At 68.3% G+C, this 57,671-nt stretch carries 46 protein-coding genes and 1 pseudogene (1 of these 47 running past the window's edge); 33 read left to right on the forward strand and 14 right to left on the reverse strand.

All coding sequences use genetic code 11. The features are described 5' to 3' along the window. On the reverse strand, positions 1-153 hold a 153-nt coding region (locus tag LAO51_02370; GenBank protein MBZ5637582.1), incomplete at its 3' end, for a transposase. Positions 154-550: 397 nt separating this feature from the next. Between LAO51_02370 and LAO51_02375 the strand changes: the two genes are divergently transcribed. Both LAO51_02375 and LAO51_02380 read left to right on the forward strand, forming a co-directional pair. Next, positions 551-832 (forward strand): type II toxin-antitoxin system Phd/YefM family antitoxin, encoded by a 282-nt coding sequence (locus LAO51_02375; GenBank protein ID MBZ5637583.1) that lies wholly within the window; start codon positions 551-553, stop codon positions 830-832. Beyond that, positions 829-1,131, forward strand: coding sequence for a type II toxin-antitoxin system RelE/ParE family toxin (locus LAO51_02380; GenBank protein ID MBZ5637584.1), 303 nt, complete (start codon positions 829-831; stop codon positions 1,129-1,131). The genes LAO51_02375 and LAO51_02380 overlap by 4 nt, the downstream gene beginning before the upstream one ends. Positions 1,132-1,579: 448 nt before the next feature. On the opposite strand, the gene LAO51_02385 is transcribed toward LAO51_02380, so the two are convergent. From LAO51_02385 to LAO51_02400, 4 genes are all read right to left on the reverse strand, one after another. Beyond that, positions 1,580-2,623 (reverse strand): IS110 family transposase, encoded by a 1,044-nt coding sequence (locus tag LAO51_02385; protein ID MBZ5637585.1) that lies wholly within the window; start codon positions 2,621-2,623, stop codon positions 1,580-1,582. A 440-nt stretch (positions 2,624-3,063) separates the two neighbouring features. After that, a complete protein-coding gene (locus LAO51_02390) occupies positions 3,064-4,176 on the reverse strand; it encodes an IS110 family transposase (protein MBZ5637586.1) in 1,113 nt (370 codons plus the stop codon). A 117-nt stretch (positions 4,177-4,293) separates the two neighbouring features. Beyond that, on the reverse strand, positions 4,294-4,626 hold the full coding sequence (locus LAO51_02395; GenBank protein MBZ5637587.1) for a helix-turn-helix transcriptional regulator: 333 nt from the start codon (positions 4,624-4,626) through the stop codon (positions 4,294-4,296). Next, positions 4,619-4,951: a type II toxin-antitoxin system RelE/ParE family toxin gene (locus tag LAO51_02400; GenBank protein MBZ5637588.1), complete on the reverse strand. Its 333-nt coding sequence runs from the start codon at positions 4,949-4,951 to the stop codon at positions 4,619-4,621. The genes LAO51_02395 and LAO51_02400 overlap by 8 nt, the downstream gene beginning before the upstream one ends. A 217-nt stretch (positions 4,952-5,168) precedes the next feature. On the opposite strand from LAO51_02400, the gene LAO51_02405 reads away from it, so the two are divergent. The 17 genes and pseudogenes from LAO51_02405 to LAO51_02485 all read left to right on the forward strand — a co-directional run bounded on the left by LAO51_02405 (position 5,169) and on the right by LAO51_02485 (position 20,849). Next, positions 5,169-5,450 (forward strand): BrnT family toxin, encoded by a 282-nt coding sequence (locus LAO51_02405; protein MBZ5637589.1) that lies wholly within the window; start codon positions 5,169-5,171, stop codon positions 5,448-5,450. Beyond that, positions 5,413-5,670 carry a hypothetical protein gene (locus tag LAO51_02410; protein MBZ5637590.1) on the forward strand — a complete coding sequence of 86 codons (258 nt, stop codon included), beginning with the start codon at positions 5,413-5,415 and terminating at the stop codon, positions 5,668-5,670. Before LAO51_02405 ends, LAO51_02410 begins: the two co-directional genes overlap by 38 nt. 161 nt (positions 5,671-5,831) lie before the next feature. Then, entirely contained in the window at positions 5,832-6,038 is a 207-nt protein-coding gene (locus LAO51_02415) for a type II toxin-antitoxin system HicB family antitoxin (GenBank protein ID MBZ5637591.1), read from the forward strand. Continuing rightward, the gene (locus LAO51_02420) at positions 6,035-6,247 is read left to right on the forward strand and encodes a type II toxin-antitoxin system HicA family toxin (GenBank protein ID MBZ5637592.1); all 213 of its coding nucleotides are present in this window, start codon (positions 6,035-6,037) and stop codon (positions 6,245-6,247) included. The genes LAO51_02415 and LAO51_02420 overlap by 4 nt, the downstream gene beginning before the upstream one ends. A 379-nt stretch (positions 6,248-6,626) precedes the next feature. Next, the gene (locus tag LAO51_02425; GenBank protein MBZ5637593.1) at positions 6,627-6,905 is read left to right on the forward strand and encodes a BrnT family toxin; all 279 of its coding nucleotides are present in this window, start codon (positions 6,627-6,629) and stop codon (positions 6,903-6,905) included. Continuing rightward, positions 6,883-7,134 carry a BrnA antitoxin family protein gene (locus LAO51_02430; GenBank protein MBZ5637594.1) on the forward strand — a complete coding sequence of 84 codons (252 nt, stop codon included), beginning with the start codon at positions 6,883-6,885 and terminating at the stop codon, positions 7,132-7,134. Before LAO51_02425 ends, LAO51_02430 begins: the two co-directional genes overlap by 23 nt. 134 nt (positions 7,135-7,268) lie before the next feature. Beyond that, positions 7,269-7,595: a hypothetical protein gene (locus tag LAO51_02435; protein ID MBZ5637595.1), complete on the forward strand. Its 327-nt coding sequence runs from the start codon at positions 7,269-7,271 to the stop codon at positions 7,593-7,595. Between the two features lie 270 nt (positions 7,596-7,865). Continuing rightward, a pseudogene (locus tag LAO51_02440) lies at positions 7,866-8,183 on the forward strand (type II toxin-antitoxin system RelE/ParE family toxin). Positions 8,184-8,248: 65 nt separating this feature from the next. Next, the gene (locus LAO51_02445) at positions 8,249-8,470 is read left to right on the forward strand and encodes a helix-turn-helix domain-containing protein (protein MBZ5637596.1); all 222 of its coding nucleotides are present in this window, start codon (positions 8,249-8,251) and stop codon (positions 8,468-8,470) included. A gap of 131 nt (positions 8,471-8,601) precedes the next feature. Further along, positions 8,602-9,495, forward strand: coding sequence for a restriction endonuclease (locus tag LAO51_02450; protein ID MBZ5637597.1), 894 nt, complete (start codon positions 8,602-8,604; stop codon positions 9,493-9,495). 95 nt (positions 9,496-9,590) lie between these two features. Continuing rightward, positions 9,591-10,055, forward strand: a complete 465-nt coding sequence (locus tag LAO51_02455) for an SRPBCC family protein (protein ID MBZ5637598.1) — start codon at positions 9,591-9,593, stop codon at positions 10,053-10,055. 246 nt (positions 10,056-10,301) lie between these two features. Continuing rightward, on the forward strand, positions 10,302-12,761 hold the full coding sequence (locus tag LAO51_02460; GenBank protein MBZ5637599.1) for a carboxypeptidase-like regulatory domain-containing protein: 2,460 nt from the start codon (positions 10,302-10,304) through the stop codon (positions 12,759-12,761). Between the two features lie 504 nt (positions 12,762-13,265). Continuing rightward, positions 13,266-13,931 carry a PilZ domain-containing protein gene (locus LAO51_02465; GenBank protein MBZ5637600.1) on the forward strand — a complete coding sequence of 222 codons (666 nt, stop codon included), beginning with the start codon at positions 13,266-13,268 and terminating at the stop codon, positions 13,929-13,931. Positions 13,932-14,041: 110 nt separating this feature from the next. Beyond that, on the forward strand, positions 14,042-15,046 hold the full coding sequence (locus LAO51_02470; protein ID MBZ5637601.1) for a proline iminopeptidase-family hydrolase: 1,005 nt from the start codon (positions 14,042-14,044) through the stop codon (positions 15,044-15,046). Between the two features lie 121 nt (positions 15,047-15,167). After that, positions 15,168-19,475 carry a S8 family serine peptidase gene (locus tag LAO51_02475; GenBank protein MBZ5637602.1) on the forward strand — a complete coding sequence of 1,436 codons (4,308 nt, stop codon included), beginning with the start codon at positions 15,168-15,170 and terminating at the stop codon, positions 19,473-19,475. 229 nt (positions 19,476-19,704) lie between these two features. Further along, positions 19,705-20,421, forward strand: coding sequence for a hypothetical protein (locus tag LAO51_02480; GenBank protein ID MBZ5637603.1), 717 nt, complete (start codon positions 19,705-19,707; stop codon positions 20,419-20,421). 155 nt (positions 20,422-20,576) lie between these two features. Then, positions 20,577-20,849, forward strand: a complete 273-nt coding sequence (locus LAO51_02485; protein ID MBZ5637604.1) for a hypothetical protein — start codon at positions 20,577-20,579, stop codon at positions 20,847-20,849. 84 nt (positions 20,850-20,933) lie between these two features. Here the strand turns inward: LAO51_02485 and LAO51_02490 are convergent, their stop codons facing one another. The 4 genes from LAO51_02490 to LAO51_02505 form a co-directional block, all read right to left on the reverse strand. Next, the gene (locus LAO51_02490) at positions 20,934-21,269 is read right to left on the reverse strand and encodes a hypothetical protein (protein MBZ5637605.1); all 336 of its coding nucleotides are present in this window, start codon (positions 21,267-21,269) and stop codon (positions 20,934-20,936) included. Continuing rightward, positions 21,247-22,566, reverse strand: a complete 1,320-nt coding sequence (locus LAO51_02495) for a helix-turn-helix domain-containing protein (protein ID MBZ5637606.1) — start codon at positions 22,564-22,566, stop codon at positions 21,247-21,249. Before LAO51_02495 ends, LAO51_02490 begins: the two co-directional genes overlap by 23 nt. 302 nt (positions 22,567-22,868) lie before the next feature. Next, positions 22,869-24,329: a glycosyl hydrolase family 57 gene (locus tag LAO51_02500; GenBank protein MBZ5637607.1), complete on the reverse strand. Its 1,461-nt coding sequence runs from the start codon at positions 24,327-24,329 to the stop codon at positions 22,869-22,871. A gap of 43 nt (positions 24,330-24,372) precedes the next feature. Further along, complete coding sequence (locus LAO51_02505; protein MBZ5637608.1) at positions 24,373-25,845, reverse strand: glycogen synthase; 1,473 nt, start codon at positions 25,843-25,845, stop codon at positions 24,373-24,375. 453 nt (positions 25,846-26,298) lie between these two features. Here LAO51_02505 and LAO51_02510 point away from each other — a divergent pair, with 453 nt between their 5' ends. Next, complete coding sequence (locus LAO51_02510; protein ID MBZ5637609.1) at positions 26,299-31,743, forward strand: hypothetical protein; 5,445 nt, start codon at positions 26,299-26,301, stop codon at positions 31,741-31,743. Between the two features lie 127 nt (positions 31,744-31,870). After that, positions 31,871-32,041, forward strand: coding sequence for a hypothetical protein (locus LAO51_02515; protein MBZ5637610.1), 171 nt, complete (start codon positions 31,871-31,873; stop codon positions 32,039-32,041). A gap of 31 nt (positions 32,042-32,072) precedes the next feature. Here the strand turns inward: LAO51_02515 and LAO51_02520 are convergent, their stop codons facing one another. Then, on the reverse strand, positions 32,073-32,546 hold the full coding sequence (locus tag LAO51_02520; protein ID MBZ5637611.1) for a DUF2127 domain-containing protein: 474 nt from the start codon (positions 32,544-32,546) through the stop codon (positions 32,073-32,075). 142 nt (positions 32,547-32,688) lie between these two features. Between LAO51_02520 and LAO51_02525 the strand changes: the two genes are divergently transcribed. The 4 genes from LAO51_02525 to LAO51_02540 all read left to right on the forward strand — a co-directional run bounded on the left by LAO51_02525 (position 32,689) and on the right by LAO51_02540 (position 37,067). Continuing rightward, positions 32,689-33,147 carry a zf-TFIIB domain-containing protein gene (locus LAO51_02525; protein ID MBZ5637612.1) on the forward strand — a complete coding sequence of 153 codons (459 nt, stop codon included), beginning with the start codon at positions 32,689-32,691 and terminating at the stop codon, positions 33,145-33,147. Beyond that, on the forward strand, positions 33,144-33,704 hold the full coding sequence (locus LAO51_02530) for a LemA family protein (GenBank protein ID MBZ5637613.1): 561 nt from the start codon (positions 33,144-33,146) through the stop codon (positions 33,702-33,704). The genes LAO51_02525 and LAO51_02530 overlap by 4 nt, the downstream gene beginning before the upstream one ends. Before the next feature lie 14 nt (positions 33,705-33,718). Next, complete coding sequence (locus LAO51_02535) at positions 33,719-34,927, forward strand: M48 family metallopeptidase (protein ID MBZ5637614.1); 1,209 nt, start codon at positions 33,719-33,721, stop codon at positions 34,925-34,927. A 151-nt stretch (positions 34,928-35,078) separates the two neighbouring features. Continuing rightward, positions 35,079-37,067 carry a hypothetical protein gene (locus LAO51_02540; protein ID MBZ5637615.1) on the forward strand — a complete coding sequence of 663 codons (1,989 nt, stop codon included), beginning with the start codon at positions 35,079-35,081 and terminating at the stop codon, positions 37,065-37,067. On the opposite strand, the gene LAO51_02545 is transcribed toward LAO51_02540, so the two are convergent. Together LAO51_02545 and LAO51_02550 are read right to left on the reverse strand one after the other, a co-directional pair. Further along, positions 37,058-39,364: a hypothetical protein gene (locus LAO51_02545; GenBank protein MBZ5637616.1), complete on the reverse strand. Its 2,307-nt coding sequence runs from the start codon at positions 39,362-39,364 to the stop codon at positions 37,058-37,060. The two genes, LAO51_02540 and LAO51_02545, sit on opposite strands and share 10 nt — an antisense overlap. Before the next feature lie 107 nt (positions 39,365-39,471). Beyond that, a complete protein-coding gene (locus tag LAO51_02550) occupies positions 39,472-41,556 on the reverse strand; it encodes a tetratricopeptide repeat protein (GenBank protein ID MBZ5637617.1) in 2,085 nt (694 codons plus the stop codon). Between the two features lie 134 nt (positions 41,557-41,690). On the opposite strand from LAO51_02550, the gene LAO51_02555 reads away from it, so the two are divergent. Continuing rightward, positions 41,691-42,449, forward strand: coding sequence for a class I SAM-dependent methyltransferase (locus LAO51_02555; GenBank protein MBZ5637618.1), 759 nt, complete (start codon positions 41,691-41,693; stop codon positions 42,447-42,449). A gap of 29 nt (positions 42,450-42,478) precedes the next feature. On the opposite strand, the gene LAO51_02560 is transcribed toward LAO51_02555, so the two are convergent. Next, positions 42,479-46,678 carry a carboxypeptidase regulatory-like domain-containing protein gene (locus tag LAO51_02560; protein ID MBZ5637619.1) on the reverse strand — a complete coding sequence of 1,400 codons (4,200 nt, stop codon included), beginning with the start codon at positions 46,676-46,678 and terminating at the stop codon, positions 42,479-42,481. A 609-nt stretch (positions 46,679-47,287) separates the two neighbouring features. Then, positions 47,288-47,572, reverse strand: coding sequence for a DUF2934 domain-containing protein (locus LAO51_02565; GenBank protein ID MBZ5637620.1), 285 nt, complete (start codon positions 47,570-47,572; stop codon positions 47,288-47,290). A gap of 142 nt (positions 47,573-47,714) precedes the next feature. Here LAO51_02565 and LAO51_02570 point away from each other — a divergent pair, with 142 nt between their 5' ends. The 7 genes from LAO51_02570 to LAO51_02600 all read left to right on the forward strand — a co-directional run. Then, positions 47,715-48,053 carry a hypothetical protein gene (locus LAO51_02570; protein MBZ5637621.1) on the forward strand — a complete coding sequence of 113 codons (339 nt, stop codon included), beginning with the start codon at positions 47,715-47,717 and terminating at the stop codon, positions 48,051-48,053. Between the two features lie 75 nt (positions 48,054-48,128). Then, positions 48,129-48,581 (forward strand): hypothetical protein, encoded by a 453-nt coding sequence (locus LAO51_02575; protein MBZ5637622.1) that lies wholly within the window; start codon positions 48,129-48,131, stop codon positions 48,579-48,581. A 146-nt stretch (positions 48,582-48,727) separates the two neighbouring features. Beyond that, positions 48,728-48,937 carry a DUF3450 domain-containing protein gene (locus LAO51_02580; GenBank protein MBZ5637623.1) on the forward strand — a complete coding sequence of 70 codons (210 nt, stop codon included), beginning with the start codon at positions 48,728-48,730 and terminating at the stop codon, positions 48,935-48,937. Positions 48,938-49,355: 418 nt separating this feature from the next. Next, on the forward strand, positions 49,356-51,263 hold the full coding sequence (locus tag LAO51_02585) for a tetratricopeptide repeat protein (GenBank protein MBZ5637624.1): 1,908 nt from the start codon (positions 49,356-49,358) through the stop codon (positions 51,261-51,263). A gap of 115 nt (positions 51,264-51,378) precedes the next feature. Next, positions 51,379-52,290, forward strand: coding sequence for a serine/threonine-protein phosphatase (locus LAO51_02590; protein ID MBZ5637625.1), 912 nt, complete (start codon positions 51,379-51,381; stop codon positions 52,288-52,290). A 147-nt stretch (positions 52,291-52,437) separates the two neighbouring features. Further along, the gene (locus tag LAO51_02595) at positions 52,438-54,972 is read left to right on the forward strand and encodes a response regulator (GenBank protein ID MBZ5637626.1); all 2,535 of its coding nucleotides are present in this window, start codon (positions 52,438-52,440) and stop codon (positions 54,970-54,972) included. A gap of 113 nt (positions 54,973-55,085) precedes the next feature. Further along, positions 55,086-57,671, forward strand: partial view of a hypothetical protein gene (locus tag LAO51_02600; protein ID MBZ5637627.1) — the 5' portion only. The gene runs 843 nt beyond the window's last position; the window shows 2,586 of its 3,429 coding nt (coding positions 1-2,586); it begins with the start codon at positions 55,086-55,088; the stop codon falls past the right edge of the window.

A 57,671-nucleotide genomic window follows, 5' to 3' on the forward strand; every position in this document is an offset into this window, starting at 1 on the left:
GGCTTCGTGCTTGCGGAGCCAACGCTGGACACTCGCAGCGCGGTGTACCGGATGGCGATCGACGATCAAGAAGATCCGCTGCTTCACATGCCGGACGAGGCGCTTGAGGAATCGCAGGAACACCTTCACCCGGCACCCTTCCTCGAACACCATGATCGGCCACAGCGCGGGCGACGTCTACCTGAGAGCGCAGTTCCGACACGGCAACGTAAATTACGAGATCTTCCTGTACAATGACGAGGCCGGAGTGTTTGTAAACCGTGTCTGGCACGCCTTCGAGCGTACCGATTGGAAAGTTGGCGCAAAGCTAATCTCTGCACTATGCGCCTTCCGGAAGGCACACCTGATGGCTTCTTCCAAAGACGAACAGGCCAGCTAACATGGCCATCAAGCTGTCGGTCCACGCCGTCACGGTCCGTGCTTCCGCACGGCCCGCGCCAGCGTGTCCCGCAGCTCATGGCCGCCGTTAGACGTCCAGAGGAATGGGGCGCTGCTTGACCGACAGGGGCACTTGGATGTATTTTTGGACGTACCTCTGGAGGGTACACGAATGCCTAAGGTCCCGAACATCATTCCAGTCACCGACCTACGAAAGGACGCGGCGGCCGCGATCAAGCGTCTACAGGCCTCGAAACAACCGGTCGTGATCACTCAGCGGGGCAGGGCAGCTGCGGTTCTGCTGAGCATGGAGGAGTACGAACGGGGTGAGCACGAGCGGCAGTTGCTGCGTCTCATCGCTCGGGGTGAACAGGAAATCGCGATAGGGAAGGGATTCGAGCTGGATGCCGTCCTGGCGGAAGCCGATACGCTGCTTGGCGGGGGGAAGCCGTGAGGGTGCGATTCACGCCCTCGGGGCGGATTCAGTTTCTCACCGCGATCGCCTACATCCAGAGAGACGATCCGCGGGCGGCATTGAGATTCCGAAATAGGGCGGCGAAGGCGCTTCGGAGGCTTCTTCGCTACCCGGAATCGGGTAGGCTCATTCCCGAGTTCCCTGATCTTCCTTTGCGCGAAGTCGTCGTGCCTCCGTATCGGTTCTTTTATCGGCGAGAAGGAAAGGTGATCTGGGTAGTTGCGGCCTGGCATGGAGCGCAGATACCTAACGAGCCAAGAAGGAAGGCTGACGTCTAACACTCATAAGGCCCCGTCCCGTCAAGACTGAAACGCCTCCTTACGAACCGCGGTAGTTCGCGGAACGGTCCCCTGTCACTGTGCCCCGTCTTCGTTTCGCGAACGGTGCAGAACCTGGGCGCTGCACCAAACACCTATCGAGGCTCTGGCGCTGGCGTGAACCAGCGCTGCAGCGGTCGAAGCCGCCGCCGCCTAGAAACTCATTCGTTCCCTCGTACCGTCCTCATCAAAGAACGACGTCGTGTGCGTCCGTTAGCTCCAGGCTCGGGTGAGGGGCAGGGCACCAAGCTCTTGGTCGGAACGGGAGCGGGCATCCAATCAACCGCTGGGGTTGCCAGGCCGGTGTCCACGAGGATCGGTCGCGGTCGACGCCGCACGATCTCAATCCTCGATGCGGGCTGAGGCCCCACGGCTCCAGTCAGGCGTCGGGCTCGCCCGCTCCCTTCCGTCATGCGGCCAAGAATTTCCTCAGGTCGAAGGTCCTCCTCCGCTTCATTACGTAGTAGGCGGCGCGACCCAGCTTGTGAGCCAGGATGCTGAGTGCCTTGCCCTTCCCGTGCTTCCGGGTCAGGCGCTCGAGGTACTTCTGGCCTGCGGGATTGCTCCGCAGGAACAGCACGGCCGCTTCGGAGAACGCCCACTTCAGATGGACGTTACCGATCTTCTTCCCCGAGGTGCCTTTGCGTTTCCCGGCCGACTCCTTGGCGCATCGAACCAGCCGGGCGTACGAGACGAAGTCCTGGACCCTCTCGAACCGGTCGATGGTCTGAATCTCGTACAGGATCGTCAGGGCCAGGATCTTGCCGATCCCGTCGATGGAGCGCAGCAGCAGGAAGGTGTCGGCGTCGTGCTCTCTTGCTTGCCGAAGGACGTACAGCTCGAGCTCCCGGATGAGACGTTCGAGCTGGGCGATGAGGACGAGATCGACTTCCATGCTCTTGCGGAGGCAGGGATCGGTGAAGCGATCGGTGAATCCGATCCGATGCGACGGGTAGTTGAGCTTCTCGGGGATCGCGGGGAGGTTGTACTGGTGATTCGTGTTCTGGATGTGGGCGAGGAGGAGACCCCGCTTGCGGACCAGGTACAGCCGGCGTCGCAGGAGATCCCGGGTCGCCCGCATCTCTCTCGGATAGACGTAGGCCTGGGGCAGCATGCCTCCACGGAGGAGCGCAGCGATCTTGTGGGCATCGATGCGGTCGTTTTTGGCCTTGCCGCCGTGGATCGCCTTCATGTAGAGGGCGTGGCCCAGCACGAACGGGATGTTCTCTTGGTCGCAAAGGTCGGCAAGCCAGTACCAGGTGAAGATGCACTCGACCCCTACGACGACGTCGGGTCGGAAGGGCGCGATCAGCTCGAGGAAGGCAGCGGGGTCGGTCCGCAGATTCTTGTGGACCACGACCTCCCCCTCGCCGTCGACGATGCACACGTACATCGTCCGCGCGTGCAGATCGATTCCGCAGTAGTAGGTGTGCTGCTGGGTGTAAAATCGCATCCAAGGCCCTCCTTTCTGGTTGCTGCAGGCCGATTCTCCGCCCATGGGGGGCGGAAACGAGGGGGGCCTTGATGAGTATCAGCTGCGTGGACCCGCCAGTCCGTCCGGTCACGGCGCTTGCTTGGGCAAGCGCCGCGCCCGCCCGGCCTGCGGGTCACGCGCGCCGTTGATATGACTTCCACTGTCAAGAGGGTCCGGATCCGGATCTTCACATGGTTCTGACCTCCACGTGATCCAGGGTTCGAGCAGAGGCGGGGCCAGTAATGCCGACGGTTGATCCTGCTGATATCCGTGGGTTGGCTACCACCTTACTGGGTTCCGTCCAGCGCCTGCCTCGCTCTAGGCACGAGGGTCGGCCGAGACCGCCTCTTAACGTCGTCGAGGGTTGCGCCATACCGGGGCCGCGCCTCTGCTGGAGCCCTGGAATCTGGGAATGCCGATCACGCTTGCAGCGGCACCTCCTTGGCGATAGCCCACATGAAAGCGATCAGCTCGCGGGCAATCGCTGTGATCACGACGTTGGCGTGCTTGCCGCGTGCGAGGAGTCGGCGGTACCGCTTGCAGAGTCGCACCTGGGCCTTCCAGGCGATCGCCCGGATGTTCGGGGGCAGGGCTTCGACACGCTTCTGGATGATCGGCGAGATCTTGGCGTTGTAGCGGTAGGCCCAGGCGGCCTCGGTGAGGGCGCGGCGGGCGCGTCCGTTGCCGGTCTTGGTGATTCCGCCCTGGCGTCGCTTGTCGCCGCTGGAGTGCTCGGAGGGGATCAATCCTACGAAGGCGGCGAGCTGTCTGGGATTGTCGAATCGGGTGAGATCGCCGAGTTCGGCGACGACGGTGATGGCGACGACCTGCTGGACGCCGCGGAGCGCTTGGAGGGCCTCGACGACGGCAAAGAGGCGCCAGCTCGGAGCGGCTTCGACGAGCTCCCGCTCGATACGGTCGAGTCGGTCGACCTGCTCGTCGACGGCCATGAGGGATTCCTGGAAGACAATCTGTTGCGGGGCGGTGGGACAGACGACCTTCGCGAGGTAGCGCCGGTGGGCGTCGTTCCATCTGGCCTTTCCTGTGTAATGGAGTCCCTGCCGGAGGAGGAAGGACTTGAGACGCAGCTTGGCGGCCTTGAGGTGGACCCGGGCGGCATCGCGGGCGCGGCAGAGGTCGCGGATCGCCTCGTCCTCGACGCTGGGGACGTAGATCGAGGTGAGATCTCCCGAGCGGAGCCGGAGCGCGATCTCGACGGCGTCGCGGCGGTCGGTCTTGACCTTGTCGCCCGGTTTCTTGGGGATCAGGGAGGGAGCGACGACGCGGCAGTCCAGCCCCTGGCGAGTGAGGTACCGGTAAAGCACGTAGCCGCAGGGGCCGGCTTCGTAGGCGAGCACGAGGTGAGACGCCTTGCCGCGCAATCGACGGATCAGCTTGTCGATGTCCGCCTGGCGGGTACCGATGGAGCCGAGGAAGCTCGGGGGATCGGTCCGCTCCGCCTCGGCGTACGCGACCGCGATGGAGTCCTTGTGAACGTCCAGACCGACGAAAAGAGTAGTAGGCTTCTGCATGGCTGACCTCCGGTTCGAAATGCTGGTGGCAAGACCAGCAGGCGGCTCTGGCCCGAAATGGGCTAACCCGCGACATTGCCGGAGGTCAGCCTACTCGGAAGCCGGAAGTCATACTGTCTAGGTTGCTGGAAGTCCCTTCGAGAGACTGATGATTCGGGCGAGTTCCCGATTCGACGCACCGAGCGCGAGTAGAGAGCGGATGAGAAGGTCAAGGGTCACCGAAGGATCACCGGCTTCCATCTTCGCGACGCGCGATTGGCTCGAGCGGACTCTCCGCGCGAGTTCCACCTGGGTCAACCGGCGGCGTCTCCGACGCGCTCGAAGCCCGTCGGCGAGTTTGAGCTTCAGTTCGATGTACGCGGCCTCCTCGGCCGACAGTTCCAGGAACTCCTTGGTGCCGCCGACCTTCCAGCCTTTCGCCTCAAGGCGTTTCCTCTTATCCTCACGCATCGTCGTACTCCCGGAGCCGTCGCCTACAGACCTCGATGACCGCGGCAGGCGTGGCGGTCGTCTTCTTGCTGAAGACGTCAACGATGACGATCGCGTCGGGGTCGATTCGGTAGACGATTCTCCACGTCACGTTGGCGTCGTTGATCCTCAATTCATGGCAGCGGCGTGCAATCGTTGGCATCGGCCTCGAATGCGGCATCCCCAGCGACTCGCCCCGCTGCAACCTCCGAAGCAGAACGCCCGCTTCGATCCTGGCTGGCTGGGAAAGAGGTGGTGTCTTGACTTCTCCGTGCAGCCAGACCAGGGGCTTGTCCGTCGAACTCATTCGGGTGCAGTATATGTCGGCAAGGACATATTGGCAAGTTGGTTCTGGAGGCCGGCAACCTAACCGCGCGATTCAGCTGCCGGTCTGGGCTGTCACACCGCGTGCTTGCGCACGCGTCGCGCCGACCCATCCCGCAGCTGATCGCGGGCGTTGCCCGGCCAGAAGCGGGTGATCGACAACCTAGGCCCAGCGGGTGCTATCCTCGGGAATGATGGCTATGCGATTCACATGGAGTCTCGAAAAGGCGACGGTCAATCGTAGAAAGCACGGCGTCCCCTTCGAAGAGGCCCTCACCGTGTTCGGGGATCCGCTCGCCCGTATCCACGACGATCCCGCGCACTCCAAGACGGAGGGCCGCGAGATCATCGTCGGGCATTCCAGGCGCGGGCGTCTGATCTTGGTTTCCTTTTGCGAGCGGCGTGGGGCAGTCCGCCTCATCAGCGCTCGTCGAGTGACACGACATGAACGTGAAGACTACGAGAAAGGCACGCGGCGGTAGCAATGGCGTTCGAGCTGTGCGTGAGATCGAAAGCGAATATCGCTTCGACTATAGCGAGGCTCGGCCAAACCGCTTCGCCAGGAAGATGGCACGCGACGCAGTGGTCGTGGTCCTGGACGCTGATGTCGCGAAAGTCTTCCGCGACTCGAAGCGAGTCAACTCGCTTCTTCGCGCGACCATCGCGGCGGTCGAAAAACGGCCATCGCGCCGGGCGGGCTAGCCGGCTGAAGCTGCCGGTCCCCGCTGTCACGGGTCGTGCTTCCGCACGCCCCGCGCCAGCGTGGCCCGCAGCTTAGCCGGAACGTCTAGCCGGAGCCGGGAAGCCAACCTACCCAAAGCAGCGGTCAGGACGTATCATCTGACGGCAAGGAGCGCCGATAGATGATCTTCATCGTCGAACTTGAGCAGGAAACCGACGGCCGATGGATCGCCGAAGTGCCTGACCTGCCAGGGGTTATGGCTTACGGCAGGTCGTCGGCCGATGCGACCGCGAAAGTGCAGGCACTCGCGCTGCGCGTAGTTGCAGAACGACTCGAGCATGGCGAAGCCGGTCCCGACCTCCTCACGATCACATTCAAGGCGGCATGAGCGAATGGCCGAGCACGCGAGCACGACGGGTGCTCGCTGCGCTGCTCCGAATCGGCTGGGAACAGAAACGGCAGTCAGGTTCGCACCGGACCTTGCGGCGCGATGGGTGGCCTGACTATGTGTTCGCCTTTCATGACGACGAGGAATTGGGGCCACGGATGCTCGCGCGAATCGCGAAACGCACCGGCCTCCGCCCACAAGATCTGTAACTGAACGGTCGGGGAGATAGGTAACACTTTAGGCCGGGGACATGGGTGACACTGTTTTCCGGACCCACCTTCCCTTGTGATCCTCGATCCTGAGCTTCCGCTCGTCCATCCTCCCGAGCTTGATCGGCCCGAAGTATACGTCCCAAAGTCCGTCGTCCACTTCCTCGAGACCGACGTACTCGCCGGCGAGCGTGGTCGTCAGGAGATGTCATGAAGTGTCATTCGAAAATGCGGCTGTCTAACTGGGCGCTCCAGTTGACGGTCTGGGCCGTCACGCCGCGTGCTTCCGCACGCGTCGCGCCGACCCATCCCGCAACTGAGCGCCGTCGTTGGGTCGACAGAACTTGACACGGGCGCCGAATATGCATATAGTACATATATGAGGGTTGTCTGGGATCCCGCGAAAGCGAAGGCGAACCAGCTGAAGCACGGCATTCGCTTCTCGGACGCGGAGGGTGTCCTCTACGATCCCATGGCACTCACCCGCGAGGACGAACGGAGCGAAGGCGAACCCCGGTTCATTTCGATCGGCATGGATCATCTGACTCGCGTCGTGGTCGTGGTCTTCATCCCACGTGGCGAATCGGCTCGACTCATCTCGGCGCGCCGCGCGTCGAGGAAGGAACGGCACCAATATGCGCAAAGAATACGATTTTAGCGGAGCCCGCCAGGGCGCCGTCATTAAGCAGCCCGGGAAGACCCGGATCACCATCTACCTCGACGACGACGTGCTGCAGGCGTTCCGCGAGCGGGCTGACGAGACCGGACGAGGCTACCAGACGATGATCAACGACGCGCTTCGCGAGCACTTGGGCAAGACTCCGCAGCCACTCGATGCGCGAACCCTGCGTCGAATTCTCCGAGAGGAATTGCGAAGGACCGGTTGATTTGAGCCATGCGGCCCAACGCGCTGCAACTGCCAAGCGCGGCCGATACCGTGCGATGGAACAATGGCACGCTGGCCGCGCTTGCAGTTGAGCGCTATCCGTTCGACAGACTCTGAGCGGAAAGAGGTGAAGGAATGAAACGAAAGCTCCTGATCGCGGTCGTGACTGCCATAAGCGGCGCGGTCCTCGCAATGATGGGCTTCGTGCTTCTCGGCCGCGGCGACACTGCCGCCGCACAAGGAGTCGTGGTGAATGGCGGCCAGGCGTCCGGCCTAACAGGCGTTGGGCCAGACACGTCATCGCCCAACTGGAAGCTTCTGTCCGAAGACGTCGGTGTGATGATCCGCAAAGACGACCGACTCGGTCTGCGTGGTCGGCTCTTCGTCCGTATCAATGACGCCTGGTTGCCGGTTGCCACCGACGGGCTGGCCGATGTGCTTGGGACCGTACCGGCACGGTGAAGCGCATGCGAAGTGGCACGGAGGGCCGATCACGAGTCGGTGCGTTACAGCCTGCGCCTACTGCTCGAACAGGGCTGTGCGCGATGGGTTCAAGGCGCAGTCAACGGGTCGGGAGTTCGCCGTCGAACTACGCGTTCCAGCGGACGCATTCGCGCGTCACGCCCCGTGCGAAGCGCGGGTCGCGCCGCGCGGCCCGCGCCTGACGCGCGGCGTTCGACAGGCGGAAGAAACGCGAGTTGCCGAACATACGCCATTGGCGTATAGTAGGCTATGCGCTTCGTTGAGCCCCCGGTCTTTACCAAGCGGGTGAAGGACCTGCTGCCAGACGAGGACTACAGGACCCTCCAGGTCGCCCTGCTCCTCCGTCCAGAGCAGGGGCCACTCATCAGGGGCGCTGGTGGACTTCGCAAGGTGCGCTGGGCCCCCAGAGGAGTCGGAAAGCGATGAGGCGTTCGAGTGATCTACGACTGGCGCCCCGATGAGCAAGTCTTCTACATGCTCTTCGCGTACGCCAAGACCGTCCAGGAGGACCTGACCCCGGATCAGCTTCGAGTCCTGGCTCGAACCGTCCGAGAGGAGTTCAAGTGAAGCAGAGTGACTTCAGCGACCTCATCAAGAGCGTCCGGCAGGCAGGTCGAATCCGACGCAAGAAAATGCGCCCCAGCCGCGCGACGACTTTCAAGCCTGCGGATGTCAAGGCGATTCGCGGCAGCCTCGGGAAGTCGCAGACCGAATTCGCGATGATGATCGGGGTCAGCGTCGCGACCCTTCGCAACTGGGAACAGGGTCGGCGAGTCCCTGACGGACCTGCCCAGGCTTTGCTGCGGGTCGCAGCTCAGAATCCGGAAGCGGTCGCGCACGCGCTGGGTGCTTGATTGGCGAGCGCGCTGTCGACCAGCGTGGTCAACCCGACGGTCCTCGCGTCACGGCGCTTGCGGGGCAAGCGCCGCGCCTCTCGGCCTGCGGGCTACCACCGGCGTTGGGCAGACTAGTCGAAGAGGGAGCCATGCCGAGAAAGCCTGATTCGGCGCCCGAGTTCGTGAGATTCGTCGGTCCGGTACTTGCCGCGCTCGAAGGACTCGGCGGCTCCGGTCGCCCGGACGAGGTGCGCAGTGCAATTGCCAGGGCGCTAAGCATCTCTGAAGCCGAACAGGCTCTTCGGTTGCCGAGTGGCGTTCAGTCTCGTTTCGAGAATCAGGTCCACTGGGCACGGTTCTACCTGGCGAAAGGGGGATACATCGACGCGTCTCGTCATGGGGTATGGACTCTCACCGAGAAGGCACGCGCACTCGGGAGAGTCTCTCCTGCCCAGGGCCGGGAGATCTATCGCACCGTTGCAACTGAGTTTGGAAAGTCGGGCGTGAAGACATCAGCGCCAGAAGACGCGCAGGCCGGCGAGGAGCATGTGGCCCCCGCGACCGACGCTGAGCATACATTCATCAACTACAGGGAGTCGGTCGCGGCGAGTCTCCAGGGCCTTCCTGCGGCGGGGTTCGAACGTTTCTGCCAACGTCTTCTCCGCGAGTCCGGATTCGAGGAGGTCAGTGTGACCGGTCGATCTGGCGACGGTGGTATCGACGGCATTGGCGTTTTGCAGGTGAACGCGCTCGTGAGTTTCAAGGTTCTGTTTCAATGCAAGCGCTACACAGGTTCGGTTACTCCAAGTCAGGTTCGTGACTTCAGAGGTGCCATGATGGGCAGGGCCGACAAGGGCATCATGATCACCACCGGGTCATTCACGTCCGACGCCCGGAAGGAAGCCGTGCGTGACGGGGTCCCACCGATCGAGCTCGTCGACGGCGAGAAGCTCGTGAACATGCTCGAGCGGCTTGAGCTAGGCCTGAGACCGCGGCGGACGTTTGAAGTGGACGCGGCGTTCTTCGAGCAGTTCCGCAAGTGACAACGTCGCCCACGCCGTTACCGGTGACGGACCGCCGTGCGTCCCGCGCCTGACCGGCCGACGTTGCCGCGGGCAGGTAATGCTGAGGAGAGATCATGCCGCTTCAATTCGCGCCCGTTGCCCGCGCTGAAATGCTCATTCGCAGATCGGTGGCTGAGGTCTTCAACGCCTTCGTCGATCCCGCCGTGACCCGCCGGTTCTGGTTCACGAGGGGCAGCGGGAGGCTCGAACAAGGCGCGCGTGTGAAGTGGTACTGGGACATGTACGGCGTGTCGGCCGACGTCGAAGTCAAGGCCATCGAAGTGAATCGTCGGATCTCGATCGACTGGCCGACACCTGTCGAGTGGATCTTCACCCCGCGGCCTGATGGCACCACTTACGTGAGTATCATCGCGTCGGGATTTGCCGGAAGTGACGACGAGAAAGTCGCCCAAGCCATCGATTCCATGGGGGGCTTCAGCTTGGCTCTCGCGGGTTGCAAGGCGTTCTTGGAACACGGCGTCGAGCTGAACCTCGTGGCGGATCACCGCCCCGATGCGCATGTCGCAGGCGGCGCCTGACACGTAAAGCTGCGGTCCACGTTGTCACGGGGCGTGCTGGCGCACGACCCGTTCCCTCCTGGGCATTGGAAATTCTCAGGCACCGTTAAGCACCGAAGTCGGCAGGACAACCATCGGATCGCATACCGGGTCGATGACGGCGAGGAATCGGTCACGATCATCGAGATCGGGGATCGCAAGGAAGTCGACCGATAGGCCTGCCGCCTCGCCCGGGGGTATGATCGGCCACAAGGAGGCTCCTCCCTCGTGAGGCTCGCCGCCATCGCGCTCGGGTTCGCCGTCCTGCTGCCTGCGGAGGCGGCGACGGTCCAGGTGCTGGTGCGGGAGCGCGGCGGGGGACCGATCGCGAACCAGCGCGTCGTCATGCAGGTCCCCACGACCCCCGGCGATGTCACGCGTTGGAATCGGAGGCGGTTCCTCGCGGGCGTCACCGGAGAGGACGGCAAGGCCACGTTCGAATCGGTGCCGGTGGGGCGCTACGTGGTCCTCGTGCTGACGCTCGGCACGTCGGGGCTCATCGATCCGGCTTCGAATCCGCTCGCCCCGCCCCCGCTGCTCACCGTCGCCTCGGAAGACGAGAAGGTGGCGGTGGAGATCGAGGTCTGGAGGGGAAGTCTTTTCCGCGGCGAAGAGGTAGTGGACCGCGGAGGCGTTCCTCACGCCAGGGTAATCCTGCGAGGCCTGGACGGGCAGCCCACGATGGAGTTCCCCCTCGATGTCCTCGGACGGGCCGAGCGGCTCCTCGTGCCGGGCCGATGGGAGGCGGACCTAGTGGTTCCGCCGGGTTATCTGATCGTGGACGTCGTCTGGAACGGTGAATCGCTGCCGGGCCACACGGTCCGCTTCGACGTCAGGGAGGACCCGCGCCCGCAGATCGTGAGCTGGTACCTGAGCGCGTCGTGCCTCATCACCGGGCGCATGAGCGAAGCCAGCGGAAGATGTGTCGTCCCGGTGGTCGCGACGCTCGTTGAGCCCGGTCCCTGGATCGCCGCGGCGCTGGCGCGCGGTGGATCCACCTTCCAGGTGGTTCCCAACCAGGAATGGCCGGACCCCTGCGTGTACCGGCTCTGGCTGCCCGACGGCGAGTGGACCGTGCGCCCCCAGGGAGAGGACCTGCTCGTCTCGGAGCCCGAATCGGTCGACGTCGCGATGGTCCCCGGAGAGACCCGGAGCCTCGACTTCCTTCTCACGATGAAAGACCGCGACGAGCGCGACGGACGCAAGCCGCTCGTCGTTCGAGTCCTGGCGCCGGACGGCCTGCCGCTCGCGGGGGCCGCCGTCGAGGTCTGGCCGCCGGGAGAGAGGAGCCTCTCGGCGGTCCCCCTCAGGACGGACGTCACCGGGAAATACGGCGGATCCGTCCGTTTCCGCGGGCTGGCGGCGGGGAGCTACAGGGTCGCCGCCGGTCGAGCCGATTTCCTCGAGGGGACCGCCGAGGCGCCGGACTACGACCCGAAGGCCGAGCACCCACCGGGCGTCGTGGTGACGCTGCGCGAGGGAGCCACGCTGCACGCCCGCGCGGTCGACGAGGAGGGCCGTCCGATTCGAGAGGTCGAGCTGAGCTACCTCCGACTGGGAGAGCTTCCCCGGACCGCGCTCGCCAACGAGGGGATCGCATCGGCAAAGCGCTCCGGCACGGCCCTGTCGGATGCCACGGGGCACCTCGAGATCCCCGGTCTCTACTCGGGGGATTACCGGGTCGAGGCCCGCATGACCGGCGAGCAGAGCGCCGTCCGCTTCGTCGTTCTCAGGCAGGGGACCGCGAAGCACTCGAAGTCGATCGAGGTCCACCTCACCGAGCCGGCTCGCTCCGACGTGGACCTTCTCTTGCTGCCCGCTGCGAGTCTCACGGGGAGCCTCGCCTGCTCGGACCGGGGAACGATGCCGGCGACGGTCTCGTTCCGGATCTTCCCGGCGGGCTCGCCCATCGCGGACCTCTGGCAGAAGAAGGATCTCGAGGCGGGCGCGGTGAGCGCGCCGGACGACCTGGTTCTCGGCGGTGACGGACTGGACCGTTACCGCCTGGGGCCCCTCGCCCACGGCGAGTACCTCCTCGCAGCTCGGCCCTCCGGCCAGGATTACTGGAGCTGGGCGTCGAACGGCCTCGTGCCGGAGGGGGCGGCAACGTACCCGGTCGAGGAGGCCTCGACGCTGGACACCGGGGTCGTCGAGATCGAATGCGGGCCGCTCCTGGCGGTCGTGCCGGAGATCCTGTCCAAGGAAGCCGTTCCCGATCTCCGCCTCGGCGCCGTGCGCGGCATCCTGCGTCCCGCCGCCGGGGTGAAGGGAATCAAGGACGTGGAGCCGGACGCCGAGACGCATGCCGACCGCGCGTTCCTCCGGAGCCTGCCGGAGGGGAAGTTCCGGGCCGCGGTGACCGTGGAGCATCCCTACCTGGTGCCGTCGTCGGTCTCCGCCCCGGAGCAGAAGGTCGATCTCGCGCGAGGGAGGCTGGCCGAGATCCGAGTGACCTTCGAACGGCTCGGAGGTCTCGTGGACGTGCGAGGCATGGGGAAGGCCGCGCGCCTGACCGCAGGGGAGGGGAGCCCTTCGGTCCGGCCGCTCACGGACGGGAAGGCGCTCTTCCCCGGCACGCTGCCGGGGGCCTACCGAGTCGAGATGTGCGCCGATCCCGCGTGCTCCGCCGTGACCGCGACGTGGGAGCGCGTCGAGGTCATGGCGGGCAGAACCACGTTCGTTCATTGAGAGTCCGGAAGCGGGCCCGGCGCCTCACGCGTCGAGTGCGCGGGCGGCACCGGGACCCACGGGCCACGAAGCAATCGGGCCAAGAACGCCGCCTACATCCTGGAGCAGTCGCAGCGCAGCTGGCCCTTCGCGACCCGCCCCGAGTGTATCGGGAGATTCTCGGCGGTCCATTCCGCCCAGCCCGCGTTCATCTCCTTGCAGAAGAAACCCTTCTCTGCCAACTGCAGAGCCGCTCTCGCGCTGGCCTGTCAGGTGTCGCTCCAGCAGTAGGTGACCAGCTCCTGATCTCTCGGACGCTGGGCGGCCAGCGAGTCGATCTCGTCCAGGGGCGCGGAAAGCGCGCCACGCGAACCGGACCGTGCCGGACGCGGCGAGCCGGCCGGCACGGCCCACCGGCGTCTGACGATTTCGTCATCGGCGCGACGCGATCGTAACGGCAAGGTCGTCCGCGGGCACTCGGGGCGGGCCGGGCTCAAGGGCACGTCTCCTGCACGCGATCACGGCATGGACGAGGCGTTCTGCCCGGTCTGCTGCACGCAGCATGGCAACCCGGTCGACTGCCCGGGCGAGCTGCGAGCGACGGGGCCGGAGCGGCACGGTTGGGCGATGGCGGTGGATGCGCCGAGGGGCGTCGACCTCTGCGGGGTGATCGTGGCGCCGAGCGAGACGCGGTGGCGGGCGCGGATCGTGACCTACCCCCTCGCGCCGTGGCGCACCCCAGGGTGCAGCGGCGTGCTGAAGTTCGTGGGCTCCACGGAGGAAGAGGCCCAGGCGAAGGCCCTTGATTTCATTCGGCGCTGGTGCTCGGAGCGGAACCGCGCACCGCACGACGGCTTCGGCCGCTGGGAGCGACGGGAGGGCGCGATCGCGGGCCGCCCCCCGCCGCGAAGGCGCCGGTCCCATTCGATCCGCTATCGCGTGGGAGGGATCTCCACCCTCACCACCACCGCGAACCTCTCGCCGGAGGGGATGTTCCTGACCGCGCCGGAGCCGCCGGCGGTGGATACACCCCTGGAACTCGAGATCGAGATCTTCGGCTGCATCGCGACGCTTCGTGGCGTCGTCGTCTGGAGACGGGATCGGCTGCAGCCGGGCCGGCCGCGCGGGATGGGCGTGCGCCTGCTGGATCCGCCCCCCGTGTACAAAATGTTCGTGCAAGGGCTGAAGTAGCTCGCCGACGGCGCCGCTCCCGGTGAGAGCTCTCCCGCCCGCCCGGGATCTCGATTCCACCGCGGATTCGACAGCGGCGGTGATACGCTGCGCGCGAGGAGGAGGGGACCATGAGGACCTCGAGCGCCATCGCTCTCGGACTCTGCCTGCTCGCGGTGCTCGGTTGCGCCCGCGGGGACGGGGCGGCCGCGCCTGCGCCCGCGAGCGGCGTCTATCCGGTCGACGAGGCGTTCGTCGACGCGGGCGGAGTCCTGATCTACACGGTCTCGATGGGCCGAGGCGCGCCGCTCCTGATCCTCCACGGCGGTCCCGGCGCCTCCCACGACTACTTCCTGCCGTACCTGCTGCCCCTGGCCCGCCACAACCGGCTGGTGTTCGTCGACGAGCGGGGCTCGGGAAAGTCCGAGAAGCTGGAGGACGTCAAGCAGTACACGGTCGAGGCGATGGTCGAGGACGTCGAGGCGGTGCGCAAGGCGCTCGGCCTCGGCCGGATCAACCTGCTCGGGCACTCGTTCGGGGGGGTGCTGGCGCAGGCGTACGCGCTGAAGTACCAGGACAACCTGTCGCGCCTCGTGCTCTGCAGCACGTTCCACACCACGAAGGGGCTCAACGAGATCTTCCGCCGGATGAAGGCGGGCATGGCGCCGGGGTTGCGCTCGCGCATCGACAGGCTGGAGGCGGAGGGGCTCTACGGGCACGGCAAGGACTACGAGAAGAACCGCTACACCAGCGAGTACATGATCGCCGCCTGGGGCGAAGGGTACTTCCCGTACCTCTACCAGAACCGGCCCGATCCCAACTTCGAGCCGACCCAGACGGGCAACAACGCGTGGGACCTGTACCGGGAGATGTGGGGCTCTCACGGCGAATTCGTCATCGACGGGAACCTGGTCTCGGTGGAGTACGCCGACCGGCTGGGATCGATCAAGGTGCCGACGCTGATCACGGTCGGCGACCACGACGAGTCCGACCCGTCGCTCTCCCGCGACATGCAGGGGAGGATCCCGGGCTCGCGGCTCGTGATCCTGCCGAAGAGCGGGCACATGACCTTCGTCGACCAGCCCGCGATGTTCAATCGCGCGGTGGACGAGTTCCTCAACCCTGCCGCGAGGTGAGACGGCCCCGCCGATAGGCTCGTCCGCCTACGCCCCGAGAGTGGCAGGGGCCCACCCGCCAGCGTAAGCTTTTCGCGGGTCGGCACGGACGGTACAACCCTTTCGAGGAGGAGGATCTCCCATGCGATCGTGCACTCCGCGCGGTCTGTTGACGATATCGACGGCAGCCTGTCTTCTCCTGGCTTCGCTCCCCACGGGCGCGGCGGTTCCGACCGGCCGCAAGGGGGGCGAGTTGAACAAGCGCGCGACCGGCGAGACCGCGGCCTCGGTCGACGCGAGAGAGCCGGCGAGCGGCGCCAGGAGCTACGTGCTCTTCGACGGCTCCACGGCCACCCTCGGGGCCGACGGCTTCGGCTCGCGCAGGGACGTCCGCGGCGGCGTCCGGCCCGTGTTCGTAGAGAGACCCCGCGGGCACTCCGCGATGGGCGGCGGCTGGGGGCCGGACGATCGCTCGATCATCCGGAGACTCTCGATCCCGGATCGCGGCCGCTACGTGCCGGGCGAGGTGATCGTCGTCCTCGAGAGCGGCGTCGCGAGGTCCCTCGCGGGCACGGCCGGGACCTCGAAGCAGGCTCTCATGACGGGTGATCCGGCGGTCGATGCGACGCTGCGCGACGCGGGGGCCGTCGGCGCGCGGCCGCTGGCCCCCTCGCTGCTCTCGGGGCCGGTCGGCGGTGGGCGCGCTCGAGCTCTCGCGAGGGGGGACCTCTCCCACGCGTGGGTCGTCCGGCTGAAGGGGGTCGACGCCAGGGTCGCGGCGCGCCGCCTCCGGGACGCGCCCGGCGTCCTGTACGCCAGCCCGAACTGGACGGTCTCGTCGATGGCGGGCGAACCGCGACCGATTCCCTCGTGGCTGCCGAGTAGACGCCACGGCACGACTTTGCAGGTGGGGGAACTGCCCTCAGGGGCCTCCGGCTCGGGCTCCTCCTCCGCGCCGTCCTCCACGCTGCCGACGAACTACGGACTGGCCCTCTCGCTCCAGAGCCACCTCAACGGCAACGGGGTGAACGCCGTCGGGGCGTTCGACATCCTGTCCCGCCGTTTCGGCAAGCTTCCCGGCGAGGGCGTGATCGTGACCAACGTCTCGATCGGGGACCTCACCGACCAGTCCATGGCGGACGCGGGGGATTCGTACGTGCAGTTCTTCGGCCCGACGACCGTGGAGATCGGCGGCCAGCGCTACCTCGACGTCCCGTCGATGCCGCTCATCCCGGCGTGGGGCGCCGCCCTCGACGGGACGCTCGATCCGCTGGCCACGGTCGAGCAGGTCGACCCGTACTTGAGCGAGGTCCTGCTCGACTTCGCGGTCATGGCGCCGCTTCCCCACGACCGGCAGCGTCCGGGCGCCCAAGGCGACGGCGCGACCGACCTGCTCGGCATCGCGCCGGGGGCGCAGTATCGCCTCGTGGTGCCGGACGATCCGACGATCGCGAACATTCTCGCCGCCCTCGTCGCCGCGGCCAACCAGGAGCCTCGGCCGGACGTAATCACGGCGAGCCTCGGATTCGGCTTCGACGTCAACGGATTCCCGGGCCGTTACCTCGAGGACGACCCGCTGGTGCGGGCCGCGGTCCGGTCCATCGTTCACGACCTCGGCATCGTGGTCTGCATCGCGGCCAACGACGGCACGCGCCTCTACACTCCGGCGGCCGTCGGTCCCGACGGAGGCAGCGCCCCCACCGACCTCGCCGCCCCGGGCACGACCCCTACGACCGTGGACCAGGTGGCGTTCTCCACGGCGCCGTCGCGCCTCGACGACAGCGGCGCGATCGACGTGGGCGGGTCGACGCTCGACGACGTGCTCAGCGCTCCCCCCCAGGTGAGCGGCCCGCTCGCCGCGGTGGGCTCTTTCCCCGAGACGCGGCTGAACGGCGGGACGTTCTTCTCGTCGGGATTCGGCTCTCGGGTCAACCTCGCCGCTCCGAGCGACAACATCCCGGCGTTCGTGCACTCCTGCAACGGCTCGACCTGCCCCGCGAACGCGGTGATCCCGGTCTTGAACGGCGGAACCTCGGCCTCGACCCCGATGGTCGCCGCGGCGGCCGCGGTCGCCATCGAGAGCCTGCGCCTCGCGGGACGGACCGCCACTCCCCAGAGCGTTCGCGATCTCCTGGTGGGCACCGGCCGCGCCTTGCCCAACCCGCCGCAGGTTGCGACCCCTCTCGCCGTCGGCCGCCAGATCGACGTGACCGCTGCGGTGGAGTCGGCTCTCGGACGCGAGAGCGCTCCGTCGATCGTCCGGTTGGGGGTGGCGCACCGGCAGGCATTCAGCGACCTGGGGGCCACCTTCGTCGAGGCGACGGACCCGGCGGCCATCGATCTCGAAGGTCCGCCGGTCGACTTCGCACCACCTTCAGGACAGAACCTCACCGGACCGATCACGATCGCGCCCGACATCGTCGCGAGGGGCGCCGCCCCGAGCGCCACGTACGCGCTCACGATCGGCGCGAAGACCTTCACGCGGAGCGATCCGGTCTTCAGGATGCGACCGGCCCAGATCCTCGCCGCGGCGGGTCTCGGCGTCGTCTCCGCCTCGCCGCGCACCGTGCCCCTCGTCTACGAGATCCGGAGCGGCAGGCAAGTCCTCGCCTCGACGTCCCTCGCGCTCACCTTCGGTCCGAGCGACGGCACGTACTCCGAGGCTCTACCGCCCATCGGCCCCAGCGTCGTCTCCCCGGGAAAGCCGTTCAAGGTGAGCTACGACCTGGCCCACGTGCGCCAGGTCGTCAAGCCGCAGCTCGTCGTATCGTCCATCGATCACTGGAGCCCCGCCGCCGCGCCGCTGTTCCGCAACGAGCGGGTCATCCCGATCAGCGCGAACGACACCCAGGTCACGATCCCGGCGGACGCGTTCACGGGCGGGGCGGGGATCTACGGCCTCGGGATCCAGCAGGATTCGGAAGGCGGCGCCTACGGCTGGTTCACGACCGTGCGCGTCGGCGGCGCCGCGGGCGAGACCCGGCCTCCCGCGCCCGTGCTGACCGTCGACGGCGGCGCCCCGGGCTACAGCGAGGGGGTCACCCGGGCCGCGCCACGCTTCACCGTGCAGTGGGACGCCGGCGCCTTTCCCGGCGCCACCGGGGCCGCGCTCGAGATCTCCGCCCCCGGCCCGACCCTGTACGGCTCGATCAACAACTTCACGAACCAGAACGGCGACCGCCGCGACGCCAACGGCGTGGACGCCGGCTCGACGCTCTGGTACCCGCTGCCGGGCGCCGCGGGAAGCGTGACGCTCGACGCCCTGGCGCTCGGCCTTCCGTCGTCGCTCTTCTATACGGCGCGGGTGCTCGCCCTGAAGGGCGGCAAGGTGGTCGGGGCGGCTTCGCCCGTGTCCGGCCTGTCGTTCGACGACGGCGTCACCCCGGGTGCCGAGACGGTGAACGACTTCGACATCGTGTCCGCCGGGGGCTCGATGGTCGCCACCACGGGGTACGACGCGTTCGGGAACCTGCTGGACGGAGCGCTCCTTCCGTACGCCCCTGCGACCGGGGCCTACGGCGCGCCGTTCGCGAGCGACCCGACGGGCCAGAGCGCCTACTACATGTTCGGGAGCGATCCCACGCTCCACCGCACCGCGACGATCCGCTACGACTGGTACGGCACGCTGCAGGACGTCGAGTCGTACGACTCGCTGACCGGCGCGAAGGTCGCGAGCGTGCCGGTGGACAGCGCCGAGGGGTTCGCCATCATCGGCGGGCGGGTCGATGCCGGGCGGCACCGCGCCGCGCTCCTCGGCTGGAGCGGCACCGACTTCTCGGACAACGTGCTGCCGTTCGACCTCGCCCAGGGGGCGCTCGGCTCGGCGGTTTTCGCCGACAACGGCACCGACAACCTGGGTTTCTTCACCACGCTCGACGTCGACGCGTCCTCGGGCAGGGCGGTGCTCGTGAACATGCTCTGGGGGGATCTCTGCATGTTCTTCGACGGCGCCGTCACCTCGGTGGATCTCGACCGGGGTGTCGCCGCGGACGTGGCCCCGGTCGCCAACTGCGTCACCGGCCTCGCGGCGGACCAGCGGGACCGCGTGGCGTACCTCACGACGGGCCCCATCTTCGCGTTCCCCCGGCTGTTCCCGATCGCGCAGTACCAGACCGTGAAATCGACGACGCTCCGCGCGTCGAACCTCGCCGATCTCCACGCCCGCTCGCCGCTCTTCCCCGTCGTGGACCCGGTCAACCGTCTCCTGCTCGTCGGCTTCACCGCCGCCGACACGTATCTCGAGGACAACAACGCCATGAGCGCGGTGGGAGTGTTCGATTCGAACTCGGGCCACCAGGTCGCCCTGCTGCCGCAGTTCAACTTCCTCTCGGAGGTCTTCGGGGGGAATTCCCTCGTGGGAAACGAGCGAGGGATCCAGGTCGACCCGTCCACTCGCACCGCGTGGACGTACGGACCGGGTGGAGTCCAGGTTCAGCAGTTCCGATATTGAGGCGTCCCGGCCCCGCCCGGCGCTTCCGCCGGGCGGGGTTGGTGCGGCGTCACCACCGCTCCAGGATCGTTCCCGGTCAAAAACCGATACCTTTCTCCACCCCGTCGGCGTAGATTCCCCGCCACGAACCCCGAGGATCGCTCGATTCGAAGCACCCCGCGAGCCGGGGAAAGGGATGAGAAGCGTCCAGGGGTCCTTTCGGTGCGATGGCACTATCGGAGATCGCAACATGCAAGCCTCGCGTACCCTCCGCGCCCCTACACGTCTGCATCTCCACTTCGCGATCGTCGCCCTGCTTTCGCTGGCGATGATCGCGGGGTGCGGCGGGAGCAGCTCGTCCTCGTCGAACGGCACGAACCCGATTTCGTTTTCCGGCACGTTGACCGGCGGCAGCGGCGCGACCAGCGGCACGATCGCTCTGGACATCGCGGGCTCCAGCGCAGCGGCGCATTCGACGATGTCCGTGCTGGAAACCTCGGTGGCGGTCACGGGAACCCTCCACGTCGTCGGCGGCGCCACGATCACGCTGACCGGCACCTTCGTTCTCCCGACCGGGCCTCTCACCGTCTCGGGCGGCGGCTATACGATCACGGGGAGCATCGCGAACAGCGCGCTCGGTGGGACTTTCACGGGCCCCGACGGGGACGGGACGTTCATCGCGCTCGTGTCGAGCGGCGGCGGGAACGTCACGGTGTACTGCGGCACCTTCGACGGAGCCGACAGCGGGACCTGGAACCTCGTGCAAGGCGGCTCGACGCTCGTCGGAAGCTACTCGGGCGCGGGGGGCGGGGCACTGCTCACCGGATCGCTCACCGGCAGCGCGGTCAGCCTCACCTACGCCGGCGGAACGGCGACCGGGACGCTGAGCGGCACCGGCATGACCGGGACCTGGCAGGCCGGGAGCGACAACGGCACCTGGCAGGGGAACTCGAGTTCCTGCAATTGACCCTGGCCGTTGGGCCGTCCCGAGGGCCGCGCGGTTGTGGATCCCCAACATCCAGTCGCCGCCGGTCGATTCACGGGGCGGAACGCGCGCGGTACGTTCGTGGCGTCGCCGGGAGGCTCCGCAACGAGCCTCTCGCACTCGAGAGGAGAGACGCCATGAGAAGGAACTCGATTTGGCTCGTGACCGCAGCGCTACTGCTGGCCGCGGCGGCCTCCGTGGTCGCGCTCGCGGGGTTCGGAGACAACGGCGGGGGGCAGGTGTTCGACGTCATCAGGAATCCCCCCGGCGGGAGCGGCTGCATCTGCCCGGCCAACTGGGACCCCGTCGTCTGCAGGGCCCAGGACGGCTCGGCCCACTACTTCTCGAACCTGTGCGTTGCGGGGTGCTACGGCTACACCTCCTGCGCCCGGGTGATCATCTCCCAGTAGCTGGGCAGCTCGGGAGCGGGGCGAGGGGAGGCGCGTCGCTCGGCGCGCCTCCCTCCACTCGCCCGGACCGGTGATGCCTCGGGCTCAGCCGCCCTGCTTCGGGTCCTTCACGACGACCTGCATCACCGGATCCGGCGACTCCACGAATCCCCAGGGGGGGTTCCCGCAGAGGCGCACCGCGACCATGCCCACCGGGCGAAGGTAGGTCGCCTGGACCTCGATCGACGAGCGGGCCGGAACGTCGAGGCGCGCCCAGAACGTGCGCCGGGTCCCGTCCACGGTCAGTGAAACGTACAGCGAATCCGACGCCGCCCAACCCGAGGTGTTGGACAGCGTGTACGCGTCCCCGCTCGCGAGCGTCTGGTGGTCCGTGACCCTGCTGATCGGCGGCGCGCAGTCACCGGGGCCAGGACTCGGCAAGACCTCCAGGACGGCGACGCTCCCGTCCGAGACTACCGGAAGTGGCGCGAGGACCAGCAGGAGCGCGAGCACCTGCAGTCTTCTGGACCTGCTCATGGATTCCTCCGTCGACGGTGGCGCGCGCGGAACGCGCTCCATCCTGGCCGATCAGACGTTCGAACTCCCGGAGCGCGGGGACGTGCTTCGGTACCCACGGCGCGAGCCGCTCGAGCCGGCGCCGAGAGGCCCGGGCCCGGGCGGTGTCGCCGGCCTTCCGGGCCTGCCGGAAGATCTCCAGCAGGGCGGTGAAGCCGAGCCGCCGATTCTCGGCTCGCGCGGCGACGGCGGCGGCCCGGGTCCAGCGCTGGAGGGCTCGCTCCAGATCGCCCTCCCGCTCGTCGATGCGTCCGAGGAGCAGCTCGCTGTAGGCCAGGGCCAGGGGAAGATCGTGCTCCCGGCCCATCCGCTTCGCCGCGAGGGCGAGTCGCCGCGCATGCGCGACGTTCCCCAGGTGGATCGAGCAGTCGGCCAGCATGAGGAGCGTCTGGGCCTGGAACGAAGGGCTCGGGAGGAGCTGTCCCTCCTCCTGCTCGCTCTCGCGGTACGCGGCGAGGGCCCGCCTGAGGAAATCGGACGCGATCTCCCACCGCTCCTGGTCGAGCGCCGCGTTGGCCCGCGCGTTGTACGCGAACGCGAGCGTGCGGGAGTCCCCGGCGGAAAGCGCCTCGGCCGCCGCGGAATCGGCGTACTCCTCGGCCCGTTTCATGTCGCCCAGACACCGGTGGCAGTTGGACTTCCGCTCGTGCACCAACGCGAGCTGGGCCGGGCTCAGGCCGCCCGAGGCCTCGAGCTCCTCGAGCTCGAGCAGCGCCAGCTCGTTCCTTCCCAGGGAGCGAATGGCGGTGGCGAGATTGCTCCAGGCCGCGACGCGCTTTTCCTCGCCGGCGAGCGGGAGGGCGTCGCGGAAGCACGCGTAGGCCTCCCACTTCCGGTCGCCCGCGACGAGGGCGGCTCCCCCCAGGCGGTGAAGCTCGTCGTAGCTCTTCCCGCCGGTCTCGAGCCCGAGGCGTTCGACCTCTCGGTCGAGCTCCATCCGCTCGATGAGGGCGCCGGGGCGGACGTCGTAGATGCGGCTGAGCGGTCCGAGCTTGAACAGCGAAGGCACCTGCTGGCCCCGCTCCAGCCGCGACAGGGTCCCCTTGTCGAGGGTCTCCGGCGAGCCGCGCGTGAGCTCGGAGACCCGGTTCAGGGACAGGCCCCTCCGCTCGCGCAGCGAGCGGAGGTACCGGCCGAACGCCACCGCCGAGGGTTCCGCCATGAGATCACCCGGATCGCGGTAATCGCGCCTCGCCGCCCTCGTCGAACTTATACGCTGCGTTCCTGACCCGGGCAACGGGCGCGCCGAAGGCCGACTCCCGGCGATCCGGTCGGGGGGGCGCTCGCCGAAGCGATTCCGCGACATGGTGGTTGGCCCTTCCGGCACTTCATCTGGAAGTTACCGTGCGGGCCAGGTCCGGCTGGGAACGCCGTCCCACCTCGGGGTTGTGGATCCACAACCCCTCGGCGCGTCGGCTTCGTGGGGCCGAACGACCCCAGGACGCCCGACCGGGACGACGGGACTCAGTAATCGCGGGTGAGAATCTCCGTGGCCCGCCGGCAGATCTCGCGACCGTAGTCGACCCACACCCCCTGTCCCCAATAGCGGTAGCAGCTGGTCTGCGACGTCAGGAGGTGGAAGAGGGCGTTGCGGTACCGCGGCTCGTGCGACGGCAGGCCGGGCTTCAGCACCTTCTCGTGGAACAACGAGCTGACCCGCTCCATCGGCCCCAGCAGAGCGTCGTAGCCGTGTACCCAGGAGATGTTGTTCGTCCAGCTCCCTCCCTCGACGTGAAACCGCGAGTCCTCCTTGCGCAGCTCGTCGATCACCCGAGCGAGCCTGTCCGGCCCCTGGCCCGGCTCGAATCGGTCCCGGATCCGTTTCTGGAGGATGGGCTGGAGGACGGGGAGGTCCTCCTCCTTCACGCCGCTCGCGAACAGGTTCTCGAGGTACTCCGTGACGTTCATCAGCACGATGTCGGAGCCGGTGGACTCGCGCACGACCTCCAGGTACTTGGAGGGGAACTCGTTCATCATGACGCCGCCGTTCTCGCCGTCGGCGATCTGGGTCACGAGGGGCGGCACCATGGCTCCCGCGACGTCCCAGCGGGCCAGCCCCTTCGCCTCGTAATAGGGCTGCATCTGGCCGACCAGCTTCGTGTCGCTTCCCTGGGTCTTGACCACCGCGAGGATCGACGCCGTCTCCCCGCCGGAGCTCGTGCACTGGAGCCGGTGGGGGAGGTGCTTCCGGTCCGGAGCCCTCCCGTCCGGCTGCTCGACCGAATGCTCCTGGACCAGCACCCAGCGATAGCCGCAGTCGCGGAGCGTCCTGACGAACTCGTAGGCGACATCCGGATGGTTCGGTAACGCCATCTCCGCGGGGGAGAATCCCCGCACCCGGCCCAGAGCCTCGAAGCCGAAGATCGCCGCGAAGTGATGCTGCCAGGCCTGCACGTGCAGGCGGAAGTCCTGCACCGGCGTCGACGGCGCGACCGGATGGCCCCAGGCGCTCCCGAGCCACTCGACCGCGTTCCGGTACTCGGGATCGCAGGTCACGTTCCGCAGGCTGTCGAGGACGTCCTCAAGCCCCATCGCCCACAGGCCGTGGAGGAGCGTCCCCGAGTAGTCGAGCATCACCCGCGGCCCGTGCCCCTCGTGGAGCAGCTGGGGAACGAACTCACCCATCCGCCGGTAGCACCACCGGAACACCGGAGCGTTGTGGTTGTCGCCGACGTGAGGGTTGTCCATCATGAGCTTCAGGTTGCTGATGATCGCGGCGCTCCCGAGGTCGTCGCCGCCCGCCGGGACGAGGGGCTGGTGCATGTGGAGCGCGATCGCCGCCGCGCTCCTCACCCGGCCGAAATCGAAGCCGTTCCCGGCCGGGAACACCCGGCGGTCGCGCTCTCGGAGCACGGTCTCCCGGATCCGAGGCTCGGAGCCGCAGAGGTCGGGCAGGCCGTCGATGGACTCGGGCAGCTTCTCCATCGCTCGACTCCCTTCGAGCTCGCCGGCCCGCGGCCGGAGGCGCTCACTTGTGGCGGATGTGCTCGTAGATGTTCAGGTAGTGATCGCCGGGGTGTTTCCACGAGTAATCGGCCCGCATGCCGTTCAACATCAGTTGGCGGAACTCCTCGGGGTGCGAGTGCCAGAGTCCGAACGCGCGGTAGAGCGCCGATTCCATCCCCGTCTCGTCCGGGTCGTTGAAGACGTAGCCGTTCTTCTGGTCCTGCGGGCAGGGAGCGTGGTCGCGGTCCAGGACCGTGTCGGCGAGCCCGCCCACGGCCCGGACGATCGGCACGGCGCCGTACCTCAGCCCGATCATCTGGGTCAGGCCGCAGGGCTCGTAGTTGCTGGGCATCACCAGCATGTCGGCGCCGGCGTAGACCAGGTGGGACAGGTCGGCGTCGAAGCGGAGCTCGAGGTGGCAGTCCGGGTTGTCGTTGAGGTACTGCTTGAGGTGCCCGAAGTAGCCGTCGATGGAGGGATCGGGGCTCGACCCGAGCAGCACGAACTGGGCGCCGTGCCACAACGAGTAGAAGAGCGCGTGCCGCACGAGATGCACGCCCTTCTGGCGGTCGAGCCGGCCGACGAAGGCCACGACGGGCTTGTAGCCGTCGCGGAGCCAGAACCTCTCGCGCAGGGCGCGCTTGTTGTCGTACTTCTGGTCCACGGAATCCGGCGTGTAGCGCCGCGCGATGAACGGATCGATCTCCGGGTTCCACACCCCGTAGTCGATGCCGTTCAGCACGCCGCCGAACTTGCCGCGGTGAACCCAGAGCGTGTAGCCGAGCCCGAGACCCTGATCCGAGTTCATGGCCTCCCAGGCGTGATGGGGGGAGACCGTGGTCACGAAGTTCGAGTAGACGATTCCGCCCTTGAGCAGGTTCAGCGAGCCGGGGTGGATGTTGTCCTGCAGGCGGTCGTGGTGGACGTAGTATTCGGGGCGTCCCAGCCCGGCGGCCCACAGAACTTCCTGCCCGATCAACCCCTGGTGGCCGAAGTTGTGGATCGTGAGGCAGACGCGCTGGTTCTCCATGCCGTGGTACTTGTAGATCTCGAAGAGCAGCACCGGCAGAAGGGCGGTCTGCCAGTCGTGGCAGTGGATCACGTCGGGACGCTTCCCCGACTTGAGCAGGTATTCGATCGCCGCCTTGCTGAAGAACGCGTAGCGCATCACGTCGTCGGAATAGCCGTAGGCCAGCGGCCGGTGGAAGAAGTTGTCGCCGGAGTGCGGCTCGATGAAGAAGCACTTGCGTCCGTCCACGAAGCCGAAGTAGACGGAGCAGTGGATCGCGCCGCTGTACCACGGAACCCACAGGTCGCGGTAATCGACGGTCAGCCCCCAGATCCGGTCGTACCGCATCCGGTCGTACTTGGGAAGGATGATTTCGACCGCGTTCCCGCGAATCTCCAGCTCGCGGCTCAAGCCGGCGATGACGTCGGCCAGGCCCCCCACTTGCACGACGGGGAAGCACTCCGGCGCGACCATGACGACGTACATGATTCCCACCCGCTCCCGCGAGATCCCCCTCGTGCCGTGCCAACTCTACACTTCCCGCCCGCCCGAGAAAAGTCCGGATTCCGCTCTCCGATCGACCGACGGTGAGAGATGCGCTACGCGGGTCTGCCGGCCGACAGCGAGATTCTCCGCACCGCGACGAGCGGTCGTGTTGAAGGGCCGCACGCGATCGGGAAACAGACGCAGCGCTCATGTGGCATTGACCTAACTTCCTGAATTCGGTATATGTTCGCCAGCAGCGTTGAGAAGGCCGGCATGATCTCGGGGGCGAGCCACCGAGCCTCGTGCGACTCGAGATAGGCGGCGGAGCCCGGCGGCAAGCCGGAGCACGTGTCGTTGCACGACTCATTGCGACCGTAAAGAGGAGCCACGCGAGGGGGAGGCCCCCGACGAGTTCGCCACCTTGGATCGTACGCCAGCGAGGGGGGGATTCCGATGAAGCACCAGCGCACCGCAACGAAGGCCGCAGTGTCGATGTTCCTCGCGGCCATGAGCGTCGTGGCCGCCTCGCCTGACCGGGCACGCGCCGACATCACCTGGGCGGACACCAACCAGTTCAAGGGCAAGGTCGTCACGGGCTTCAACGACGAGGACTTCATTCGCGACAGATGCCAGGGGAATCTGCCCAACGGGTACAAGTACCTGGACTGGGAGCAGCTGCCCCATCCTGGGCTCGGCTTCGCCGTCGCCTATGAGTCGGACTCGGGATTCACCGAGTTCGGCGCCCGGTTTCACGTGGCGGGCTCCAATAACCCACAGGCCTTCGACGTGTGGGTGCTGGCGGTCGACCGCACGAGCACGGGCGCGCCGCCGCCCGACGGACAGCTGGAAGTGCGGATGCGCCAGTACAACGCGGCCATTTTCGGAGACAACGCCCTCGTGGGCATACCCCCCGTGGCGGGCTCCTCGGTCGCGGTGAGCGTGTCCACCTATCCCGACGCTTGCTGGCGATACGGCCGGATCGTGCTCCAGGCCCCCGTTCCGGAGGCGAATTACTGGTTCACGGCACGCTGGGTGCGATCGAATGGGAGCACGGGAATCAACTCCTTCGACATCCTGCTCGAGAGTGACGGCGTCGGGGACGGCCTGTACCTGTCGGGCGACCAGGGATTCTGGAGGCGAGGGACGAGCTGGGACTTCATGATCGTGGTCTCCCAGGACCCCACGACGCCGGTTCCGAACGAAAACCCCACCGCCAGGATCGTGGCGGCGGACTCGGTCCAGGTGAACCAAGCCCTAACGCTGGACGGCTCCAGCTCCGATCCGGGCCACGGACCGCAGACTTGCCCAGCGCAGCCCGGTGGCTTGTGCGCCGACTGGATCGAAACCGCTCGGAACGTCTGGACCCTGTCCCGCCCGGCTGGCAGCCAGGCGGTCATCCATACGAATCCCAACGACCTGAGCGCGGCCACGCTCACACCGGACCAGTTGGGCGACTACGACGTGTCGCTGACGGTGAACGATCACTGGGGGGGCGTCAACACTGCGAGCCACACGGTTCACGCCATGCAGAATCCGCCGACGGTGAGCGCTCCCACGTTCAAGAACGCGGCGGACAACAGTCCGATTGAGGCCGTGCACGAGGCCGACTCCGGGACGTCCATCGCCTTCTGCGCCACGGTCGGCAACGCCGGTGCCAATCCGGTCTACGCTTGGACGGCGACGGCCCGCTATTCCGACGGCTCCACGCGCTCGACCGTCTTCTCCGCGGAGGCATCGCCCACCAAGACGATCGCCGAGGTCAGCAACAGCGCCAACCCGCCGCTCGGTGACAACGGCCAGTGGAAGGACACGGCCTACGACATCGCGCTCACGGTGACGAACGCGGGTGGCTCGACGACCGGCCCGGTCCGTACTTTCTGGATAAGCCAATGGCCCAAGATCGAGTTCACCTACGGCACGCCGGAGTGGGGCGTCGGGGAGGATTTCAGGTTCCATCTTCCGGTCACCGTCACGCTCTGGGCCCAGCGCGTCGGCCTGGCCGCCGGCGACATACCGTTCGAGCTGAGAAGGTCCGACGGGACGCACCTCGACCAGGAGTACGCGTCCGTCGACCTGGCCACGGGCCATTCCGCCACGTACCGGAACCTCCTCACGCTGTCGGACAAGCTCACCTGGGACCCCGACTACTGTGCTACGCCCGTTCCGGTCGGGCCCCAGAAGGTCGGCGAGGAAACGACCGTCAGGGCGCTTTACATGACCGACGCGAACGGCTTCACGTTCAACTCGGAGGCCATCCCCAGCCAGCGCGTCGCTTACACGGACGTCACGGTCCCTGGGTACAAGTACGCCCCGTACACCCTCGCCTACGTGGACTACGTCGAGGGAGGCGCCCATTCCATCGAGGCCCTGTTCGCGAGCGGGACGTTCTTCGGAGCCCCCGTGGCGGCGGTGCTGTTCGCGGCCGAGGCGATCGAGCTGGCCCTGTGGGGCTGGGACTGCCACGAGGCCCACCACGATCCGCCCGGCTACGACATGGATTTCACGCACATCGTGCAGGTCACGGTGCCGCAGGTCAACGCGACCGCGGCCGCGGCCACGACCGACGGGGCACGGCTCGCCATGACGGCCGTCGAGCAAGGCGCCAGGATCGCGAGCGTTCGAACGGCTTACGGCGGGACGTTCAACAAGCTCTACGGGGCCTACCTGGCCGGCGACACCGACGGCATCCTTCTCCAGAGCACCGAGCTGCTCCGTCACGCCGGGGTGATCGATCGAGAGACCGCCACCCAAGCGGCCAAAGTGCTGGCCGCCCAGCAGGCGGTCGGCCTTCCGACCGAGGAGGAGGTCGCCGCCTTCCAGGCGGATGTGGCCTCCCACGGATTCCCGGCCGCGGAAATCCCCTTCATGCAGCAGCTCGGCCTGACGCAGGGGGACATCGACTCGATCGCGACGCAGTTCGTCGGCGAGTCCCCTTCCGCCATCGCGGCCGGCGTGCCCGCGAATATCGACGAGACCCTTCGGCCGGTCGGCGACTTCTATCTCAAGCAGGCCCGGAGCAGCGTGCCGGCCAGATGGGTCGTGGTCGCGGCGACCTCGCCGATGGTCGATCTGCCGGTCCAGGGGACCATCACCGTGGACGCACAGGCGTTGCGCAAAGAGGAGAGCACCCCGTACTGCATGTGCGGGCCTGCGGTGATCACGCAGGTCGCGGTGGACGGGCAACAGCTGAGCGCGGTCCCGTATCCGCCCCCGCCGTTTTGCCCGCCCCCGCCGGTCTCTCCCCCTCAGGCGGTGCCGGTGCAGCTCAACACGGCCGCGCTCCCCGACGGACCGCACACCCTCACGGTGACCGCGCAGGACTCGATGCAGTGCGCGCCTCAAAACGACCCGCGCGAGCACATCAATTCGGACACGATCCGGTTTTACGTGGACAACACGCCGCCGGTCGTGCAGATGACATCGCCGGACGTGGACCCGGCGACGCCCGGAATCCAGGTCAATCCGGGCGACCCGATCACGTACGTCGCGCAGGACCCCGTGGTCAACGGGTACAGCAGCGGCCTCGTGGATCCTCACGGCGGCGTCATCGCGACCGGCTCGTCGTCGTCGTACGACGTGATCGTCCGCGTCGCCGACCGTGCCGGCAATTCGGCGCAGACGACCGTACGGGTCCTAAGCGACTCCGACGGCGACGGTGTGAGGGACGACCTCGACTGCGCGCCGCTGGACCCGAGTGCCTATGCGCCGCCCGGGGAGGTCGCGAACCTCGGGTTCTCCGACAGAGTCACGATGACGTGGAGCACCGCGGGAGGCGGATCGGGAACGGCGCACGACGTTCTGCGCGGAGGTCTCGGCGCGCTTCCGGTCGGCCCGGGCGGCAACGACGAGGTCTGCCTCGCCGATTACCTCGCCGCCACCTCGCTGGCGGATGCCACGACTCCCGTCGTCGGGTCCGGGTTCTGGTACCTGATACGTGGAGAAAACACGTGCGGCGAGGGAACCTACGGCTACGAGCGCACGGGCGGCGCTCAAGGCGCCGAGCGAACGAGCACGACCTGCCCGCAGGGTTGCGGGGGAGTCTACTGCGCGGCGGGTCAGCGGTGCGTGAGCGGGAGCTGCGTCTGCGACGCGACGTCATGCCCGAACAGTTGCTGCTCCGGCGGGACGTGCGCGACTCCGAGCGTCTCGGCGTGTGGCGGCGGTGGCGGCGCGTGCGTGACCTGCGACCCGATCACGGAGAACTCGTGCGTGAACGGCGTCTGCCAGTGCGGGTCGGGGCTCGCGTGCTCCGCTGGGCAGCAATGCGTGAACGGCGCATGCGTGTGTAACACGGCGTCGTGTCCGACCGGCTGCTGCTCCGGCACGACGTGCACGACGCCGAGTGTGTCGGCCTGTGGCATCGGTGGCGTCGCTTGCTTGGCCTGCGGCGCGGATGCGGACTCGTGCGTTGACGGCGCATGCCAGTGCGGGTCGGCGCCCGCCTGCGGCGCAGGGCAGCGGTGCTCGAACGGGACCTGCGTGTGCGACTCGGTCTCGTGCCCGAACGGCTGCTGCTCCGGCTCGGTGTGCACGACTCCGAGCGTCTCGGCTTGCGGCACCGGTGGCGGCGCGTGCGTGACCTGCGACGCGATCACGGCGAACTCGTGCGTCAACGGCGTCTGCCAGTGCGGATCGGGACCCGCGTGCTCGGCTGGGCAGCAGTGCGTGAACGGGGCGTGCGTGTGCAACGCGACGTCGTGCGCGAGCGGCTGCTGTTCCGGAACGACGTGCACGGCGCCGCCGAACCCGTCGGCCTGCGGGATCGGGGGTGCGGCGTGCTTCGATTGCGGCTTGACGGGGGACGCGTGCTTGGGCGGGGTTTGCCGCTGCGACGGCGGGTCCGCATGCGGATCGGGGCAGCGGTGCTTCAACGGAACCTGCATCTGCGACCCGATTTCCTGCCCGCTCGGCTGCTGCTCCGGCACGACATGCGCCACTCCCAGCGCATCGGCCTGCGGCATCGGTGGCGTGGGGTGCGTGAACTGCGGCATGGTCGCGGACTCTTGCGTGGACGGAGTATGCCGCTGCGATGGCGGGTCCGCCTGCGGGGCGGGGCAGCAGTGCGTGAACGGGGCGTGCGCGTGCAGCGCGACCTCGTGTCCGGCGGGCTGCTGCTCCGGTACGACGTGCACGGCGCCGCCGGACCCGTCGGCCTGCGGCATCGGGGGTGCGGCGTGCATCGATTGCGGCTTGACGGGGGACGCGTGCGTGGGCGGGGTGTGTCACTGCGACGGCGGGTCCGCGTGCGGGTCGGGGCAGCGGTGCTTCAACGGAACCTGCATCTGCGACCCGATTTCCTGCCCGCTCGGCTGCTGCTCGGGTACGACGTGCACGACGCCGAGCGCTTCGGCCTGCGGCATCGGGGGCGTGGCGTGCCTGGACTGCGGCATGACGGCGGACTCCTGCGTGAACGGTGTGTGCCGCTGCGATGGCGCGTCCGCATGCGGACCCGAGCAACGGTGCTCGAACGCAACGTGCGTGTGTGACCCGATCTCGTGTCCGAGCGGCTGCTGTCAGGGCACCGTGTGCCTGCCGGGAACCGGCAACGACGCGTGCGGCACCGGAGGCATTAACTGTGCCGTCTGCACGGGGGGCAGAACCTGCGTCTCCGGATCGTGCCAGTGTCCAGGCGGCCTCTACTTCTGTCCGGCGGCCGGCGCCTGCATCCCGAATTGCGCCACCTGCACGGGCACGACCTTCGCCTGCGCGTCGGCCCGCACGTGCGTCAGCTCGTGCAAGGCTTCCTGCGGCGGGCTGGCCAACTGCACCTCGACGGAAAGCTGCGTCCCCCTCTGCGCGAGCTGTCCGTCCTTCGTTCACACGTGCACGACGTCGTCGAACATCCAGTGCGTCAACGTCTGCAGCCCCTCGACCTGCCTTGGAGGGACCTGCAACTGAGGGGATCGGTTCCATCACCGGGGTACTCTCGAGATGGAGCCGCGGGGAGGCCACCATGAGCCGCGTCGCGATCCGGTACTGCACGTACTGAGTTTCCGCCATACAAGCCGCCAGGGTGGCGGCGCGCGTGCGGAAGGAGCTCGGCCAGGAAGTGAACAAGGTGCCCGGCCGCTACGGGGAGTTCAGGGTCCTCGTGGACGGCGAGGTCGTGGCGGAAGCCGGGGCTCTCGGCATGCTGGGCGTGCTCCCGTCGGCGGACAGGGTGATCGAGGCGATCCGGGCCAAGCTGGGAAGGTGAGCTCGGCCCGGTCGATCGGCGGCTCTGACGGTCAGCCGCCCTCGACGACGAGGAGCGCCCTCCTGTAGCGAAGCAGGATGCCCAGCGCCCCGACGTTGAGAAGGAGCAGGACCGCTCCGGTGATCGAGGGCCTCGTCGCCACGTGGTAGGCATCGACGGGAACGAGGAGGACCAGAAGCGCCACCAGGAGGTGGTAGGCCCAGGGCCGTCCGAGGAGGAGGCCGACGGCGCCGGCCACCTTGAGACCTCCCAGGGCCAGGAGACCGAGGGCGATCCACTCCTTCCCGGCCAGGAGCGCGGGCAGGTGGCGCTCCACGAACACGAAGACGGAGCCGTTCGGGTCGTGGCGAAGGCCGGTGTTGAGGAGCCGGCCCACGAGCCGGTCGAACCCCGCCGCCGAGAGCGCGAGGATCGTGATTCCCAGCCCCAGCTCCGCGCCTCCGGTCGCGAGCTTGAACACGACCACGACGCGGCGCCATGACTCGACGCGGTCCGGCTTCGTCATTCCGAGGCGCCCTCCCAGGAATCCTACAACGAGACCGGCAACGGAGCGGGATCGACGGGGCACTGTTCCTTCGGAAGCGTCGGGCGTATGCTTTCCTCGAGGAACGTCTTGGTGAGCAACGTCCCCCGGGGAGGCGCGCGTCGTGAATTGCCCCGCGTGTCGCGAGCCGTTGGTGGTGGCCGAGCGCGAAGGGATCGAGCTCGATTGCTGTCCCTGGTGTCACGGGCTCTGGTTCGACGCCGGAGAGCTGGCCTTGCTGGCGGAGAAGGCGGGCCGAGCGCTCCCGCCGGGCGAGGGCTCAGCAAAGGAGACGACGGACGCCCGCGAGGCGCGGCGCTTCTGCCCGCGTTGCGACCGCAAGATGGACAAGACGGCCCTCGGGTCCGCGCCGCGGGTCACCCTCGACCGCTGCGGCGCGGGGCACGGACTCTGGTTCGATCGGGGAGAGCTGGGCTCGCTCATGGGCCAGCTGGCGGCCAGGCCGGGCTCGCATCCCGAGGCGCTGCTCCGTTTCATGGGCGAGGTTTTCGGTCCCGGCCCGGGCGCGCCGGCGAGACCCTCGGAATCGAACGTCGCGAACCGTGAGGAGGTGGAACGATGATCTTCGTTCTGGCCGTGTTGGTCGTCATCGTCGTCGTGGCCCTCTGGGTGATGGGCATGTACAACGGCCTCGTCGGCGCCCGCAACGAGGTGAAGAACTCGTGGAGCCAGATCGACGTCCAGCTGAAGCGCCGCCATGACCTGATCCCCAACCTGGTGGAAGCGGTCAAGGGGTACATGGGCCACGAGCGGGGCACCCTCGAGGCGGTGACCCGAGCCCGCCAGCAGGCGATCGATCTGACCGGCGGCGGCGTCGAGGAGCGCGCCAAGGTGGAGAACGCGCTGTCGCAGACGCTGCGCTCCCTCTTCGCCGTGGCGGAGGCCTACCCCGACCTGAAGGCCAACCAGAACTTCCTGGCGCTGCAGGAGGAGCTCACCTCGACGGAGAACAAGATCGGCTTCGCCCGGCAGTACTACAACGACACGGCCCTGCGTCTCAACAACAGGATCCAGATGTTCCCCTCCAACATCATCGCCGGCATGTTCAACTTCAGCGCGGAGCATTTCTTCGAGGTCGAGGCGCCGGAGGACCGCCAGGTCCCGCAGGTGAAGTTCTAGGCGGGGCCCGGCGCGTGTGGGAGCTGGTTCGCGCCAATCAACGCCGCGCCGCCACCCTGGTGGTGCTCATGGCGGGCCTGCTCCTCCTCGTGGGCTACGCGGTCGGGGAATCGCTGGCCCGGGGGGCGGGAACGGTCGGGCTGTTCGCGGCCTTTCTCGTCTGGATCGTCCTCACGCTGGTGAGCTACTACTCCGGCGACTCGATCCTCCTTTCGCTCGCCGGGGCCCGCAAGATCGCCAAGCAGGACAACCCCGTGCTCTTCGACGTCGTGGAGGAGATGTGCATCGCCGCAGGCATCGCCAAGGTTCCCGACGTCTACGTCATCGACGACGCGGCGCCGAACGCGTTTGCAACCGGGCGCGATCCCGAGCACGCCGCGGTGGCGGTCACCGCCGGGCTCCTGGAGACGCTCGACCGCAACGAGCTGCAGGGGGTCATCGCTCACGAGCTCGGTCACGTCAGGAACCGCGACGTCCTGTACATGATGATGGTCGGCATCATGATGGGCACCATCGTGCTGCTCGCCGACCTCGGCACCCGCGTGCTGTTCTTCGGCGGAGGACGGCGGAGGACGTCGTCGCGTGAGGGCGGCCAGGGGCAGCTCGTGATCGCGCTCGTCGCGATCGTCCTCATGATCCTGGCGCCGATCATCGCCCAGCTGATCTATCTCGCGGTGTCGCGCCGCCGCGAGTACCTGGCGGACGCCTCCTCGGCCCTCTACACGCGCTACCCCGAGGGGCTGGCGAGCGCCCTCGAGAAGATCTCCCGCTCGCCGGCCAAGCTGGCGTCGGCGTCGAGGGCCACGGCCCCGATGTACATCGTCAATCCGATGAGCGTCTCGGCTCGCGGCCTCGCCGATCTCACGGCCACCCACCCGCCGATCACAGAGCGCGTCCGCATCCTCCGTGCGATGGCGGGCGGCGCGGGCCTCGCGCGCTACGACGAGGCGTTCCGCAAGGTGACGGGGAGGGCGGTGGGCGTGGTCCCGTACGCATCGCTCGAGGCCGCGGCTCACGCCCCCACGGCTCCGGCCGCCCAAGACACGACCGCGCGCCTCGAGAGGGTGCGGCGGACCACCGACATGCTGTGGCGCCTCAACCGGTACGCCTTCGTCGCCTGCGCCTGCGGGACCACGCTCAAGATCCCTCCGGCCTACCTCGGCCGGGAGATCGGCTGCCCGCACTGCGGCGCCCCGCATCGCGTGGAGCCACAGGCGGCCTGATCCGGCGCGGGACCGGTGGCGGACGGCTTGTGCGCCGCCCGGGTCGGGGGGTACGCTGGGAGTCATCCGGAAGGTACGTAAGGCGCTTCGGCGTGGCGCGGGCCGCGCTTGAAGCGGTCGAGTCCATTCGGTTCCCGAGGAGGAGTCTGCCATGGTGATCTGGGGCGCGATGGCGGCCGCGGGGCTGGCGGCGATGGTCGTCTTCCTGGTGCTCCCTTCCCTTCGCACGATCGGCCCGACGCAGGTCGGACTGGTGGTCAAGCGCTTCTCCTTCAAGAGGCTCTCGAACGACAGTCCGATCGCCTTCGAGGGGGAAGCGGGCTATCAGGCCGATCTGCTCATGCCCGGCCTCCGCTTCAAGTTCTGGGTGCTCTACAGGGTCGAGAAGCACTCGTGGGTCCAGGTGCCCGCGGGGGAGATCGGCGTGGTCATCTCGCAGGTCGGCGGACCGCTGCCGATCGGCGCGAAGTCCGCCGTCTACAAGCCGGCCTTCGCGAACTTCTCGGACCTGCGCCGGTTCGTGGCGGAGGGCGGGCAGAAGGGCGTCCAGAGGCCGGTCCTGCCGCCGGGATCGCTCGTGCCGATCCACCCGGTGGCCTTCCTGGTGATCACCAAGGCTCGGGTCTACGGCGTATCGGCGTCTCCCGACCTGCGCCGCCTCTCGGACCGGGAGGGGCGCCTCGCGCCGGCGTCGTTCGGCTTGAAGCCGGAACAGCTCGACCTCGTCCGGATCGTGCCGCGGCCCGGCGGCTCCGAGGGGCACGTGGGCGATACCGTCGGGATCGTCACCACGTTCGAGGGGGACCCGCTCTCGGCGGGGGACATCGCCAGCCGCCTCGGGGGGTTCGCGGACCTCGAGGAGCGCGAGAAGGGGGCCGGCAGCGACCCGGAGCTGATCGAGACGATCCTCGGCAGCAAGAACCAGCAGCACAACAACTACCAAGACTTCCAGGCGTTCCTCGATCGGGGCGGGAAGATCGGCCTGCAGCACGATCCGCTCCTCTACGGCGCGTACGCGCTCAACCCGTTCCTCGTGTCGGTCGAGGTCGTGCCGATGCTCGTCGTCAAGCAGGGGGAGGTGGCGGTCATCAAGGCCTACGTCGGCCTCGTGACCGAGGACACGTCCGGAGCGGAGTTCAAGTTCGGCTCTCTCGTCCGGCCCGGTCACCGCGGGGTGTGGCAGGAGCCGCTGCGCACCGGCAAGTACCCGATCAACCCGCGCTGCTACGAGGCGGAGATCGTCCCGACGGCGATCCTGACCCTGAACTGGGCGGATGCGGTCTCGCAGGCGCACAACCTCGACGCGCAGCTGCAGCAGATCGTGGCGAAATCGCGGGAAGGGTTCATCTTCCGCATCGACCTGCAGGTGCAGATCCACGTCCCGGACACCAAGGCGCCCCGGGTGATCTCGATGGTCGGGACGATGCGCAACCTGGTGAGCGAGGTCCTCCAGTCGGCGGTGGGCAACCACTTCCGCGACAAGCTGCAGAGCATGCCGGCGATCAAGTTCATCGAGACGCGCCAGCAGGTGCAGGAGGAGGCGTTCACCCACATCAAGTCGCAGCTCGACCAGTACCAGGTCGAGACGAGAGGGGTCTACATCCAGGACGTCATCCTGCCGGAGGACCTCGTGCGGGTCCTGACGGAGCGCGAGATCGCCAACCAGGAGATCGAGACGTTCCGCCGCCAGGAGCAGGCCCAGGACCAGCGGGTGGACATGGAGCACGCGAAGGGGACGGCCGACATGCAGGCCGAGCTGGCGAAATCGAAGGTCGGCGTGGACATCAAGACCAACAACGCCGAGGCCCGGAAGGCCGAGGCCGAGGGCGAGGCGACGTACATCCGGGAAACCGGCGCGGCGAAGGGAGCGGAGGTCGAGGCGGTGGGACTGGCCCGGGCGAAGGGGTACGAGGCGCAGGTCGCGGCGCTGGGCGCGGGGTCCACCGCGGCGGTCAACATCGCGACGGCGATCGCGCAGAGCGGGGTCCGGTTCGTCCCGGAGGTGCTCGTCGCGGGAGGAGGCGGGGGCGGCGTCGAAGGGCTCGCCGCCGCGCTCATGAGGACCCTGGGCCTTCCCGGCGGGCGCGACGCCGGAGGCGCCGCGGCCGGCGACGGGAAGGGCGCGAACGCTCAGCGGTAGACGGCCAGGTTATTCTCCGACGGGTCGACGGTGACCTTCCGCGGCTTCTCGCGCAGCTCGTACCGGAACTCCTTGACGGGCTTGTCCTGGAAGACGACCTTCGCCTCCCGGGTGCCGCCCGGATAGTCGAGCACGAACGGCACGAAGATCCTCTTGAACGCCGGTCCCTCGGGCTGCTCCAGCCGGCCGCTGAACACGAAGCCACCGCCCGCGCCGGGCTCGACCTTCTGCTCGACGTGGATCGTCGGGATCCCCCCTTCGCCGTACCACTCGTCGAAGAACCACCCGAGGTCGACCTTCAGGACCTCGCTGGCGACGGCCTTCAGGTCCTCGGTGGTCGCGGGGCCGAAGTTCGCCTTCTCCAGGTACCGGCGGAGGATCGCGAAGAACTTCTCCTCGCCGACCATCGTCCGGAGCATGTGCAGGACCAGCGGGCCGCGGTTGTAGAGGAGGCACCAGCGGTCTCGGTCCCCGTCGGGGCCTCCCATGCTGTTGGCGGCTTTGAGCGGAAGGTCCGGGCAATCGCGGGCCGTGTACATCCGCCACTCCGCGAACATCGTCTTGAAGCCGACCACGCGGCGCTCGTCGGTCTCGCCCGCGCCCATCGCGAGGCCGGCGAGGTACTCGGCGAACGACTCCGAGAGCCAGTTCTCCTCGAGGCTGGCGGGGACGAGCTTGTGACCGAACCACTGGTGCGCGATCTCGTGGGCCACCACCCTGGGGGCTCCGCGCGTGAGGTAGGCCGCGAGCCAATCCTGGCGGGGCTTGTAGGCCTGCGTCGGCAACAGGATCATTCCGGACGGAGCCATGCCGAACCAGTACTCCGGCACTTCGACGACGTCCAGCTCGTCGAACGGGTACGGGCCCAGGTGGTCGCGGTAGTAGCGGATCAGCTCCCGCGCCAGGCCGGGGAGCACCTCCACGACGTACTTGTTCGCCATCGCGTAGCTGTGGAGCCGGATGGTGAGGCCGTCGGCCTTCTCCTCGTGGTTCTTGTACTTGCCCGCGAACACCGCGGGCTGCTCCACGGGCACGGTGCTCGACGACTCCAGCGCGTAATGGTCGCCGTCCTCGCGGAACGCGGTCGTCGTTCCCGAGGCCAGGGGGTAGTACGGCTTCCGGGTCTTCACCTTGAGCGTGAACGTGTACAGCCCCTGGTCCCAGCCGAACGGGCGCGGGAACCAGGAGGCCCCAAAGAGGTCGAAGTAGTTGTCGATGGTCTCGCCGCCAAAGCCCGTGAAGATCGCGCCTTCGGTCGAAAAACGGAGCACGATGCGCTCCCCCTTGGCCAGCGGGTGCGGGAGCTGCACGAGCAGCTCGTCGTAGCGGTGCGAGAACGGGACGTCGGCCCCGGAGGCGTCGACGACCTTGAGGACGCGCAGCCGGTTCTTCTCCGAGGCCCAGTTGTACGAGTACGGGTCGCGGCCGTTGACGAGCGAGAGGGGGCCGACTCGCAGGTTCCCCCGCACCGCCTCGAAGGTGAGCTCGCTGTCGATGGTCCCCTTGCGGTTGTCGTCGGTCGCGACGTCCAGATGGGCGTCCTTGAGCGTCCACACGAAGGACCCCTCTCCCTCCCGGGAGATCGCGAGACGACTGAGGGTCCGCGTGAACCGGACGTCCGTACCCTGGTACTTGGCAAAGGTGGTGAGGGTCTCGTCGAAACCTCTCATCCGGTCCAAGGTGTAGCCCAGGGTCTCCTTCTCCCCCTCGATCTCCGCGTAGACGTACTGGAGCTTCCCGCCGTTCATCCGGGCCTCGCAGGCCAGGTGGTCGAACTCGAGGTAGCTCCCCTCCGTGACGCGCTTCCAGATCCTGTCGAACGCGGCGCGGCTGGCGGGCTCGATCGGCTTCGCCGTCCCCGTTCCCGTCTCCCACAGCTCCGGGAGGGTCGGGGCGGCGAAGAAGACCACCAGGCGCTCGAACAGATCGCCGACCTCGTGGTTGGCGGGACGCAGGGTGGGAGCGTAGCGGCTCAGGTTGGTCTCGAAGGTCTGCTGGTCGAGCGGGGCCTCCGGTTTGTAGGCGTAGTGGCCGTGTCCGTCGAAGTAGAAGCCGAGCACGTCGCCCCCCGCCCCCTTGAGTGGGTAGACGGCCCCCTCGTCCAGATGAATCTCCATGTGGCCGATCCGTCCCGCCCTGACCCGGACCGCGACCCCCTCCGGCGCCGGCGCGATCGCGCGGTAACCCTGAAGGACCTCGGGCAGATTCGCCTCCGCCGCCGGCAGCTCGACTGCCGCGGCGACGCCGGCCGAGAGAACGACCGCTCCCACGAGAAACGTCCCGAAGAAGGCCTTCATCGTGGTCATCTCCTTCCGAACTCGCCCCGCCGCTCTTATACGCCCGCGCGCACGCCGGCGACAAGCGACGGGAACGAGCGTTCGCTCCGCCGTGATGCGACGAGCCGCTAGGGGCGATCTCCGCCGGCTTCCTCCGCGGCCCTGAGATTGGCGCGAGCCTGGTCGAACTCCGGCTGGAGCCGCACCGCCTGCCGGAAGTGCTCGAGCGCCTCCGCGCTGCGGCTCAGGTGGGCCAGGGCGACGCCGAGGTTGTTGTGGGCCTCGGCGAAATCGGGACGGACCCCGAGCGCCTCCCGGAATCGCTCGATCGCCTCGGACAGCCGGTTCGCCGCCGTCAAGGCCAGCCCGAGATTGTTGAGTGCCTCGGCGGAGTCCGGCTTCAAGCGCAGCGCCTCGCCGAACTGCTCGATGGCCGCGTCGACCCGGCCCGCGCCCACCAGGGCGTTGCCCAGGCCGAGGTGGGTCCCCGCGGAGCCGGGCCTGAGGCGCACGGCGCGCTCGAGCTGCGCGATCGCTTCGCTTCGCCGCCCGACCCTGTCCAGCGCGTAGCCCAGGTTCCCGCAAGCATCGGCGAGGTCCGGATTCAGCCGGAGCGCCTGCTCGTACTGCTCGATCGCCTCGGTGACTCGGCCCTGCCGGACGAGAGCGACTCCCAGGTTGTTGTGGGCCTCGGCGGAGCCCGGCCTCAGTCGAAGCGCCCGGTCGTACTGGTCGATCGCCTCCGGGATACGTCCCTGCTGCGCGAACGCGATCCCCAGGTCGTTGTGACCGCCGGCGAACCCCGGATGGATCCGAAGGGATTCCGTGTAACGGACGATGGCCTCGTCCGTCTTGCCCTGCTCGAAGAGCGCTCGTCCGAGGTACTCCTCAGCCAGCCAGTTGTCCGAAGTCACCGCCAGGGCGTGCCCGTACAGCGCTTCGCTGCCGGCCCAGTGACCGACCTGGGCGCGGGTGGCGGGGAGAAGCGCGACGAGCGACGCGGCGCAGGCTCCGGCGATCGCGTACCGGGTCCTTCGGTCCCTCCTCCCGAGCTCCGACAGTCCCCAGGCGATCGCGACGAAGATGCCGATCAGCGGAACGTAGGTGTACCGATCCGCCATCGCTTGCGAGCCGACCTGGATCAGACCGATCACTGGAACCAGCGTGCCCAGGTACCAGAGCCAGCCGAACGCGAGGAACGGAGCCCTCGACGCCAATCGGAGCGAGATCCCCGTGACCGCCGCGAGGACGAGCGCCGCCGCGGCCACGGGCCACGTGGCGGGGCTCGCGTGCGGGTGGGGATAGAAGACCGCCAGCGACGCCGGCCAGAGGGTCTTGCCGAGGTATGACACGTAGGCCAGCGCCGCGTTCGCGAGGCGCTCGCCGAAGGTGAAGTCCTGCAGGGTCTCGACGGATCCGCCGCTCCGCTGGGCGGCGAAGGTCACGACGCAGGAGGCCACCGACATCAAGACGAGGGGCGCCTTCTCCAGCAGGAGCCGTGGGAGCGCTTCCCGGGACTCGCCCGGAGGAGGCGCGAGCCGGCGGAGCGGCCAGAAGTCCAGGAGCAGGAGTGTGAAGGGGAGCGTCACCGGCATGGGCTTGGCCATCAGCGCGGCCGCGTAGAGCGCCACCACGAGGGCGTAGCGCACGGCCGTTCTCGACCCGAGGTACCCGAGCCAGGCCGCGAGGGTCAGCAGCCAGAAGAGGGTGCTGAGCACGTCCTTCCTCTCCGCGATCCAGGCGACCGACTCGACGTGGAGAGGGTGGACCGCGAAGAGGGCGGCGACGAAAGCGCAACGCCAGAGAGCACCGGTCACCCGGACGAGGAGGAGAAACAGCAACAACGCATTCGCGGCGTGGAGGATCAGGCTCGTCGAGTGGTGCTTCCCGGCGTCGAGCCCGTAGAGCTGTACGTCGAGCATGTGGGAGAGCCAGGTGAGAGGGTGCCAGTTGGCCTGGTCGGTGGTGGTGAAGGCCCACGCGACGGAGTCTCCGTTGAGCCCCGCCTGGACGTGCGGGTTCTCGGTGACGTAGACCTGATCGTCGTAGTTGACGAAGCCGTTCCGGAGGACGCCCGGGTACGCGGCGAGGATCAAGACGAGCAGCGCCGCGGAGATCACCGCGACGCGGGCCGGGCGGGTGCCGGTGGCCGGCGCGGCCGAGCTCTCCGGCGCGCGCCGGGACGCGGCGACGCGACGACCGGCTCCCGTCATCGTGCCCCCGAGCGGCCCGGTTTCCGGGCCACCGGGACCCGGAGCGGTGCTGGGCCGCGCTCCGGGGATATTCTAGGGTGTGCCGGGGCGAGGAAGCAGGTGCCTCGATGGACCCGGGGCGAGGGGATGCCGGCATGGTGGATTCCACGCAGCGCTTCTCCGGGCGGGTGGAGAATTACGTCAAGTACCGGCCGCCCTACCCCGAGGCCGTCCTCGAGGCGCTCACGGCCGATTGCGGCCTCACCGGTGCCTCTGAGATCGCGGACGTCGGCTCGGGAACGGGGATCCTGACCGAGTTGTTCTTGAAGCACGGGAACCCGGTCTCCGCCGTGGAGCCGAATCGCGAGATGCGGGAGGCCGCCGAGCACCTGCTCCGCGGATACCCGCGTTGCCGCAGCATCGAAGGAACGGCGGAAGCGACGACCCTTCCGGCGCGGAGCGTGGATTTCGTTGCGTCGGGCCAGGCGTTCCATTGGTTCGATCGAGCGAAGGCCGGGGAGGAGTTCGTGAGGATCCTCCGGCCCGGCGGGTGGGTGGTGCTGATCTGGAACGAGCGGCTGACGACGTCGACGCCCTTTCTCCTCAGGTACGAGGAGCTGCTGCTCCGCCACGCGACGGACTACGAGCAGGTCGATCATCGGAGAATCGACTCCGCCGCGCTCTCCGCGTTCTACGGGGCTGCCGGCTTCGAAACGCGGCTCTTCGACAACCGGCAGACCTTCGACCACGAAGGGTTGAAGGGGAGGCTCCTGTCGTCGTCCTACGTTCCCGTCGAAGGACACCCCCGCCACGAGGCGATGCTCGCCGAGCTCTCCGAGCTCTTCGAAGCTCACCAATCGGAGAGCCGGGTCGTCTTCGAGTACGTCACGAAGCTCTACTACGGTCGCCTCTGAGCGCGGAACCGCTCTGGGTCTCCGCGCCCTCAGGGAAGCCGCAGGACGGTGGTGCCGGCCTCGCTCACGGCGAACGCGCTCGTAAACTCCACCGCCGGGATCGACAGGACGTAGCTCCCCGGGGCGAGGTTCCGTAGCGTCAGGCTCGGCTGCGAGACGGCGAGCCGCCCCTCCAGGTTGGCCAGGGAAAGGACCGCCGGCTGGCCCGCCGCGTTCGTGATCGTGCCGGTCGCGGTGCCGGCCGCGAGCGTCCGGGGTCCCGCTTGCACGAGGACCGATCCGCCCGGAGTGAGGAAGATCGCCACGGTCGAGGACGGGACGTTGACCCCGTCGAGACGGGCCGGCGCGTACCCCGATGCTCCGGCGAGCAACGTGTAGGTTCCCGGCTGCAGGGACGGGATCGCGCCCTGCCCCTCCCCGTCCAGGGCGATCGCCGACGGACCGAACACGGTCGATCCTCGGGGATCGAGGACGCGCACCATCACGCCGCGCAGGGGCAGAGCGAAGAGGCCGTCCTGCACCCTGATGCCGATGCCGGACCCGCGGGCGAGCTCGATGACCAGGCCGCCGGTCCCCTGTTCGGAAGCGCTCACGTCGCGCTTGTCGAGCTGGTAGTCGGGCCTGCTGGTGATCAGCGTGTAAGCCCCTTCGTCGAGATTCGAGAAGGAGAATTGACCGTCGCTATCCGTCGTGGCCGGTCGCTGCCCGATGCCGCCCGTCGCGCCCGGATCCCGCGCCGCGATCGTCACGGTGGCGTCGGCCAGAGGCGCTTTACCCCCGGCATCCACCACTTGCCCGGCGATCTTCGCGCTGGGAAACGCGATGTCGAGGACCTCATCGGAGGTCAGGGTGACGCTCTGGCGCCGGGTGGAGCCGGAGGCCATCGAGAGCGCGCTGACCGTGTACGTCCCCTCCTGGAGCCCGTCGAGCCGGTACGCCCCGGCGTCGTCGGTGACCACGGAGGCCTGGCGTCCACCGCCTCCCGCGAGGACGGCGAACACGTTGGCGCCCGCCACGGGCTGGCTCGACCGGGTGATGCGGCCGGACAGCGTGAGTCCCTGGTCGAAGGCGAGCTGGACGGAAAGGACGGGCTGGTCCGTGGAAGCGGTGACCTGCCGGGTCGCGCTGCGGGTGGAGCCGGCGGGGTCGTCCGCCGTGCCCCGCAGGGTCACGAGTCCGGCCGGGACGTTGTCGATCTCGAAGTGCCCGTCGGCCGCCGGCCGTGTGGACTGGAAATAAGCCCCGGACGCGCTCGCGGTGACCGTCGTGGATCCGAGGAGGCCGTCCGGCAGCCCGGTCAACGTGCCCTCGATGGTGACGCCGGACTGGAGCTGCAATGCGAGGCTCTCCTGCGACCGGCCGGCCTCGAGCACGACGTCGAGCGGCGCGCTGGCCCGCGATCCGAGCGAGGCGGTGAGCGTGTACCGTCCCGCGCTCAGATGAGCGAAGCGGAACGACCCCGCGCCGTCGGTGATGCTCGAGGGGCCGCCCATGAGAGCGCCGAGACCGAACCCGGCACCGCCCGCCGGCGAGAGCGACACGTCGGCCCCCGGCGCCGGCTGTCCCGTATCCAGCGCCACGACCCCGGCCAGCACGCCTCCCTGGGACATGCGGATCTCGACGCTGGCCCCGTCCTCCTTCACGTCGACGGACTGGACGGCGTCGGCGTAGTCCGGATGGGTGGCGTGGAGCATCTGCTCGCCCGCGCCGATCCCGTCGAACTCGAACCGCCCCTCGGCGTCGGTGCCCACGCCGCCGTCGGCGACGTCCTGCATCACCGCCCCCATCGCCGGTCGCTGACCCGTCGGCGCGAGCGAGACCGCGGCGTTCGGAGTCGCGGCTCCGGTCTCCGCGTCCAGGACGCGCCCTTTCAGCGCCGCGCCCCTTGCGACCCGCACCTCGACGTGTTCGCGCGTCGACCCCTCTTCCACCACAACGCCCCCGACGTGGGCCGGCTGGCAGCCCGGTGCGGTGACCACGACGCTCCAGGTCCCGGCAGGGACGTCCTCGAGCGTGAACGCGCCATCGTCGCCGTGCGCTGCCACCGGCTGGCCCGGCCCGCCCACTCCGAGCGCGCCGCCGCGCGCCGCCGCCCGAAATCCGCCGCCGCGATCCGGCTCGTACGAGACCGTGAAGTCGGTGAGCGGCGTCCCGCTGGCCGCCTCGAGCGCGGTTCCGGTGATGCGACCGGCTCCCGCCACCGCGATTCGCACGTCGTAGGACGGCGCCGTGACGCCTCGCTTGCCCTCGGCAGGCCCGGCGGGTCCGAAGAGCCTCAAGTCGTAGGTCTGGCCGGCCTTGAGGCCTTCGATGGTGAATCCTCCGTCGGGCGCGGTGGGCGGATCGGTGGGCGAGCGAAAGGCGGCGCCGAAGGCGCGGCTGCCTCGAGCGTCCGCGGAAACCACGAACCCTTCGGCGCCTTCCCCGGACCGGCGCACGACGCGCCCCGAGATGGTCGCGCCCGGGTGGAGGGTCACGTCGACCGCCTTCGGAGAACCGCCGGCCGGCACCTTGACGGTGACCACCTCCGTCGCATAGGTCACGCGCTTCACGGTGACCTGGTACTCGCCGGGTGCCACGCCGCGGATCGTGAAACGACCCTCGGGTCCCGTGGTATCGCCCTTCCGCTCCGCGTTACCCGAGGCGGCGAGGCTCCCGATCGCCCGGACGCCGGCCCGCGCGCCCACGCCTGCGAACGACGGCGCCTGGTAGATCTCCACGTCGGCGCCGGGAACCGGCCGGTCATCGCCGTCCTTGACGGTGCCGGTGACCACCGCTCCCCGGGTGAGCACGACCGAGACGCCGGACTTCGCCGCGCCGGGAAGTAGCGTCAGTCCGCCGACCCTCGCGCGCTCGAAGTCGGGGTGGGAAACTTCGAGGATCTGGCTCTCCCCCGGGGCGAGTCGGTTCGCCTTGAACGTGCCGTCGGTCCGGCTGCGGAACGCGGGCGGTTCGGCCCGGAGCCACCTCCGGAGCGTCCGCGCGGGCGGAACGTTGCCGGTCGGGATGAGCGAGCCCCGGGCATCCGCGACGGGCTTCCCGTCCGAATCGATGACGCGGCCCGAGAGCGTCGCGCCGAGCACGAGGGGAACGTCGACCTTCTTCGTCTCGCCCACGGCCAGCGGGACGCTGCGCCGCGTCCAGACGACGTAGCGGGGCTCGTCGGCGCGCAGCGACCAGGACCGTGGGGGGAGCGCACGCAGCGCGTAGGCTCCGTCGGGCCCCGATCGGGCGACCCGCTTCCTTCCGGCCGAGCGCACCTCGATCCTCGTGCGCGGCACCGGTCGCCCCGACTTGGCGTCGACCGTGCGGCCGAGCAGGGTCGCCGGCGGTTCGAGGACGAGCGCGAGCGGCTTTCCGTCGACGAGGGGCAGCTTCACCCCTCCCTGCTCCACATAGCCGGTCTCGCCGTCGTCGGCGATCACCGTCACCGCCCCGGTCGGCGCGTCGGTCAAAGTGAACCTGCCGTCGCTCTCCGTTTCCACCCATCTCGTGGCGACCCGTGCTTCGACCCGCACGAGCGCACCCGCGGCGGGGGAGACACGGTCCGCCTTTCGCACGATCCCCGAAACCGAGACGCCGCGTCCCAGGACGATCGGCCTCGCCAAGGTGCCGGCCTTCACCTGCGTGACGCGCCCGGCCTGGAGCCCCACCCTTTCCACGGCGAGCGTGTTGCCCGATGCACTGGCGTCGTCGAAGCGGAAACCGCCGTCGACCGACGTGAGCGTGCGCCGTGGAGCGGCCTCGATCTCGGGATCACCGAGGCGATCGGGTTGCGCCAGGAGGACGACCTCGGCATTCCCGACCGGCGCTCCCGACGCGTCGGTCACCTTGCCTGCCAGTTTCTCGCCCTTGAGGACGACGTGCTCGCCCAGGTCCTCGATCTCCGAGGCGTCGAACACACCGGCGAGCGCGACGGCGACCGCGCCGCCCCCCTCGGCCCGAACGGTGAAGAGCTTCTCCTCGCCCGGCTGGGCGGTCACGGCCAGAGTGAACGACCCATCGAGTCCCGTCGTGACGGACGCCAAGGGCGGCGGCGGCGGTCCTCGTCGCGCGTCGCGGCGGGCCTCCTCGGTGGGGGTCTCGTACGGAATCGCGGACACGGACACCCCCGCCGCCGGGCGATCGATGAGGATCAGGCGTCCCCGGAGTTGCCCGGCGCGGGACGCGCCGACGGCCGCGAGGATCGATGCCGTCAACCCGATGGAACGCACGAACGAAGGTCTCATGGGCCGCCCTCTGTCCTCCCGCTCGCGGCTCATGGGTCGCGAGAAGGTGAGCGTCGTGGCACGGGACCGCCGGTACGAGTCAACGAGCAAGGTCCACCGAGCCCCGGCGATGCATGGTACCCGACGCGGTCGTCCCTACCCGTAAAGTCCCCGCAAAAGAATCGTAACGAGTGTGAAGCCCCCGGAACCCCCTCGGCCGGGGGACAGGAGTTTGCCTCGATCGGCAGCCTTCGGACGACCCGCTCCGTGGTAGGATCGGCCCTTTCAGAGGAGGGCTCGATCGTGCGGAATCGGCGTCGCAACCCCATCAGGCATCAGGTCCGGACGATCCGTAAGGCGCTCGCGTCGATCGAGCGTACGCTCGCTAGGCTCGTCGCGGTCACGAATGGCGACGGCCGGGGTGTCGCCTCCTCGACGGGGCAGGCTCGGCGGCGTCTGAAGCTGTCGCCGGCGCGCCGGGCGGCCCTCGAGATCCAGGGACGTTACATGGGTTCCCTTCGGCCTCTGAAACCGAGGCAGAAGGCGCGGGTCAAAGAGCTGAGGGCAAGAAAGGGACTCCCCGCGGCGATCGCACTGGCGAAACGGCTCGCAAGAAGATGATCGAGCGGACTACTCGCCGGCCCCGCGCGGCCGCATCAACATCGCGTCGATCTCGGCCTCGGCCTCGATCCAGTCACGGCTCGGATCGCCGCCTTGGAAGCCCCGGCGCTCGGCCTTGAGATAAGCGGACTCCGCGATCAGCCTCTGGCGCTCCTCGGGTGGGATGCCCTTCCGGGGCCTTCCGCCCTTGACGGCCGCCGCTTTTTTCGGGTTCCCAGCCTCCGCGGCGGCCGAAGTCGCCTTCGTTCTCGTCGCGCTGGTCTTCTTCGTCGGGACCTTCCGTTCCGATTCCATTGTTTCCGGTGCCTCCTCAGGGTTCCGTCTCGCGTGCATTATGCACAGATCGGTCCCCTTTGTCTGCCCCCAGGGCGCCGCGTGGACAGGGGGCTCGCGCGGGGCGTATCCTCGGATCGATCACGACTCCCAAGGAGGTCCCATGAGCACTCGAACCATCGCAACGTTGATCTCGGTCGTGCTCCTGGCCGGGATGGCCTTCGCGGCGGGCGGGACCGCTCCGGTCAAGCCGCCGAAAAGGACGCACGACATGACGGTCCAGGTCGTCTCCTTCGACATGAAGGCCAAGACGATCACGATCAAGGACGAACAGGGCCAGACGAAGACCGCGCCGGTCATCGGGATAGGGATCCGGCAGCTACGAAGAGTCCGTGCCGGAGAGATGTTCACCCTGACCTGCCAAGACAATGCCAAGGGCGAACATCTGGGCATCAGCGCGATCAAGGAAGCCAAGCCCGCTGCCGCCCCCGCGCCGAAGTAGGCACCCGCCGGCAGGTTCACGGGGCGGTGTTCCAGGTCGCGAAGAGGGGCCTACCCTCGCTCGAAGAGGTGTGTCATGCCCGATGATCGCGAGCGCATCGAGATCGATGTGCCGCCCGGATCCCTGGTCGTTCGCCACGCCCGCTGCCCCGGCGGCTGCGACCTGATGGACCCTGGGGCCCCCATCCACGGCCGCCCCTCGATCCACCTCCTCTACCGCGACGCGGACGGAGAGGGCGACATCCGAGTGGACCCGGCCTACGGGAGCTTCGAGAACGTCGCCGACCGGGATCTGCGGGACGGAATGGTGGTGGAGTTCTTCTGCCCGAAGTGCCGCGTGTCGTTGCGGGCGCCCGGCGAGCGTTGCGGCGTCTGTTCCGCTCCGATGTTCGCGCTGCACCTTCCTCACGGAGGGGTCGTCGAGGGTTGCCAGCGGAAGGCTTGCTTCCACCACAAGCTGCGGCTGGTCAGCGACGAGGAGGAGATGCAGCGGTTGTTCGACCGGCTGGTGACCGACAACTACCTCTAGCCGCGCCGCCCGCACCCGGTGGCCATCCCGGGTCGAGGGACGTAGCATCGATTCGTCAGGCGAGGCGGGTCGAGGGGTCGCGGGTCCGGACTCTCCCGGATTCCGGGACCCCGCCCCCGAAAACCGACGTCAGGGAGGTTCGGATCATGGGAAGCAGCAAGGGATGCGACTGCGGATGCTCCTGCCAGTGCGGAGAGGACTGCGGCTGCTGCTGCGGCTCCGGCGAGCACGGGTTCAGACGCCGGTACCAGACCAAAGCCGAGCAGGTTGCCGAGCTGGAGCGATACCTGAGAGAACTCAAGGGCGAGGTGCAGGCCGTCGAGGAAAGGCTGGCGGATCTAAAGCGAAAGAAATGACACGTAGCCGCACGTCCCCTACGGCGACCCGAATGCGTCGCTGGAGCGCCGTTGATCCAAGGGGCGAATCGGCGTAACGTTCCGGACGCTCGATTGGGCCTGGGGGCATCCAAGGACTCCATCCCGGAAGGAGTCGGTTCGGGGTGTTCTCCAGGCGATGCAGCTTGCGTCCTTCTCGCCGGAAGGGAGGCAGGGAAATGAAGTTCGTCGTATCGCCTCAGAACGACCCGAAGCGCAACAGGGTTTGCGGTCTCGTTCACACGATGTGCGCCCTTTGCTCGGAGGATCCGAGGTTTTGCGATGGCGGTGGTGGGATCGAGATCTGAGGATCCGTTCCGCCTTCGCTGAGACCGACCCGGCGGCCGCTCACCGGGGGGCGCGTCCGCCGGGTAGGTTGATCCGAATCGGCTCCTCCGCCGTGAGTTCGCCACGGAAAGACGACGCGTCCGCCGGCGGCCTTCCTCGCGCCATCGCCAACCTCCGCCGCGACCGCCTCGCCGCCACGATCGTGCTCGCCGCGCTGGTCGCCGTCACGTTCTGGCCCGTGCTGGGGAACGCGTTCACGAACTACGACGACCCGGTGTACGTGACGCGGAATCCTCACGTGCGTCCCGGTCTCGACGCATCGGAGCTTCGCTGGGCCTTGAGCGCGACTCGCGCCTCCAACTGGCACCCCCTGACCTGGATCTCGCACATGCTCGACTGCGAGCTGTACGGGCTGGCGCCGTGGGGCCACCATCTGTCCAGCCTCCTTCTCCACCTCGCGAGCACGCTCCTGCTCTTCTTCACGCTGGCACGCATGACGGGCTCGACCGGTCGAAGCGCGTTCGCCGCGGCGCTGTTCGGCATCCACCCGCTCCGCGTGGAGTCGGTGGCCTGGATCGCGGAGCGGAAGGACGTCCTGAGCGCGTTTCTCTGGATGCTCACCCTCTCGGCCTACGTGAGCTGGTCGAGAACTCCGACGACGGGCAGGCGCCTCGCCGTGATCGCCGTCTTCGCGGCGGGGCTGGCTTCGAAGCCGATGCTCGTGACGCTTCCGTTCACCCTCCTCCTCCTCGACTTCTGGCCCCTCGGGCGCTGGCAGCCGACGGCGGAAGGGAGGCGGCCCCGCCGGATTCCGTGGGGGCTCGTCCGGGAGAAGACGCCGCTGTTCGCCCTGGCCGCCGCATCCTCCGTCGTCACCTTCCTGGTCCAGCGCAGCGGCAACGCCGTCCGAACGATGGAGCAGTACCCTCTCGCCTCGAGGATTCCGAACGCTCTCGTTACCTACGTGGCCTACCTGTGGAAGATGGTGAGGCCGATCGGTCTCGCGGCGTTCTACCCCCACCCCCGCACCTTACCGCCGTTCTGGGAAGTCGCGGGCACCGCATTGACCTTGCTCCTGATCACGGCTCTGGCGGTCCGGGGACGCCGCGTGCGCCCGTACGCGCTCGTGGGGTGGCTCTGGTACGTGGGTACGCTCGTGCCGGTGATCGGCCTCGTGCAGGTCGGCGGCCAGGCGATGGCCGACCGGTACACGTACCTGCCGCTCGTCGGGATCTTCGTCGCGGTCGCCTGGGGAGCTCACGACGCGATCGATGCGCTCGCCCCCCGGATGCGGGGCTCCGTCGGGCTCGGCGCTCGCCTCGGCGGTTCTTGGGTCGCGATGCCGGCCGGCGCCGTGGTGCTCGCCCTCGCAGCCTGCGCGCATGTCCAGGCCGGGACCTGGAAGGACTCAGTCACCCTGTTCGAGCACGCCCTCGCGGTCACCCGGGACAACGACGTCGCGCACAACAATCTCGGCCTCGCCCTGGTCGAGCAGGGTCGCGCGCGGGAGGCCGTCGGCCACTACGAGGAGGCCCTTCGCGTCAGGCCCCAGGACGCCAGGGTCGAGAACAACCTCGCGGTCGCGCTGGACGCTCTGGGAAGGGGCGCCGAGGCGCGCGAGCACTACGCGCGGGCCCTGGCGATCGATCCTGGCTGCTCCGAGGCCCACTACAACCGGGGTCTCGCCCTGTCGAAGGAGGGCCGGCTGGGGGAGGCCGTCCGCGAGTACGAGTCGGCGCTTAGAGCCGATCCCGAGGACCCCGAGGTCCACAACAACCTCGGGAGCGCGCTGGCCCGGCAAGGAAAGGTGGACGAGGCCATCGAGCATTTCGCGGTTGCGCTCCGAGGCTGGCCCGACTACGCCCTGGCGCACGGCAATCTCGCCGGCGCCTTGTTCGTACGCGGAAGGCTCGCCGAGGCCTGGGCGGAGATCCGGAAAGCGCGCCGCTACGGGTTCGAGCCGCCTCCGGAATTGGTCCGGGCGCTGTCCCGCAAGCTACCCGATCCCGGAGGGGGGTAGGGCTCTCGGGGAGCGGTCCGCGCACTCGCCCGGACCCTTGCCGATCTGCTAACTTGCTGGGAGCGCGATCCTCGAGCGATGGCCTCGCCGCGACGCGCCGGGAGGGGACCGAACGATGCCGCGGGAACTGGCGGAACGGGGATGGATGGCCCTCGTCGACGAACTCGAGAACTTCCAGGATATCGCGAAGTTCCTGAAGCCGGCGCCCGGGTCCGTGCCCGCGCTCGACGGCGTCGACATCCACGGCGAGTCCATGCCCCTGAACGGCATCGTGGGCGGCGACCACATCCTGTACATCGACTACCGTACACGCTACGACCTCGATGCCCGGATCGCGCAGGCGCAGGCGGCGGGGCACGCGAAGATCGTCGAGCAGCTCCGGCTCAACAAGCAGCGCGCCGGCATCCTGGTGGCCGACGTGGCCGGGCATCGGATCACCGACGCGCTCCTGGTCGCCATGCTGCACCAGGCGTTCCTCCTGGGCTCGTACTACGAGCTGGACCGGTACGGCACCATCACGCCACGGATCCTGGAGAACATCAACGCGCGATTCCACGAGTCCACGACCGTCAGGAAGTACCTCACGGCGATGTACGGGGAGATCTCGGTCGAGGGGAAGTTCCGCTTCATCTCCGCCGGCCATCCGGCTCCGGTGGTCTTCTCACGCGAATTCGGGCGGATCATGAGGATCAGCGACGACCGGACGATCTCCTACCCCCCGATCGGCGTGCTGCGATCGGGAGACGACGTGGACGCGCGTCTTACCGGGGATCTCTTCCGCTACAAGAAGCGATACACGGTCAACGAGATCAACCTGCTGGGTGACGGGGACATCCTGATCCTGCTCACCGATGGTCTGACCGAGCACGCCAGGGGCCAGTACTTCCCGGCGGGGCTTGAGAGGTGCCTGAGCGAGGCGAGGGACCTTCCGTCGTGGGGCATCGCGGAGCGGATCCGTGACAGCCTGCTGGCGTTCGCGCCCCCGGAGGACGACATCAGCTTCGTGGTGATCAAGAAGAAGGTCTGAAGCTCCGATTCCCGCCTCGCCGCCCGGACCTTGCCCGCCGCTCGTCCGGGACCTATGTTCCACAAGCGTAAAGCACTTGCGGGTACGGGTGCGCGCTCGAGGATCGGAGGTACGACGCCGCGGCGTCGGAGAGGAGCGGACCGGATCATGCAGCGGATCTTCTCCCCGAACCGGGAGAAACGGCGCAACACGGTCCTGCTCCGAGGACTCCTGGTCGTGGCCGTGGGGGGGCTCCTCGTCGACGCCGGGAGCGCCCGCACCGGCACCGCCGCCCTCGCGGTCGTCGTGGCGTTCGCCGTCTCGGATCTGTGCCTCGCCTTCGTTCCGCTCCGACGGGTCGCCACACACACCTTCGAGCTGGTGGTGGGAGCCGCCGACATCGGGCTCGTGGCCCTGGGCATCCATCTGGCGGGGACCGGGAGGGGGGCCCTGCCCATATCCTGCCTTCTGATGGTCCTGGTCGTCGCGCTCGGCAGCCAGCGCGCGAGCACCGTGGCCGGCGCCGCTGCGGTCGGCGCGGCGCATTCGTGGCTCTTCCTTCGCGTGGCCTCGGGTGCCGACGCGGGTCGGGAGCTCGCGCTTCAGATCCTCTTCCTGTGCTCCGTCGGCCTGTACTACGGCTTCCTGACCGACGGCATCCATCGCCACCGGAGGAGGAAGGAAGCGGAGCAGCTCGAGCACCGGGAGATGAGCACGCTTCTCGAGGTCCTCGAAGCCATCTCGTCCTCACTGGACCTTCGCGACGTCGCCCTGAACATCGTGACCCGGGTGGCCCAGATCGTCCCGGCGGTCCGTTGCTCTCTCCTGTACGTCGGGGGGCCGGGCACGCCCTGCCACGTTCTGGCGTCGCACGACAATCCCGACATCGAGAAGTTCGAGATCGACCTCGCCAAGTACCCCGAGGTGCGCCGCGCCCTCGAGACACGCGCTCCCGTGATCATCGGGGACGTCTCCGCCGACCCCCTCATGGCGGACGTCCGCGACCGGATCAAGGCCCTGGACTTCCAGTCGATCATGGTCATCCCCCTGACGTTCGGCGAGGACCTCCTGGGGAGCCTGTTCCTGAGGTCGGCCCGGGCGAAGAGGAGTTTCAGCGAGAGGGAGATCCAGTTCTGCACCGCCGTAGCCCGCGCCTCGGCCAGCGCGTTCAAACGAGCGCTCCTGCACCGGGAGGTCGCGGACGCACTGAACGAGCAGCGGAGCACCGGGGAGAAGCTGGCGAGGATCCTCAACCACTCGCCGGACCTCATCCTGACCACCGACAACGCCGGGCGGATCGCGGAATTCAATCAAGAGGCGGAGAGGACTTCGGGATACGCCCGAGAGGAGATGATCGAGAGGCCCGTCACCGACCTGCTGGCCGACGCCGGGAACGGCGATCTCCTGAGGCGGCTCCGGACGGGCGGAGCGGTCTCGGATCACGCCTGCCGTCTCAGGAAGAAGGACGGGAGCGAGATCGAGATGGAAGTCCGCGTCGCGGTCTTGAAGAACGACGGCGGCGAGGCGGCGGGGAGCGTCTGGATCGGACGCGACGTCACGGACACGAGGGCGACCCAGCAGCAGCTGATGCAGGCGGAGAAACTCTCCACGATGGGCCAGGTCGTCGCCGGGGTGGCCCACGAGCTCAACAACCCGCTCACCGGCGTGCTGGGATACTCCCAGCTCCTGATGGCCCGGCACCACGATCCCGCGCTCTCGGCGCCGCTCGAGAAGATCCGCGAGTCGGCGCAGCGCTGCCAGCGCATCGTGAAGAGCCTGCTCGCCTTCGCGCGCGTGCACAAGCCCGAGCGGAAGCTCCTCGACGTCAACCGGATCGTCGAGAAAACGCTCGACATGAGGGGTTATCAGCTTCGCGTCAACGACATCGAGGTGGTCCGCGACCTCGACCCGGAGCTGCCGAGCACGTTGCTCGACTTCCACCAGATCCAGCAGGTCCTCCTGAATCTCATCGCCAACGCCGAGCATGCGATCCTGTCGGCCCGCCCGAGGCCGGGACGTGTGATGATCCGCACTCGGGACGCGGACGGGATCATCCGCATCGAGGTCGCCGACAACGGCGCGGGGATGCCGCCCTCGACGCTCGCGCGGGTGTTCGATCCTTTCTTCACCACCAAGCCCGAGGGGGAAGGGACCGGCCTCGGTCTCTCGGTGTCCTACGGCATCGTGAAGGAGCACGGCGGGCGGATCTGCGCCGAGAGCCGCGAAGGTGAGGGATCCACCTTCATGATCGAGCTCCCCGTCCTCGGTCCGGAGGCCGAGGGAAGTCTCGAGGTCGCCGATCGACCGCCGGCCGTCGCTTCTCGTACCGCGGCCAGCGGGAGCGTGCTCGTCGTGGACGACGAGCCCACGATCGTCGAGCTCCTGAACGAGATTCTCGAGGAGCTGGGACACAGGGTCGACACGGCCGCGAACGGCGAGGAAGCCTGCGACAAGGTGAGCGCCGGGCACTACGACCTGGTCATCACCGACGTGCGCATGCCGAGAATGGACGGGATGGAGTTCTACCGTCGCGCGCTTTCGATGCGTCCGGAGCTGCGAAACAGGGTGATCTTCATCACCGGCGACCTCATGGACGCGAAGATCGGGCAGTTCCTCGCCGACCACCAGGCCCGGATCATCCCCAAGCCGCTGGAGATCTCGGAGGTCGCGGAGATCGTCCAGGAGATCCTGGCTTCCACCTGAGGGCCGAGGGGACCCCTCCCGTCTTCCACCTTATTCGAGCCCACCGGCCGTATTTGGCTTGACGTCCGCGCGACCCCCTCGTAAGTAGAGGATCTGGCATCGTGGGGGGAACCATGCGAGGGATCCACGCCCTTCGTGCGCTCGCCGTGGCCTTGCCGTGGCTGGCCGCGGCGTCGGCTCAGGGCCGCGACCTCACGTTCGAGGAGCGCCTCAAGGCCCAGGAGGCGATCGAGCGCGTCTACTACTCGCACCAGATCGACGCGACGCAAGCCGTCGAGGCGGCGGTGCCACGAGAGGTCCTGGAGAGAAAGGTCAGGACCTATCTGGCGCAGTCCTCAGCGCTCGAGTCCTACTGGCGCGTGCCGGTCTCCGCGACCGCGCTCCGGAACGAAATCGAGCGCATCGCGCGAAGCACTCGGTTCCCGGACCGGTTGCGGGAGATCTACGCCGCGCTGGGCAACGACACGTTCCTCGTCCAGGAATGCCTGGCGCGTGCGACGCTCGTCGATCGGTGGTCCCGCTCGCTCTTCGCGTTCGACCGCGGACTCCACGAGGACGCCCGGCGACGGGCCGAGCAATTGCGTGCGGGCCTGGCCAGCGGTGCCGTCGCGGTCTCGTCTCCAGATCCGCGCCTGCGCGAAGCCGAGGTCATCGAGGTTCCGGCCGGCACCCTCGCGAGCGCCGCCGCCGTCGAGATCCCGTCGACGGGAGGGGAAGGGCCGGTCCGGCTACGCCTCGCGCCGGAGGCATTCCGGCGATGGCGCGCCCTGTCCCCGGCGCGGGTGGGAGAGATCGGTCCCGTCGCCGAGGAGGCCGACGGGTTCGTCATCCGAGTGGTCCTCGCGGAGCAGGCGGGCCGCGCGCGCGTCGCGGTCTACACGGTGCCGAAGAGAGCCTGGGACAACTGGTGGAAGAACGTGGAGCAGGATCTCGCGGGGCGCGAGGTGAGGGCGGTTGCATCGGCGTCGGACCCCCTGCCGGCTCCCCGCGCGGGAGGCGATGCCGGTGGAGAGGCCACCTGTCTCCCAGGCGATTCGTGGGACAACGGGTCCCTCGGCGCGGTCCCCGAAGGCCGGACCCTCGCCACCGCCGTCTGGACCGGCCGTGTCGTCGTGTTCTGGGGGGGCGTGAGAGAGGGAAGACGCGTCCGGACGGGCGGCCGATACGATCCCGTGACGGACACCTGGTCGGCCACGTCGACGATCGGCGCGCCGGACGCCCGTTACGGTCACTCCGCGGTCTGGTCCGGGGATCGAATGATCGTCTGGGGCGGCCTGACGGACTCCGGGTACGTGGCGACCGGGGGCCGCTACGACCCCGTGTCGGATAACTGGTCTCCCACATCGGAGTCGAACGCTCCCTCCGTCCGCTGGAACCACACGGCTTCATGGTCCGGCACCGTCATGGTCGTCTGGGGTGGTGACCATTCGGACATCTATGGCCAACACTTCCTCGATACCGGCGGCCGGTACGATCCCGTCGTGGATGCGTGGATGCCGATCTCGAGCGCCGGCGCGGCCCGGGGCAGGTCGTACCATTCCGCGGTCTGGACGGGCCATACGATGGTCGTCTGGGGCGGTTACTGGTCCGACGGCACGACGACCTATCTCCTCGACACGGGCGGCCGCTACGATCCGTCGGCCGACACGTGGACGCCGATCTCGACGGCCGGCGCGCCGTCCCCCAGATTCGGTCACGCGGCGGTCTGGACCGGCGCAGCGATGGTGGTCTGGGGAGGGCACGACTACACGGATCTGTACGGCGCGACCCATTTCCTCGGCACCGGCGGCCGGTACGACCCGGCGGCGGATGCGTGGACGCCGATGTCCACCACGGGTGCGCCGGCCCCGCGCTCGTATCATTCCGCGGTGTGGACCGGCTGCCGGTTCGTGGTCTGGGGAGGGCAGGGCGACGGCGGGCTGCTCGACACCGGAGGCCGCTACGATCCCCTGGCGGACGCGTGGACCCCGACCTCGACGTCGACCCCGCCCACGGGCCGCTCCAGCGCGTCCTCCGTGTGGACCGGCAGCGAGATGGTGATCTGGGGGGGAGGAACGGCCGGCGGCGTCTATCCGGAAACGGGCGGGCGCTACGATCCGGCGCTGGATCGGTGGACACCGACCTACGCGCCGAACTCGCCGGTTCCGCGTCAATATCCCAGCTCGATCTGGACCGGAAGCCTCATGATCGTGTTCGGTGGGCTGCGCTCCGAGGAGCCTGTGAGCACCGGAGGCCGCTACGATCCGCTGACCGACAGTTGGAGTCCGACCGCGGACGTCGGTCCGAACCGGAGCCGGGTCTTCCACACGGCGGTGTGGACGGGGAGCCGCATGATCATCTGGGGAGGCGAGCCCTGCCCCTACTCCGTTTACGACTACGGCATGAGCTACGATCCCGTCTCGGACGCCTGGACGCCGATTCAGTACCTTTCGGAGCCGACCCCACGCAGGCACCACACGGCGGTGTGGACCGGCGACACGATGATCGTCTGGGGAGGGCTTGTCTGTGACCCCCCATACGTCGCGACCGCGACGGGTGGTCGCTACGACCCGATGACGGACAGCTGGGGGTCCATCTCCACCACGAAGGCGCCTTCCGCCCGCCAGTACCACACCGCGGTGTGGACCGGCAGCCGGATGCTCGTTTGGGGGGGCAGCGTCAGCGACGCGAACCCGAACTACTTCAATTCCGGGAGCGCC

It is taken from the genome of Terriglobia bacterium (assembly GCA_020073205.1).
Lineage (GTDB): Bacteria > Acidobacteriota > Polarisedimenticolia > Polarisedimenticolales > JAIQFR01 > JAIQFR01.

Bases quoted from the DNA above. Each gene is read 5' to 3' on its own strand.
- LAO51_02405 (MBZ5637589.1), top strand. From the start codon at position 5,169: ATGCGATTCACATGGAGTCTCGAAAAGGCGACGGTCAATCGTAGAAAG.
- LAO51_02465 (MBZ5637600.1), top strand. From the start codon at position 13,266: ATGGACGAGGCGTTCTGCCCGGTCTGCTGCACGCAGCATGGCAACCCG.
- LAO51_02575 (MBZ5637622.1), top strand. From the start codon at position 48,129: ATGCCCGATGATCGCGAGCGCATCGAGATCGATGTGCCGCCCGGATCC.
- LAO51_02425 (MBZ5637593.1), top strand. From the start codon at position 6,627: ATGAGGGTTGTCTGGGATCCCGCGAAAGCGAAGGCGAACCAGCTGAAG.
- LAO51_02470 (MBZ5637601.1), top strand. From the start codon at position 14,042: ATGAGGACCTCGAGCGCCATCGCTCTCGGACTCTGCCTGCTCGCGGTG.
- LAO51_02390 (MBZ5637586.1), bottom strand. From the start codon at position 4,176: ATGCAGAAGCCTACTACTCTTTTCGTCGGTCTGGACGTTCACAAGGAC.
- LAO51_02590 (MBZ5637625.1), top strand. From the start codon at position 51,379: ATGCCGCGGGAACTGGCGGAACGGGGATGGATGGCCCTCGTCGACGAA.
- LAO51_02550 (MBZ5637617.1), bottom strand. From the start codon at position 41,556: ATGACGGGAGCCGGTCGTCGCGTCGCCGCGTCCCGGCGCGCGCCGGAG.
- LAO51_02555 (MBZ5637618.1), top strand. From the start codon at position 41,691: ATGGTGGATTCCACGCAGCGCTTCTCCGGGCGGGTGGAGAATTACGTC.
- LAO51_02420 (MBZ5637592.1), top strand. From the start codon at position 6,035: ATGAGCGAATGGCCGAGCACGCGAGCACGACGGGTGCTCGCTGCGCTG.
- LAO51_02530 (MBZ5637613.1), top strand. From the start codon at position 33,144: ATGATCTTCGTTCTGGCCGTGTTGGTCGTCATCGTCGTCGTGGCCCTC.
- LAO51_02480 (MBZ5637603.1), top strand. From the start codon at position 19,705: ATGCAAGCCTCGCGTACCCTCCGCGCCCCTACACGTCTGCATCTCCAC.
- LAO51_02445 (MBZ5637596.1), top strand. From the start codon at position 8,249: ATGCGCCCCAGCCGCGCGACGACTTTCAAGCCTGCGGATGTCAAGGCG.
- LAO51_02375 (MBZ5637583.1), top strand. From the start codon at position 551: ATGCCTAAGGTCCCGAACATCATTCCAGTCACCGACCTACGAAAGGAC.
- LAO51_02455 (MBZ5637598.1), top strand. From the start codon at position 9,591: ATGCCGCTTCAATTCGCGCCCGTTGCCCGCGCTGAAATGCTCATTCGC.
- LAO51_02560 (MBZ5637619.1), bottom strand. From the start codon at position 46,678: ATGAGACCTTCGTTCGTGCGTTCCATCGGGTTGACGGCATCGATCCTC.
- LAO51_02400 (MBZ5637588.1), bottom strand. From the start codon at position 4,951: ATGAGTTCGACGGACAAGCCCCTGGTCTGGCTGCACGGAGAAGTCAAG.
- LAO51_02545 (MBZ5637616.1), bottom strand. From the start codon at position 39,364: ATGAAGGCCTTCTTCGGGACGTTTCTCGTGGGAGCGGTCGTTCTCTCG.
- LAO51_02500 (MBZ5637607.1), bottom strand. From the start codon at position 24,329: ATGGAGAAGCTGCCCGAGTCCATCGACGGCCTGCCCGACCTCTGCGGC.
- LAO51_02520 (MBZ5637611.1), bottom strand. From the start codon at position 32,546: ATGACGAAGCCGGACCGCGTCGAGTCATGGCGCCGCGTCGTGGTCGTG.
- LAO51_02570 (MBZ5637621.1), top strand. From the start codon at position 47,715: ATGAGCACTCGAACCATCGCAACGTTGATCTCGGTCGTGCTCCTGGCC.
- LAO51_02415 (MBZ5637591.1), top strand. From the start codon at position 5,832: ATGATCTTCATCGTCGAACTTGAGCAGGAAACCGACGGCCGATGGATC.
- LAO51_02540 (MBZ5637615.1), top strand. From the start codon at position 35,079: ATGGTGATCTGGGGCGCGATGGCGGCCGCGGGGCTGGCGGCGATGGTC.
- LAO51_02450 (MBZ5637597.1), top strand. From the start codon at position 8,602: ATGCCGAGAAAGCCTGATTCGGCGCCCGAGTTCGTGAGATTCGTCGGT.
- LAO51_02485 (MBZ5637604.1), top strand. From the start codon at position 20,577: ATGAGAAGGAACTCGATTTGGCTCGTGACCGCAGCGCTACTGCTGGCC.
- LAO51_02410 (MBZ5637590.1), top strand. From the start codon at position 5,413: ATGAACGTGAAGACTACGAGAAAGGCACGCGGCGGTAGCAATGGCGTT.
- LAO51_02430 (MBZ5637594.1), top strand. From the start codon at position 6,883: ATGCGCAAAGAATACGATTTTAGCGGAGCCCGCCAGGGCGCCGTCATT.
- LAO51_02385 (MBZ5637585.1), bottom strand. From the start codon at position 2,623: ATGCGATTTTACACCCAGCAGCACACCTACTACTGCGGAATCGATCTG.
- LAO51_02495 (MBZ5637606.1), bottom strand. From the start codon at position 22,566: ATGGCGGAACCCTCGGCGGTGGCGTTCGGCCGGTACCTCCGCTCGCTG.
- LAO51_02580 (MBZ5637623.1), top strand. From the start codon at position 48,728: ATGGGAAGCAGCAAGGGATGCGACTGCGGATGCTCCTGCCAGTGCGGA.
- LAO51_02565 (MBZ5637620.1), bottom strand. From the start codon at position 47,572: ATGGAATCGGAACGGAAGGTCCCGACGAAGAAGACCAGCGCGACGAGA.
- LAO51_02595 (MBZ5637626.1), top strand. From the start codon at position 52,438: ATGCAGCGGATCTTCTCCCCGAACCGGGAGAAACGGCGCAACACGGTC.
- LAO51_02505 (MBZ5637608.1), bottom strand. From the start codon at position 25,845: ATGTACGTCGTCATGGTCGCGCCGGAGTGCTTCCCCGTCGTGCAAGTG.
- LAO51_02475 (MBZ5637602.1), top strand. From the start codon at position 15,168: ATGCGATCGTGCACTCCGCGCGGTCTGTTGACGATATCGACGGCAGCC.
- LAO51_02395 (MBZ5637587.1), bottom strand. From the start codon at position 4,626: ATGCGTGAGGATAAGAGGAAACGCCTTGAGGCGAAAGGCTGGAAGGTC.
- LAO51_02435 (MBZ5637595.1), top strand. From the start codon at position 7,269: ATGAAACGAAAGCTCCTGATCGCGGTCGTGACTGCCATAAGCGGCGCG.
- LAO51_02510 (MBZ5637609.1), top strand. From the start codon at position 26,299: ATGAAGCACCAGCGCACCGCAACGAAGGCCGCAGTGTCGATGTTCCTC.